Genomic DNA, 46,877 nt, shown 5'->3' with positions numbered 1-46,877 from the left:
GGGGGCATGGGGGCCCGGCGCCGCGGCCGGGGGGCCTGGCCCTGGCGGCGACCGTGGTTCCGGCCACGGTCACCTAACAGAATTTCTGGGCCGAAACCGACCCGGAACGCAAGGCCGCGAAGCGGACCGCGTTCCTGAAGGATATGGGTCTGCTGGGTGGGCTGATGATCGCCGCGGCGGATACCGCGGGCAAACCGTCGCTGGGCTGGCGAGGCCGGCGAGCCGCTCGTAAGGCCGCGGCCACGGTGGGCGGCGCGCTGCCGGTCGGCGCGGCGAGCCGTAACGGGTCCGGTGACGCGGTGCGCCACCAGTTGCAGCAGGCAGCGGAACGCGGCCAGGAGCTCGCGGGCACCGCGGCGAGCCGCGGCCAGGAGCTGGCCGGCACCGTTGCCGGTAAGGGGGCGGAGCTGGCCGAGCTGACCCGGGAACGCGGGCCGGACTGGGCCGAGGCCGCCAAACACCGGGGATCCGAATGGGCGGATATCGCCAAGAACCGGAGCAGTGAGCTGGCGGAGATCGCGAAGCATCGCGGCGGTGAACTGGCCGATACCGTGCAGACTCGCGGGCCCGGATGGACCGAGGCCGCGAAGAGCCGCGCCGCCGAGATCGGCGATATCGCGAAACACCGAGGCGGCGAATTGGCCGATACCGCCCAAGCGCGGGGCCCGGTATGGGCCGAGACGGCGAAGCAGCGGGCCGCGAGACTGGCCGACGCCGCCAAGCACCGGGGCGAGGAGGTCGCGGAGGCCGCGAAACATCGGGGCAGCGAACTCGCCGGCACCGCACAGACCCGGGGGCCGGAGTTGACCGAAGCCGCCAGGAAACGCGCTGCCGGTCTCGCCGACTACTCCAAGCACCGGGGCGGTGAGCTGGGCGCGGCCGCGAAGCAGCAACGTGCACAGTTGAAGAAGCAGCGGGCCCAGCTCGAGAAGGCCTACCGGAAGGGGCGGGCGGACGCGGCGAAACGCCGCTGAATCCAGGTCGACAATGCCCGGGCACGGCCACCGTGCCCGGGCATTCGACTTATCGGGGTGAAACCTTTCGCGGGCACCGTGCCACAGGCGCTCCCCCCGGCGAAGTCCCGGACAGGGCGGTTACTCCAGCCAGACCAGACAGAAAGTGTGTCCGACCGGGTCGGTGTACACCCGGAACGAATCCGTGGTCTGGATCAAGGTGGCACCGAGAGCCAGCACCGCGCGTTCGGCGACCTCCACGTCGCTGACCCGGATATCGAGATGGATCTGCTGGGATCCCGCCGGGTCGGGGAACTGCGGGGGCCGGTACTGCGGAGAGAGCTGGAAAGCGAGACGGCGGCCCTGTGGGTCGACCATCGCGACCCAGGTGTCGTCGCTTTCCGGCCGAACTATCTCCCCGCCGAGCAGCCCGAGATAGAACTCGACCAGTTTCCACGGATCCGGGCAATCCAGAACGACTGTACGCAAACCCTCGACACCTTCGGCGGCCATCGTGGCCCTCCTTCCCAAAGCGGACGACGGTCACGGCGTACCCGGGCGGGCACCGGGGAAAACTTCGCCGTCACTCCCCCGGCTCGCATCGCTCGACTACGGCGTCGCCGCTGCTCAGGTGTGGCCGCGAGTCCTGTCTTTCACTTGCGCGCGAGCGCGTTCGGCCACCACACCTTCGGGCCGGCAACCGTGAACAACGCCGGGATGACCACGGTGCGCACCAGGAAGGTGTCCAGCACGATGCCGATACCGACGATGATGCCGAGCTGGGTGAGTGTGATCAGCGGCAGTACACCGAGAACGCAGAAAACCGCCGCGAGCACGATACCCGCACTGGTGATCACCGCACCCGTCGCCGAAACCGCGCGCACCATACCGCCGACCGTCCCGTGGTCCGGGGTCTCCTCGCGGGCCCGGGTCACCAGGAAGATGGTGTAGTCGACGCCCAGCGCCACCAGGAAGAGGAAGGCGAACAGCGGTGTCGTGGTGTCCAATGCCGGGAATCCGAAAAGATGGGTCCCGACCAGGGTGCCCAGCCCGAGGGCCGCGAGCGCGCTCAGCACGGTGACCGCGATCAGCAGCACGGCGGCGGGTACGGCCCGCAGCAGCGCCAGCAGCACCGCGCAGACCACCACCAGGATGAGCGGGATGACCAGGAATTGATCACTGCGGGCGGCATCGCGGGTATCGAGGGCTTGCGCGTCGCTGCCGCCGACCAGTGCTTGCGCCGTGGGCACCTCGGCCAGCGCGGCGCGCATCGTCTCGATCGTGTCGAAGGCCTGCGCGGACTCCGGCGCGGCCTCGAGTGTGACCGTCCACCGTTCCGCACCCGCATGACTACCGGCCGGGTTCACCGCCGAAATCCCCGGAACCGTCGACAAGGCGCGGCGCACCTCGTCCGCGGTGCCCTGGCGCGCCAGCACGATCGTGGGATCGGACGACCCGGACGGGAAATGCGCGGCCAAGGTGTCGAACCCGTCGACCGATTCCGCCTCGACGCGGAACTGCTCGGTCTGCGCCAAGCCGATGGAAACACCGAGGAGACCGGCGCAGCAGCCGAGCAGGACCACGATCGCGGCCGACGATACGGCCACCGGCCGCGCCACCACCCAGGTCGCGATCCGATGCCAGACGCCTCGCTCGGTGATGTCGTCGTCACGTAAGCGGGGAACGAACGGCCAGAACACGTTCCGGCCGCACAGGGCGAGCACCGGCGGTAGCGCCACCAGGACGAACACCACGGCGACCAGCAGACCGGCCGCGGCCATCGAGCCCAGCGACCGGGTGTTCGGCAGGGTCGCCAGCAGCAGAGTGCACAGCGCGAGGACCACGGTGACATTGCTGGCCAGGATCGCCGGGCCGGCACGGCGTACCGCTACGTGCAGTGCCTGCCGGTGGTCACGGTAGCGGTGCAATTCGTCGCGATAACGGGAGATCAAGAGCAACGCGTAATTCGTACCGGCGCCGAACACCAGAACGCTGGTGATGCCCGAGGTGGAGCCGTCGAAACTCAGACCGGTGAACCGGGCCAGCGCAGTACCGACCCCGATGGCGGTCCGGTCGGCGAGGCCGATCACCAGCAGCGGGAGCAGCCACAGCACCGGGGATCGGTAGGTCACGATCAGCAGCAACGCGACCACCAGCGCGGTGACCGCCAGCAACGTGATGTCCGCGCCGGCGAACGAATCGGCGATATCGGCGCCGAACGCCGGACCGCCGGTTATCTGCATGGTCAGTCCGGGCGGCGTATACTGCGCCGCCACCTCCCGGAGCCGGTCGATCTCCTCGGTGAGGGTTTCGCCGCTGAGTTCGGCCGATACGCTCGCCCGCCCCAGCGCGGCCGCACCGTCGGGCGCGGGGACGAGTCCGGCGCTGCTCTCCCCCGTGCCCGCGACCTCGCCGACGGCCGCCGCGGCGGCCGCGAGGTCCGGTTCGGCGAGCGGGGCGCCGTCGGCGCGGCTGATGACGATGATGACCGGCGCGTCCGCGCCATCGGGGAACTCGGCCACCGCGGCCTTCACCCGAGCCGATTCCGACGATTCCGGCAGCGAGGTCGGCGCCCGCCCGGCGTCGTCGTTGCTGCCGGCGCCGAGAATCGCGGCGCAGGCCGCGAGAACGACGGCGACGAGTAGCCACCACGAACGGCGGCCGGTGACCAGTGCGGCATAGCGCTCCCACGCATTCACCCGGCCAACTGTTTCAGAAACTTAAATAATCCGCAAACGGCGGCTACACTCGGTGCCGATCAGAACAGGGAGGACCCCGAGCGTGACACCAGCAGGCGAAACGGCCGAGGACGCGACGCGTATCTCCGCCGAAACCGATATCGCCACCGATATCCGCGCGCTCACCGCGATCTCCGAGCAGATCGCCCACCTCTTCGCCCATTCGCATGCGCTGCGCAGCACCGATTTCCGGGCGCTCATGCATATCGCCACGGCCGACGCCGAGGGGCGGCCGCTGACCGCGGGAGCGCTCCGCGATCTCATGGGGGTGTCTCCCGCCGCCATCACCTACCTGGTGGAGCGGATGATCGCCTCCGGCCATATCGAGCGGGAAACCGATTCCCGCGACCGCCGGCGCGTCCTGCTGCACTACGCCGAGCACGGCATGGCAGTGGCCGGTGATTTCTTCGGTCCACTCGGCCGGCGTACCCGCGCAGCCATGACCGCGCTGCCGACCGAGGATCTACACGCCGCCCACCGGGTTCTCCAGGCGGTGGTCGCCGCCATGCGTGAACACCACACCGCGCTGACAGAACAGCAGCCCGCGAGCGGCTGAGCTGCACCGCCCGTCCCGAACCCCCTGCGTACACCGGGGTATACGGGGTACACCGATCCTATGAGGCACTTCAGGAGATGGGGGGCCGTCTACCTGCTGGTACTGCTGTTCGCGGGTTCGTGGGCCGCGCAGTTCGTCACCCAGTACTTCGACTACCGCAGTACGCAACAGGCTCTCGGGCAGCCGTTCGAATGGTCGGGTTACCGGCAGGACTTCCTGTCCAGCACCTTCGAGAACTGGCAGAGCGAATGGCTGCAGCTGATCTTCCAGGCCATTCTGCTGTTGGGCGCCAAACACTGGCTGTTCGCGGTGGACGCGGAAGATCTGGAACGGATCGAAAAGAAGATCGATGGGGTTGCCGAAGCCCTTGCGCGGACGCATCCAATTCCCTGACCTGCGAATATATGAGCGAACAATTCGGCTGATTGCCTCGGTGGCCGGCGGGTATACGCCCACCGACAGGAGGTGTGTCATGCCGAAGGAATGGACAGGTAAGCAGGAACGGCAATACGAGCACATCAAGGATTCGGAGCAGGATCGCGGTGCGGGTACCAAACGCGCTGAGGAGATCGCCGCGCGTACGGTCAACAAGAATCGCGCGCAATCCGGCCGGTCGAAAACCGCGAGCCGTTCGTCGACCCGGGATATCTCACCGCAGCGGCGCGGTGGGAAACGGTCGCACAGCAGCGGCCCGAAGGGCCAGACCCGCGACCAGCTGTACAACGAGGCACGGCGTCGCGGAATTCAAGGCCGCTCGAAGATGAGCAAGGACGAGCTCGCCGACGCGCTGGGCCGGTCGTAACGACGATGGGAACCACCGCGCGCGGTCCGGCGGCGGACCGGCGGCGCCGGACCGCGAAACCTGTCGGTGCGGCCGAGTTCGTACCCCCCGACGCCGATCTGGACACCGTCCGGGCGGCGGCCGCGGGCTGTCGCGGCTGCGATCTGTACCGCAATGCCACACAGACCGTTTTCGGCGAAGGCCCCGCGAACGCCTCGGTGGTCATGGTCGGCGAACAGCCCGGCGATCAGGAGGATACGCAGGGTCAGCCCTTCGTCGGCCCGGCCGGCCGGCTCCTGGACCGGGCACTCGACGAGGCAGGATTCGACCGGACGGGGGTGTACCTGACCAACGCGGTGAAACATTTCAAATTCACCGAACGTGGTAAACGGCGCATACACAAGCAGCCGAGCCGGACCGAGGTGGTCGCGTGCTCGGCCTGGCTGGCGACCGAACTCGAACTGGTGACCCCGGATCTGGTGGTATGCCTGGGCGCGGTCGCCGCCAAGGCGGTTCTCGGACCGTCCGCCACCATCGGCGAGCTCCGCGGCCAGGTCGTGGAGCGGCCGGACTACCGGATCACCGCCACCGTGCACCCGTCCTCGGTGCTACGCGCACCGGACCGCAAGACCGCCTATGCCGAGTTCCTCGACGATCTGTGCCATATCCGCGACGTCGCGCGGCGCTGAGCCGGTTCAGCGGCCGGGTCCGAGATCCAGTCGTCTGGTGACCCGGTCCACCAGGTCGGGCGGCATCCCCGGTTCGCGGCGGGCGGCCAAGGCTTCGCGGCGTCCCGCTTCGGCGAGTTCGGCTCTGATCCGCTTGACGGCGGCGGCCATTCGCGCCTCGCGTTCGGCCTGAGCCCGCGCCTCCTCGCCGGCCGCTTCGGGATCGGCCCGGGCCATCCGTTTACGGACGCCTTCGCGCAGCCGTTCGTAGAGTTCGTCGGGGATGTCCTCGGCTTCGGCGAGCTCCTCGAGCCGGGCCAGTTCGGCGTCGACGACGCGTTTCCACAGGTGCCGTTCCAGCCGGCGTTCGGCGCGGGTATCGGCGTGCACACCGGTGAGCCGCACGATCAGCGGCAGGGTCGGCCCCTGCACGAGCAGGGTGAACAGCACCACCGCGAACGCGGTGAACAGGATCTGGGTGCGGCCGGGGAAATCGGCGCCCGCTTCGGTGGACAGGGGAATGGCCAGCGCCAGCGCGACGGTCGCCACACCGCGCATACCGGTCCACCAGGTCACCACGGTTTCTCGCCAGGTGTAGGGCTCGTCGGCGTCTTCGTCGTGCCACCAGGTCCCCCGCAGCCACCAGGTAACCAGCAGCCAGACGAGCCGCAGGGCCACGACCACGGCCACCACCACGGCGGCGCCGGCCACCAGCTGCGGCCACTCGTCGCCGGTGGCGGCGAGCACCGCGCTCAACTCCAGGCCGATGAGACCGAACGCGAAACCGCTGATCAACAACTCGGTGATATCCCAGAACGATTCGCCCACCATTCGGTAGGCGGCGTCACCGAACTCGGTCGCCGCATCGGTCAGGTACAGGGCGCACACCAGAACCGCCAGTACACCGGATCCGCCCCACGATTCGGCGAGCCCATAGGCCGCGAAGGGCAGCAGCAGGCTCAGCGCCACTTGCCGGCTCGCCTCGGCGAGATATCCCGTGAGTTTGCTGCCCAGCATGCCGAGCAGCAGCCCGACGGCCACCGCCACCACGGCGGAGACAACGAATTCGAGGCCGGCGTGCGCGGCCGAGAAACGCCCGGTGACCACCGCCTCGATCGCGACGGAATAGATGACGATGGCGGTGACGTCGTTGAACAGTCCTTCGCCGCCGAGCACGACCACCAACCGGCGCGGTAGCCCGAGCCGGGAGGCCAGTGCCGTCGCGGCCACGGGATCCGGTGGCGCGACCATAGCCCCGAGCACTACGGCCGCGGCCAGCGGTACCGCGGGATACCAGGCGTGGAAAACAGCGGCGACTGCCGCCGCCGTGGCGATCACCAGGCCCACCGCACGTAACACGATCGGTTCCCAGTTCTCCGCGAACTGCCGCCAGGAGGTCCGCCGCGCGGCCGCGTAGAGCAGCGGCGGCAAGACGAGCGGCAGAATCAGATCCGGTGGGATCTGGATCTGCGGAACGAACGGCAGCAGCGCCAGCACGCAGCCGAACAGTGTCATCAGCACCGCGGAGGCCACGCCGATCCGGCGGCCCACGGCCTCGGCGAGGACCGCGGCGAACAGGAGCGTGAACATCAGCACCAACTGGTCCATGACCGTCCAGTCTGCGATGTGCGGGCCGCCCCGGCGGGGCGCAATGCCGGAACGTGGCGAAATCGGCAGCCGGCACGGAATTGCGGCGAGCGTGCGATATCGGCGTGGATTCCGGAAGCATCTGCCCCACAGGCTATTTCGCGGCAACCGCGAAACTCGCAGTTTCCTTGGCCTTGCGAACGATTCCGAGGCACACTTTAGGTATTCAGAGGGTCGACGCGGCCGTTCGGACGCGGGGGCGAGGGCAGAGCATGAGAATCAGGCCGCGGCAGCAGCTGTTGGATCTGTGGCAGGCGGTGCTCGCCTGCTGCTATCGGGACGAGCAATGGAGCTGGGGCGGCCGCGACGGCGCCAATTCCATCAGCGACGCCGAACAACTGTTGTGCCTGCTGTATCCGGCCACCGAACTCGAGGCCTTCGCGGTGGATCAGCCGAACTATATGGCCACCGATACCCGCCTGGCTCTCGAACCGTTCGGCGAGGAGACCCGGATCGGCGGCGTCCTGGTGGGCCTGCTGGAGGACTATCTGCAGCGCTACACCGGCCCGGAGGGCGACCCGATCTTCGCGGGCGGCAGCTACCTGCACCCCGCCGAGGATCGCCCGCTCACCACCGAAGAGCTCGAACTCGAGGTGGTCGACTCCTATTCGATGTCGCTGAGCCTCTGTATCGCGGCACTGCGCTTCCTGCGCGGCTACCAGCGTTTCGTCAGCGGTGAGGTGCGACGCGAGGCACGCCGCCTCAGCGAGCGGATACCGGAGGTGATCGACGCGGTGGGCGTCCGCCTGACCGCCGCGATGGCAGGTCTGGTCCGCAGCTTCGTGATCCACACCCCGGAACCGAAATCCGCATCTGGGCAGGCCATTCTGCACATGATCAACCAGAACCACGCGCCCGACGACGAGGTGATCGCCCGACTGTCGGCCCGGCTGGAACGGCTGCGGGTGCAGGCGGCGAACGAGGTCCGCCTCAGTCAGGCCAGCGAGGTGGACGTGGCCGACGACGAACGGCTCTTCGAATGCGGCTGGGGCTGGGGCATCGTCCGCACCGCCGAACCCATCGATTTCGTCCCGAGCGCGGTCGGCCGGGTTCAGGGGCATGCCGAACCCCGCCCCTACCTGTACTTCACGGCGGTGGCGCTGGACGGTATCAGCGACCTCTCCTCCCAGCGCATCCGGGAACTCGACCTGCTCACCGACGAACAACGTAAACTCGCCGACGCGCTACAGCTGCGGTTCGAACTCGCCCGCAACTACTGGTCGACCGTGGCCCAGTTCGGCGGCGGCCGCTGGCCGCTCGAGGACATCCCGTGGCGCACCTCCGACGGCGAGGAATCGGACTATTTCAGTCTCACCGTCACCGCGATGCTCATCCAGGACCTCGTCTACCGCGACAGTACCGAGGACCTCGCGCGAACGGTCGCTGTCTTCGATCAACTGGCCCGGCGCGGCCGCATCACCAGCCGCCTCACCGCCGGGGATCCGGCGGCGGTCCTGCACTATCCCGGTGTCCAGCTCGGTCTTTCCGGTAGCGAGGAGGTCAGCGGCGACGCACCGCTGCGCTGGTATGTGCCCGATTTCGTGACGATGATGCTGAAACGGTGCCTGCAGGCCGCCCGGTTGCGCACCGACGTCGGCACCCGCGATCAGCTGATGGCACTCGCCGAAGCGGCCATGGACCACCTCGACCGGCGGGTCCTGCGCGAGGGACCCGCGGCCGGCCTGTGGGACGACCCGGTTGCGCTGCTCGGCCCGTCGGTGACACCCGCCCCCGGCCCCTCCTGGTTCGTCACCGAACGGATCATGGAATGTCTCGTGATCGCCTACGACACCTTCCGCGAACCACCACTGGCACCGTCCACCATGGTCGCCCGCGCGATCGACCTGATGAGCGAGGCCGACCATCTGCTCAATCAGGAAGAACTCGAGGTGGAGGGCGACGACCTTACGCCGAAACAGGCGGCGGTCAACCGCATCCGGCAAACTCTCGACCGCGCCCGCAGTGTGCTGCGTGAACGTCCCGGCACGGCCTACAGCCTGGCGACCCAGGCCCTGGTCCAGCTCGACGAACTGGCGTACGCGCGCCAGGACGCGACCCGGTGAGGCGGCGCCAGTGCTGATTTTCTCCACGTCCGACAAAGGCGGCACCGGACGGTCGGTGACCAGTTGTAACCTCGCGTACCGACTGTGCCTCACCGGCCGCAATATCGCCTATGTCGACTTCGATTTCGGTTCCCCCACCGCCGGCGCACTCTACGAGATCAGCGCAGTCGAGCGGGGAATCGCCGACGGCGGCGTGCACTCCTATCTGCTCGGCGAAAGCGGTACCGCCGCCCGCGTGGATGTCGGCACCGCCACCGACCGCACCGAACTCAAACGCATCGGGCCCCGCGCCGGGCGTCTGGTGCTGTTCCCCGGTGACGAGGGCGGCGCCGAATTCCTCACCACCAGTGATGCCGTGGTGACCCGGTGCGCGGAGCTGCTGGTCGCGCTCGAGCAGGAGTTCCGGGTGGTGTTCGTCGACCTGAGCGCGGGCCGATCGGTCGCGCTGGAGCTCGCCCTCCAGGCCACCGCGCTGCCCCAGTTGCGCAACCGCACCGCGCGCTGGCTGATCTTCCACCGCTGGACCCGCCAGCACATCCTGGCCGCCGCCGGATTGGTGCACGGACCGCACGGACTGCTGGAGACCGGGTCCGTCTGCGGGCACGATCCGGCCGAACTGCTCGCCTCGACCCGCTATGTGCGCACCGCCGTACCCCATGCCAATTCGCATCCGGTCGCGCAGCGCGCCGCCCAGGCGGCCTGGTTGCAGGAACAGGATGTGGCGCTACGCCGGCTCGCGACCGCGAACCGGCTCGGTGCCACCGCCGTTCTGGGCGAAACCCCCATGGAACCCGTTCTGCAGTGGCGCGAACAGCTGATCCTGGACAGCGATGTGAATGCCCATATCGCCAACCCGGAGACCGCCTCGGCCTACACCGAACTGGCCCGCCTGCTCGTCGACACCGCCATGTGGGAGAGGCTCTAGGAAATGCGCGATACGCAGGCATACAGCGAGGCCACCGAACAGCCGTGGATCGCGCCGGTGCCCCTGTCACATCTGTCGATCGAGGTCGGCCATTTCTATCTCAACGACATCACCGGCGACCCGGATCGGGTCCGGGCCGAGTTCCGTCGTATCGCTCCGCTGGTTTCGGCGTTCGTCGAATCGGCGCGGTCCGAATACGGTCCCGGTGCCCGGGTCAGCACCTGCTACCTGATCGACGACTACTTCCAGCCCGATACCGATCCCGCCGAAACCCTGGGCAAACTCCTCGACGCGGCCGACGCCGCCGGTTTGACCATCGACTATCTCGCCCGCGAATCCGGTTGCTGGCAGACGTCACCGTTCGCCGACGGCGTACCGGCGGGCGAACCGATCCCGATCGCGGAGATGGTGGCCGCGCGAATCGTCGCCGAACCCGCACCGCCCGATACCGGAAGACGGCCGCCCACCGCGGAATCGGGCTGGTTGTGCAACGGCCGCCGCTCGTCCGAGCACGAACAGCCGATGGCGATGCGCAACCGCTCCTATCAGCCCCCGGAGGAATTCGGCCGCCGCGAGCATTCGATCTTCCTCGACGTGCAACTGTGGAGCAAACAGGTGGTGGCCGGTCGTACAGAGACGAAATGGTCGTGTCCGTTCCTGGCCGCCGTATGGCATCTGCTGCGCCTCGGCATGCTGCGGTACCACGGCGCGCCCGTGGTGGTTCCGCAGCCTTGGCGTGGGGAGCCGTGGCCGCGTCGCTGGCACGAGGTTCCGCCGGTGGTACAACTGCAGCCCGCCGCGGCACCGTTCGCGGCCTACAAGACACTGTCGATGCTGCCGAAACGCTATATCGGGATCGAGCACGCGGTGCGGTTGGTACTCGATCATCTGGACCTCGACGACGATGTGGTCGAGCAGGTCGTCGCCGCCGGGGCCGCCGATGAAATCCCGGTGACCGTCTCCCGCAAGATCAGCGAGCGGCTGTCGCACCTACTACTCGACGGATCCTGAGATGGTATCGGCCACTCCCCTCGTCGTCCTCGGCGAGGTGCGCACCTGCCTGCTTCCCTCGGCCGCCGCGCTGGCCCGCGCCGAAGCGGGTGATCTGCTGGCGCTCATGCCGGGTCGTGCGATCCGCTGGCGAGAGCGGCCGGGCACCCTCGGGGTGTCCCCGGCCACCGCGGTGGGCGTCGATTGCGATCTGGCCCTGGGCGGACAGACCGCGCGGATCGTGGGCACGGTGGCCACCAGCGTTTCGCTGACGGGCGGCCGGGTGCTGCAATCCTCGGCACACACCCGGATTCTGCGGGCCGCCGAACGGCGGCGGCAGACGTGGTCGCACTACATCAGCCGGAAGGGCGTCACGGAGGTCATCACCCGTATCCCGGATCGGGAAACGGCCGGAAACGATTTGGCGGAACGCTATCTCACCCAGGCACCGCGCACGGAACAACTGGATCTGGCCTCGATCAGCGAACGACTGCTGGGCCGGGTACGCGCCCACCCCCAGCTCGATCAGAACCCGCCGGTGCAGGCGGGTACGACCCGGCTGCGCTGGGCCGCGCGGATCGGTGGCAGTGCCGGGCCGGCCGCCTCGCTCCATCTGGACGACGATACGGTCCGGTCGGTCCGGTTGATCCTGCGCGACGAAACCGATATCGCCGCGGCACAGCGGTTCTGTGAGGATCTTGCGGCGCACGACTGGCTGCTGACGGTTTTGGCCGATCTGCTCGACGAGGCCGACCGCTTCGCTCTGCACAGCAGCGAACGGATGGATATTCTCGCGCCCGCGCTGGAACATCTCACCGGCTTGTGGATGCCGGGCGCGCACACTCCGCCCGCGCTGCGCGCGTTGTGGAAGGAGTTCCAGAACGACCCCGGATTCAACAAACAGTGGACCACTCTCGTCGGCCGGCTCCGTGACAATATCGCCGTCGCGACGCTCTATACGTTGCGGCACAACGCGGTCGACACCGAGTGGTAGCCCACCGGTTCTACATCCGGAACCATTTGCGCACGAGAAGGGCGAAGAACACCGACATCGATACGACACCTGCCCACCCCTCGAGCACGAACAACGTCTGCCCGGCGGTGGGCAGGTCACCGGTGTCGTCGAGTCCCGGCGGGCTGAGGAAACTCATCACACCCAGGTACACCGTGTCACCCGCGTTCTGACCCTTTTCCTCCAGCGGTAGGGCCAGCGCGATCCCGGTGAACACCGTGATCTGAGCGACTACCCAGCCCAGCAGCCAGGAAGGGCGGTAGCCGTGCCCGCACAGCACATCAGATCCGAAACCCGCCCAGCGCCGTAATCCCGGTGGCAGCGATCGGGTCTCGGCTCGCGCGAGCAGCAGACCGCAGCGGTCCTCGGATTCGTTGTCCTCGTTGATCCGGTACAGCGCCACGGCTCGCCGGAAGGCCAGCGCGGCATGGGTATCCAGCCTGGCCTGCGCCAGCTGCGCGCCGATCCGCTCGTATTCCTCTGCCAGCAGAGTGTTCTGGCGGCTGCTGAGCTTGAGCGGACCCCGGAATTCCACCTCCGCGGCGATCAGCGCGGCGATCACGGCGCTGGGGACCCGCCACTGCTCCTCGTCCTCGGCGGGGTGCCGGGACGTGGCGTAGAGATGCGGGAAAACCAAAGTGCCGGAGTGTTTACGGCGTGCGCTCGGGGGATCGTATTCGTCGAGTACCGCTTCGACGCGGGCGCCCAGCTCGTCCAGTGCCATCCGGCCGGGATACCGCTGCTGGTCGAGGAGCTCGGTGTAAGCCGTTGCGTGCCTTCGGATCCGGGTCGACGCCGATTTCACGAACGACGGGATCTCGTTCATGACACAGTCTAGCGCTCAGGCGAACTTGTATTCGTAGACATCGCGCGGTTCGCCCGCGCCGAAATAGGTTTCGTCGTGTTCGCAGAAATCGAAACCGGCCTGTTTGAACAGTCCGCTCGCCGGATGGTTGTCCGGCCGGACGGTGAGGTAAATGCTCTCGGTGCCGAGTTCCTGGCATACGTGCAAGGTGTGGTCCAGCAGGCCGCGCCCGTAGCCCGCCCCTTGATACCGCTTGGCCACGGCGAAGGTGAAAAGCAGCGCCCGGCCGTCCTTTTCGAGGGTCAGCGCGTAGCCGATGACCGCGCCCCCCACTTCGGCGACGAGCCATTCCGGGCCGTGCAGATCGAAGAGCTGACGTAGCATCAGGTACAGGTACGGCTCCGCGAACACCTCGGCTTCGATGGCCGCGATGTCCTCGAGGTCGGCAAACCGGGCCTGCCGGTATTCCGGCTGCGGCGCCTCCGCGATATCCATGTGCTCCCTAATGCCAGGGCAAAAGCCGTCCGATTCCAGCCTAGAACGCAACTCCCAACCGCGTCAGTGTAGAGGCCGGGTGCAATCGTTCTGTGACCCGCGGGTCCCGTGTCCGGCATACCCGGTGACGCACCCCGCAATCGCCGTCGGTACCAGGTCATACGATGCTGCAGTGACCGAATGCGACCACCTCGACACCGCCGTCCTGCCCGACCGCCAGCGCCGCATACTCGCGGCCATCCAGGAGTGGGTGATCCGGCACGGTTATCCCCCGAACACCCGCCAGCTCGGTGCGGCCGTCGGGCTGCGGTCCGCCTCCTCGGTGTCCAGACATCTGAAAAGCCTCGAGGAGAAGGGTTTTCTGCGCCGCGGCGACGGTATGGCGCGGCCCATGGATGTGCGATTGTTCCTGGACACCGCGCACGGCCGCGGGGCGGTTCGGGAAGATGCCGTAGCGGTGCCCGTGGTCGGCGATATCGCCGCGGGTAGCCCGATCACCGCCGAAGAACATATCGACGATGTGCTGTCGCTGCCGCGGGAACTGGTCGGGCGGGGCACCGTATTCGGGCTTCGGGTGCGCGGGGATTCCATGGTGGACGCCGCCATCTGCGACGGCGATATGGTGGTGGTGCGCCAGCAACCCGAGGCGCAGTCCGGTGAGATCGTCGCCGCGATGCTGGACGGGGAGGCCACGGTGAAGGTGTTTCGCCGCCGGGGCGGGCGTATCTATCTCGAACCCCGGAATCCGGCCTATCCGGTGCTCGACGGTGACCACGCCGTGGTACTGGGCAAGGTGGTATCGGTGATGCGGCGGATGTGACGGCCGGAGGTGGAGGTGACGGCGCCGGATGCGGCGGCCGGCGCCCCGCACCGATGGGGCATGATCGAATTCATGGCCGCCGACCCGGGACCTCGGGTCCCCGAAACTATCGACGAGTTCCGTGCGCTCGCCCGCGCCCGGCTGAATACGTTCGAACGGATCGCCGTTCCGGACGATCTGGCCACCCGGCGCGCGGCGGTGGCGCTGTGCGTGGTGGACAACGGCGCCGGACCGGCGGTGATCGTCATCAAACGGGCCTACCGGGGTCGTAATGCGGGGCAGTGGGGGCTGCCGGGCGGCCGGGTGGAGCGCGGGGAAACCATGGAACGGGCTGCCGCCCGCGAATTGCACGAAGAGCTCGGCCTCGTCGCCGATCCCGCCGGTACGCTCGGTGTTCTCGACGATTTCCCGGCCGCCTCGGGTTTCGCCATCACGCCGATCGTCACCACACTGAGCGATATCACGGATCTGGCTCCCAGCACCGACGAAGTGCATTCCGTGCATTTCGTCGGCCTGCACAGCCTGGCCGCGGAGGGAACACCGCACTGGGTGCACCGGGGCGCCCCGGACACCCCGGCGACTCCGGAGACCGGGCTGTTACAGATGCGGTTGGCCTCCGATATGACCATCCACGCGCCGACGGGCGCGATGCTGTGGCAGTTCCGGGAGGTCGTCCTGCTGGGGCGCCGGTCCGAGGCGGCCCGGGTCGCGCATTTCCTGCAGCCGGACTGGACCCATCACTGACGATCCGTCGTAGGCGGGGAAAGCCGGCCGGTATGCCTCTGCCCCCGGCGCAGACCGGTTCCGGCGCCCGGGTCGGCGGGAATACCGCACGACCTGTGAACCCCGGGTCCCGGGCGGATCACCCGCGCCGGCGATCCGTGTCCGGAGCAGCGCCGGAGCGCTCACCCTCGGGAACGATATCCGGCCGCTCCTCGGCCAGCCGGTCGTCGAGAGATTCTCCCTCGCGCTGTTCCCGGGGTGTGGTGGCGTAGCGGTCGGCCGCGGTCCAGTCGTCGGGTGGGTCCATACCCTCTTCCAGCGGGTCGGCGGCCAGTTCGTCCTCGTCCAACTGTTCCTCGGTCGGCGGAATACTCGCCCATTCGGATACGTCGGCGGATTCCTGACCGATGTCATCGGTTCCGTTCATGGTCGCCGGATTGCCCGGTGTTCCCGGTCGAAACAGGTCTCCACCGAATTCGGCGCTCAGCCGGGGATCGTCCCGGCGGCCCGCCCGGTTTCGCGGTCCTCGGCACCGCGGCCGCGGCGGCTACCGGTGTAGGCGGCCTCGCGGATCCGTTGCACCACCTGTGGTGCCGGTTGCACGTCATCGGGATGGTTGAGCATCGGGTCGAAGAAATCCGTCCGGTGTTCTTCCGGATCCGCCAGTCGTAAGGCCAGCTCACCGACCGTCCTCGGGCGCGAGCGGAAACCCGCGGCGGTGATCTCGAAATCGAACGGATGATCGCGCAGATGCTGCTCGAGTTCGGCGAGCGCGGCGCTACCGGGTTGTGGCCCGACCGGATCGGCGAAGATCCAGCGCAGGCTCGAATCGGGGAAGCGATACGGCAGCAGGGATCCGTACCGGGCGTGCGACCACCCGCGGGCTGGGGTCACCACGAACCGGCCGGCCATTCCGCGGCCGGTGGTGGCGAGTGCGAAATCCCAGGGGTGCTCGTCGCGCGCGAGAACGCGGAACCCGATGCCGAGAATATCGGGCACGGTCCCGGGAGTGCCGGTGCCCTTGGACAGCCGGGCGATCACCGCACGGTCGCCGGTACCGAAAAGCTCCTCGAACTCGGGTTCCGCCCGGAAACGCCCCGCCAGACGGATACCGCGGGGGTGGAAGAAGCGGGCGTGGCGCAGCCGTGCGCCGGTATCGAACGCGGTCCGCACCACGGGGGTGATCGGATCAAGCATCGGCGACCTCCTTGTTCGTACCCGGACGGCGCCAGCTCTCGTCGCCGACCAGCTGACTGGATTGCGGGCCCATCAGCAGCATCCCGCCGTCGACGACGTAGGAGGCACCGGTGACATACCCGGCGGCCGGGGTGGCGAGGAACGCGACCACCGAGGCGACCTCGTCGGCGTGGCCGGGCCGGCCCAGCGGTAGCCCCGGCCGGGGATGTTCGCGCGGATCGGCGTCGTCCTGCCCGGTCATCGGCGTCGAGATCTCACCGGGTGCCACGGAGTTCACGGTGATGTCGTGTTCGGCGAGTTCCAGCGCCAGCACTTTGGTGAGCGCACCCAGACCTGCTTTGGCGGCGCAATACGGGGCCGCCCCGACTTTCGGCGCGTGCTCGTGCACGCTGGTGATATTGATGATCCGGCCGCCGCGGCCGGCGTCGATCATATGCCGGGCGGCACGTTGGGTGCACAGAAAAGCCCCGTCGAGATCGACGGAGAGCACATGGCGCCAGGTGTCGAAATCCATATCCATCGCTTTCTGCGAGGATCCGGTGCCCGCACAGTTCACCAGGACGTCCAGTCCGCCCAGTTCGCCGGCGAGTTCGTCGATCGCGGCCGTGCTCGTCGGCAGATCGTCCAGGTCGAGCTGCCGGACAGCGGCCTGGGCACCGCGGTCACGAGCCAGCTCGGCGGTATGCGCGGCCCCGGATTCGTCCGTGTGATAGGTGATGCCCACATCGACGCCGCCACCGGCCAGGGCCACCGCGACGGCCCGGCCGATACCCGAATCAGAGCCGGTCACCACCGCGCGCAGGGGCGCGCCGATACGTTCTTTCGGTAAGGGAGCGATAGTAGCCATGGCCGGCGGCTACCCGGTCCGGGCGCGGTGACACAGCTATTCGTCCACCGGATCGTGGCCGCCGACGCCGGAGCCGAATTCGCGGTGCCGGGCCGGGCCGCCGGCATCGGATGCCAGCGGCGGGGTGGATCCGCCCGCGCCGCGCCGGAAGGCGTCGAGGAACTGCCGCAGGGTGTCGGTGGCGGCGCGGCGGGGCGTCCAGCCGAGTTCCGTGCGCGCCCGGGACGAATCCAGCACCGGCAGGTGCATGAGGCCGTCGAACAGGCCGGGGGTCGCGGGCGCCAGGCGCAGATGCCAGGCGCCGGCCAGGGCGGTGCGGACCAGACGCGGCGGGACCGATATGGCACGGACCTGGAAGGTGCGTTCGATTTCGGCGCGGTCGAGGACGGGGTCGGCGGCGAGATTGAACGCACCCCGGACATCGGCCACCACCGCGGCCGCGTAGGCGGTGGCCACATCGGCGCTGTGCAGGGTCTGGAATCGCAGCCCACGCGGGTAGGGCACGACGGGAAGGAGTTCGGGACGCACCAGCCGGTTGGGCACCAGCGGTCCGGCGAACAGGCGGCGCTGTTCGCTCGCCGAGGCGCGCTGGAAGATGAACGCCGGCCGCATCCGGACCACCCGGCATCCGCCGTGCCGTTGTTCGAAAAGGTCGAGGACGCGCTCGACATAGGCTTTCTCAACCATGTAGGAGGCTTCGGGCCAGCCTTCCGTGGGCCAGCTCTCGTCGACCGGTGTATCGCCGGCGCCCGGCGAATACGCGCCCACCGACGAGGCATAGACGAGGGATGGCACCCCGGCGGTCGCCACGGCGTCGAGCACACGTTCGGTGCCACCCACATTGGTGCGCCAGGTGTCCAACGGCCGGCGGGTGGGCTGGAATGCCCACGCGAGATGGATCACCGCCGCGGCGCCGCGGAATATCCGCGCGAGATCGCTGGACCGCACATCCGCGGCCACCCATTCCACCCCGGGTCGTTCCGCGGCGGGTCTGCGCCGGGCCAGGCCCGCGATCGAGGTGACCTCGGGTGTGGTGGACAGGGCGTCGAGCACCGCGGTACCCACGTTGCCGGTCGCCCCCGTGACGACTACGCGCATCGGTTCTCCTCGTCGGGTCGGATCGAGCTACCGGCTTACCCCGATCCGTACGTGCGACACCTGCTGACCGCGGCAGGACCGGCGGAGCTCTCGGGCGTCCAGCACCGAACGCCCCGAATACCTGGCCGGTGCCCACCGTTCCCGCACCCGTACCGTGTCCTGGGCCGTGGTCACCGTGTACGTCCGCGGCCGGGGCGACAGAGCCGCGGGCTTACGTCGGACGCCCAGCCGAGGCAGCAACTGTTTCGCTGCGTGCCAGCGCGGCCGCACCCCCGGCGGTGCGGCGCACCGTATCGTCCAGCGGCGCCGAGGCCGTGTTGGTCGGCGCGGGTGCCGGGCCGGTACCGCGGTCGAGGCGGTGCAAGGAGGCGGCGGCGGTCTTGAACAGCGGCTGCTTGGAGACCGGGTCCCAGTCGGTGACCGTGAGTTCGTTGGCCGCACGGTCGTGCCCCCGGCCGTCGACGTCCCAGTACCCGTAATGGAACGGTACGAACAGCACACCGGGGCGGATACCGCTCACCCGGGCCCGCCCGCGGAGCACACCACGCGCCGTGCTGACCTCGACCTGATCGCCTTCGGCGATATCGGCGCGTTCGGCGTCCGCACCGGAGACCTCGACCCATACCTCGGGGGCGGCGGCCTGTAGTTGCGGAACGCGGCCGGTCTTGGTCCGGGTGTGGAAGTGGTAGAGCGTGCGGCCGGTGATCAGCGCGAACGGACGCCGGGCGTCGGGCTGCTCGGCGGGCGGCAGATAGTCCGCGGATTTGATGATCGCCTTGCCGGCCGGATTCAGCGCCCGGTATTCGGCGGGTTTCAACGGGGTGCCGGTGATCAGGTCTTTGCCGTAGGACTCACAGTAATCGGGGTCGCTCCAGAACTTGCCGTCGGTATACAACCGTTCAGTCCCGTCCGGCGCCGTCGCGGTGCACGGCCATTGGATTCCCGAACGACCACGCAACTTCTCGTAGGTGAGACCCGTGTAGTCGCAGGGGCGGCCCGCCGAGCACTGTTTCCATGCGTCGAACGCGGATTCGGCATCACGCCAGGCGGGCAGTGGTACGCCGTCCCGGTCTCGGAAATCCATCCGGCGGGCGTAGTCCAGCAGGATGTCCAGGTCGGCGCGGGCCGCACCGGGCGGGTCCACCGCGCGTTCGGACAGGTGCACGGTGCGGTCGGCGTTGGTGAAGGTCCCGGTCTTCTCGCCCCAGGCCGCGGCGGGCAGCACGACATCGGCCAGCTCGGCGGTTTCGGTGCGGAAGATGTCCTGCACCACGAGGAACAGCCCCTCGCGGGAGAGGATATCGCGAACCCGGGCGAGTTCCGGCAGTGAAACCGCCGGGTTCGTCGCGCTCACCCACAACATTCGCAGGCTGCCCTCTTCGGCGAGGTCCAGCATCTTCATCACGTGTGTGGGCGGGCCGTCGTGCGGAAGCTGTGCGGAGTCCAGCTTCCAGATGCGGGCCAGATCCGCGATATGGGATTCGTTGGCCCAGTTGCGGAATCCGGCGATATCGCCGTCGGCGCCGCATTCGCGCGTGTTCTGGGCGGTCGGCTGGCCGTTCATCTGCAGTACCCCGCAGCCGGGTTTGCCCAGCATGCCCCGCAGTAGATGGATGTTGTTGACCTGGACCGCCGAGGCCGTCGCCTGATGAGATTGGTAGAAACCCTGCAGAACGGTGGACAGCAACCGGCGCGCGGAGCCGAGCAGGCGCGCGGCGGCGCGGATATCGTCGGCCGGGATATCGCAGATCCGTTCCGCTACTTCGGGTGAGTAGTCCGCGACCTGGTCGCGTAACCGGTCGAAGCCGACGGTATGCGCGTCGATGTAGTCCTCGGCCAGCCGATCGTTGGCGACGATCTCGTGCAGCAACGCGTTCATGAGGGCGAGATTGGTGCCGGGCAGCGGGGCCAGATGCACCGTGGCGTATTCGGCGACCCGGGTGCGCCGCGGATCCACGCACAGTAGTGCGGGCGGATCGTCGCCCGCGAGCCGGTCGAGTATGCGCGACCAGAGCACCGTCTGAGTTTCGGCGACATTGTGCCCGAACAGGGCGATCGTATCGGCGTGGTCGATATCGGTGTAGGAACCGGGCTGGCCGTCACAGCCGAAGGATTCCTTCAACGCGGCCGCGGCCGTCGCCGTGCACAGGCGGGTGTTGCCGTCGACATGGTTGGTGCCGATGGCACCGTGCGCGATCACGCCGAGCGTGTAGTACTCCTCGAGGAACAGCTGCCCGGAGGTGTAGAACCCGATCGCGGAGGGTCCGTGCTCGGCGAGTAGATCCGTGCTGTGCCGCACCACGCGCTGCATAGCGGTATCCCAATCGGTTTCGACGAGTTCACCGTCGACCCGGATCAGCGGCCGGGTGAGCCGGTCGGCCGCGGAATTGGCCTGCCAGCCGAACAGATCCTTGGGGCCCAGCCGGCCGCGGTTCACTCGATCGGTGCCCCGGCCGCGGACTCCCACGATGCGGTCGTCGCTCACCGCGATATCGAGGGCGTCGCCGTTGGAGTGCAGTACCGACGCCGACGGAACCCAGCGCACGGTCGCCGGGTCCACGCCGTCGGCCAGACAACTGTCCACCCGAGCCGGCCAGGTGTCTCCCTGGGCGTAGGGTGTCCGGTTGCCCCAGGGTTCGGCGATACGGTCGTGTTTCTCCATACCCCGCGCGTACCCACCGCCGGGAAAATCAACAGTGCCGGGTCAGGCGCCGGGCCGGGCGCCGGCGGCACCGCCGGAATGCCCCGGCAGCACACAGACCGCGTCGAGTCCCAGCACATGATTGAGCCGGCCGAACGCGAGCCACGATCCCAGGCACATACTGAGTTCCACGATTTCGGCTTGGCTGTAGTGCGCGGTCATCCGGGCCCAGAAATCTTCGTCGAGGTTGTGGTGGTCGAGCGCGTAGCGTTCGGCGTACTCCGCTGCCAGCCGGGCGCGATCGTCGAGTTCGCCGGACGTGCGCCAGTCGGTCACCGCGTCGGCGAACCCCTCCTCCACCTTCTGCCCGTCGCGTTCGGTGCGCCAGTCCAGGCAGAAGATACAGCCATTGATCTGGGCTATCCGCAGCCGCGCCGCCTCGAACTCGCGCAGTCCCAACGTGGTGTGCTCGTAGACCGCCAGCGAGAACTGCGAGGCGGCGATACCGATCCCGGGCACCATCTCGCCCCATACGTAGCCGATGGGGTCCTTGCCTTCGGGGATGTCAACTCGCATGGCTGTTCCTTCCCAGCTTGCCGACCGCGGGCCGCAGCGGTACGTCGAATGCGTCGTAGAGACCGGGTGCGGCGTCGACGAGCCAGTCGATCGCGCCGACGAGGCGCCCGACGGCGGTGGCGTTTCCCCCGGCCGCGTAGTTACCGCCCTCGTCGGTGGCTTCGACCGTGACCTCGATACGCGGTCGCCCTTCGATGATCACGCGGTGCGCACCCGACCCGTTGGGCGGGGCCGGCCACTCCGGTGCGCAGGACGGATGGATGCGGGTGATGTGCTCCACGACGATGCGTGGCACCCCCGCCACGATGCCCTGCACCTCGAAACGCATCGCCCCTTGGGTGCCGGCCGCGAAACTCCCCATAGTCGCCGTTTCGACTGTGGCGTCCAGCGCCAGCCGCTGCACGTCTTCCCGGATCTCGTCCAGTTCGACCCCGAGCGCGCGGGCCATGAGCCGCACCTGCCCGCCCCACACCATGGTCGGCACACCGGGCGCCACCATGGGGGGCAGTTCGTCCATGGGCTGCCCCATACCCACCAGGTAGCGCACGGAATCGGGCTGGTCGTAGGTCGAGTAGTCGAAGATCTCCTGGCAGCGCACCACCTCGACCACACTGCCGAGACCGCTGATCAGCACCGGCAGGACATCGTTGCCCCAGCCGGGGTCGATCCCGGAGACGAACAGCGATCCCCCGCCGGATTCGATGGCGGCCAGTACCGGTTCGCGGATTTCCGGCGGCGCGCTGCGCTGGTCGTAGAGGGCGTACAGGGCCGGGGTCACCACCACGGCACCGGAGCCGACGGCGCGGACGATATCGGCGAGCGCGTCATCGGGCCGGATATCGCCGGAGGCGGCGTACACCACGGCCTCGGGCCGGTCGGCCAGGACGGCGCCGATATCGGTGGTGGCGGGCACGCCGAGTGTGCGGTCGAGCCCGGCCAGTTCGCCGGCGTCCCGTCCTTTTTTCGCGGGGTCGTGCACGAGCACGGCCGTCAGCGCCAGTTCCGGGTGGGCGTCGACCGCGCGGATCGCGGCGCGGCCCACATTGCCCGTCCCCCAGACGACCGTGGAGATCATCGCCGAAGTCTAGCAAGCGCTTGGTTGTGAAGGAGTGAATCGGGAATTCCCGCGGCGACCGGCGCCGGACCATCCGCACCGGCCGGGATACCCGAGGTCGGCCCGACGTGTCGGATATCTCCAGCGATGGAAACGCCACCCGGCGGCCGCCTCCGAAAGTGCTCGTTTCGTGGCCTGAACTTCAACGGACACAACGGTTTCGGTCTTGCCTCGGGCACCCGCGTGCCGACGGCTCGAGGACGCGATTGCCGGAGGCGCCGGCCTATCGGCCGCTCGCCCTGGTTCTCACCGATCAGCATCCGGATCGGCATGCCGGCACTTCTGCGGAACTCGTCACCGATGTACAGATCGGGACCGACGGACCGCACTCCGCGGTTCGGGCCCATCGACCGGCGACCCGCCGATATCCCGGTTTTTTCCGGCCGGCGATCCTTACCGAACCCTCACCGAACAGCAGGGGGTTTCGCCAAGAACCGACCGTAGAGTCCGCGCCGTGATCCGAACAAACGCCCGGGCGGCGTCCCTGTGTCTCGTAGTCCTCGTCGGCGCCGCGGCCGGAGCCACCGCATGCACCCGAGCCTCCGCCGCACCTACCGGTATCGCGCTGGTGAACGCCGATACCGGGCCGATGGGCGCCCGGGTGGTCGAATCGGTGCAGCAGGCCGGGGGCTACGAATGGCACGCCCTCCCCGCCGAGACCGCGCGTACCGGCGGCTACGCGGCGGTGATCACTCTGCCCGCGGACCTCACCGACGCCATGACGACCCTGGCCGGTAACTCGCCGCGCCGCGCCCGGCTCACCGCCGAAATCCACGACGACGCCGACAACGCCACCGTGGAGGGCGCGATCACGACCGTCACCCGGCAGATCGGCGCTGCCGGGATCACCACGGCGTTGGCCGCCACCGCCCGCGCCCGGACCCATATCTCCTCGGCACAGTTCACCGCCCAGCTGCTCGGTACCGGACTGGACGCGGCGGTGGCGGGCACCGAACAGTTCGACGCCGGGTCGGAACAGCTCCTCGATCTCGTCGAAGTCGCCGAAACCGGTGTGGCCCAGCTGTCTTCGGCGATCGACTCCCTGACATCCACCCTGGACGGCGTGGCCGGGCAGGCGGGGCAGCTCGCCACGGCCCTGGATGCCACGGAGATCACGCTGGCCGAGGCGCGGCAGGCGGCGGACGCGACAACCACCGGACTCGACCGGGTACTCCCCCTGCTGCGCGGTCTACCCGGAGCCGGCGCTGCGCCGATCGCCGATATCATCGCGAAACTTCAGGCTCTCCGTGATGTATCCGGACAGGCGAGCACGCAATTGGACGATCCCGCCGAGCAACTCGGCACCGGAACGGACCCCGATGCGGGGTTGGGTACCGCCCTGCACGACCTGGCCGGTCGCCTCACCTCGATCTCCGATCAGCTCGAACAGGGCAGCGCACTCGCCGCGGATATTCCCGGGCGCGCCGACGCGGGCGTCGCACAACTGCTCGACGCCGCCGCACTCCTGGAAACCGGAATCGGCCGGCTCCAGCACATGGTCTCGCTACTCGGCACCCATACGGCGCAGGCCGCCGACGCGATCGCGCCCGCAGGCGCCACACAACAGGCGGCACTGGCGCAGGCACTCAGTGACCCGGTGGAGATCGTTCGCGAATAGCGCTCAGTGCTCGATGATGCGCAGTTCCCCGCCGATCCGGGTGAAGGCTGTCGGGGTGAGCCCGAACATCGCCCGGAAGGTATCGCTGAAATGCGAGGGTGAGGCGAATCCGGCATCGGCCGCCGCCCGGGTCAGATCGTGACCGGCGGCGTAGGACCGGGCGATATGCACCATCCGCGCCCACTGGACGTAGCGGCGGAAGCTGGTTCCGGTCTGCCCGGCGAAGGTTCGCAGGAAGTACGAGGTGGAAAGCCCTGCGGCGCGGGCGGTTTCACCGGCGCGGTGCGGACGCGCCGGATCGGCGCGGATCCGGTGCGCGGCCGCGGCGATCCGGGCGTCGCGGAGAGTGGGCACCGGGATACTGGCCAGGTCGAGAAGTCGCTCGATATCCGGTTCCGGTTCCCGGCACAGTGTCACGAGATCTGTTTCGCGGCGATGGGCGTACGGATAGTCCCCGGCCAGGCGGGTCATACCGCCGAGGCAGCGAGCCAGGGCGGTACTGGTCGGATCGAAGAAACAGAACAGCATGCGGCCCTGGGTCTCCACCACGTGATGGGTGACCCGGGCGCGGAAGAGGAAGCTGCGCGCGGTGATATCGGGTAGCCCGCCGACCCGGACCCGGAACGGCGCATCGATACCGAGACCGAGCGACGGGATGGCGGTCGAATGCGCGTCCAGTCCCAGCCCCGGCCCCAGATAGACGGCGTGACCGAGCCGCACCCACAGCCGGGCCGTGGCCGCCGGCGCAGCGCACGTTTCCGGAAGTGCCGCCTGTGTCATATGCGCGACGATACCGGCGCGGGATCGAGTAGCGGCACCTTCCCGGTGCCGGTGAACAGCGCGATCAGGCCGGCCGGGCCGCCGGAATTCTTCCGGTACCGCCGGCCCGGGAACGAGAGAGGTAGGCGCGATGACCACAGATCGGATCGACCGGGGAGCGGCACCGGAGTCGAAGCAGACGACGGTCGACGGCGCCCGGTTGTGCTATGCCGAGGCGGGCACCGGTGACCCGCTGGTCCTGCTGCACGGCTGGCCGGAATCGCATCGGGCCTGGCAGCACCAGATCGGCCCGCTGTCGGCGCGACGACGAGTACTGGCTCCTGATTGGCTCGGCTGGGGCGACTCCGCCCGCGACACCGCCCTGTCCTGCGATTACGACAGCGAAGTAGATCGGATCGCGCGGATGTTCGACGCCTTGGGAGTCGACCGGGTCGATCTGGCCTGTCACGATTACGGCGGATTCCTCGGACTCGGTTTCGTCCAGCGCCATCCCGATCGGGTCCGGCGGCTGGCGATCCTGAATTCGCGGGCGCACCGTACTTTCACGCCGCCGTATCGACTGCTGTTCGGCGCGTTCACCACCGGCGCCCGGCACCGCCTCACCCGCCGCCTGCTGGCCACATCGCCGGTACACCTCATCCACCGGATCGGGTTGGCGCGCTATCTGCGCAACGGCAGCTTCGACCGGGACCGACTGGCGCGTTATCTCGAGATGCTGCGCACTCCGGCGGGTCGCCGCTGGTACCTGCATTTCTGGGCCGGATACGAGGTGCGGGTGCGACCCGAACTGGGTGCGCGGCTTCCCGAGATCGCCTGCCCCACCACCGTCATCTGGGGCACCCGCGACCCGGCGATCCCGATACGCACCGCCGAGGAACTCGCCGAACGGATACCCGACGCCGATCTGGTGCGGTTGGACGCCGACCACTTCCTCATGGAAGAACGCCCGGCGGAGGTCACCGCAGCGCTGCTGCGCTGGTTGGACCGCCCTGTGCAAACTTGACCAGTACTCGCCGGGAGCGACCTCCCCGCCGACTCACGAGTAATACACTGGTCGGCATCGTCGCAGGTCGACCCCACGGCCGCCATCGCCAAACAACCCCACGAGCACCGATACGACCGGCACGAGCATCGGCATGGACAGGCTGACCGGTCGCACCGGCCGGCTCTCGCATGCACTACCTGCTCCGGGGTAGTCACCCCATATGACGACGACGCGGGCCTGTGACCGGACGCGCCCGGCCGACCACGGCAGACGGCGGGGGTAGAGCGGCGATGCCGTGGCATATCGGGACATCCGGCTGGCAGTACCGGGACTGGAGAGGCATCTTCTACCCGGACAGCTGCCCGCAGCGATTGTGGCTCGAGCATTACTCGGCCGGCTTCGCAACCGTCGAGAACAACAACGCCTTCTATCGCCTGCCCAGCAGGGAAACCTTCGCCGCCTGGCACGATCGCACCCCGGCCGATTTCGTCTGCGCGGTGAAGGCCAGCCGTTTCCTGACCCATATGAAACGGCTGCGCGACCCCGCCGAACCTGTGGCGCGGCTGCTCGATCACGCCGCGGGTCTCGGCACCAAGCTGGGCCCGGTCCTGCTGCAATTACCCGGCACGCTCCGGGCCGACCCCGGCCTGCTGGAGGCGTGCCTGCGCTGTTTCCCGGCCGGAGTCCGGGTAGCGGTCGAACCGCGGCACGAATCGTGGTGGGCCCCGCCGGTGCGCGCCGTACTCGAACGCAACGGGGCCGCACTGTGCTGGGCCGACGCCGGGTCGCGGCCGGTGACACCGCTGTGGCGCACCACCGACTGGGGTTATCTGCGGCTGCACCACGGCCGAGCAGCACCGCCGCCCCGCTACGGCCGGCAGGCACTACGTACCTGGACCGCACGACTCGCCGAGGCCTGGCCCGGCGAACACGATGTCTACGTCTACTTCAACAACGACCCGGGCGGCGCGGCGGTCCACGACGCGATCGTCTTCGCCCGCCTCGCCGCCACCGCCGGCATCGTCGTCACCCGTACTCCCGACCGACTACCTGCCTCCGCGTGACCGCCGGGTTTCACCGCCGGGCGCACGGGTACCGCGCCCGCGTCCGGTATCTGCGCGCAAACGTGTTCGTGCGCATCCGCCACTACAGCTTCCGGAGGAACTATGCAGATCGGGTACAAGCTGGCCGCCGAAGCGTTCGGTCCCGCCGAACTGGTCCGCCAGGCCGTCCGCGCCGAGGAGGCGGGGTTCGATTTCGTCGAGATGAGCGACCACTATCACCCCTGGCTGGACAATCAGGGACATTCGCCGTTCGCCTGGTCCGTCCTGGGCACCATCGCCGCGGAAACCGAGCGGATCGGCCTGGCCACCGGTGTCACCTGTCCGACCGTGCGGTACCACCCGGCGATCATCGCGCAGGCCGCCGCCACCGTGGCGCTGCTCTCCGACGGCCGGTTCACCCTCGGCGTGGGGGCCGGGGAACGTCTCAACGAACATGTCGTCGGCGAAGGATTCCCGGTCGATGTGGCCGGCCGCCATGCGCTGCTGCGGGAAGCCCTGGAGATCATCCGGCTGCTGTGGCAGGGCGGATACCAGTCCTACGACGGCCGCCACCTGAAGCTTTCCGATGCGCGCGTTTTCGACCTACCCGACGAGCCGCCGGTGATCGCGGTCGCCGCCGGGGGCACCCAGGCCGCCGAGATCGCCGGTGAACTGGGTGACGGCCTGTTCGCCACCGAACCGAAGCCGGAACTCGTCTCCGGCTATCGCGAGGCGGGCGGGGACGGACCGCGCTACGCCGAAGTCCCGATGGCCTGGGCACCCGACGAAAAGACCGCGGCCCGCGCCGCCCACGAAACCTCACGCTGGGCGATGACAGGCTGGAAGGTGATGAGCGAACTGCCCAATCCGGTGAACTTCGCGGCCGCGTCCGACACCGTGCGGGAGCAGGACATCCTGGAGAAGTTCGCCTGCGGCCCGGATCCGCAGCGCTACCTCGAGGTCGCACAGCCGTTCGTGGACGCCGGATTCGATCATCTCGTCATGCAGAACGCCGGCCCCGACCCCGACGGTTTCATGGATTTCTTCCGCGCCGAACTCGACGAACCGCTCCGCAAACTGACCGCGCCGGCAAGCTGAGACCCGGCTGAACGGCGTTTCCGGCCCGGCCGCAGATCGATTCCGGGCTCCGCGATTCGATCCGGCCGCGCCGGGTACGCGCCCCCACGTGACTGGCATGAGTATCAGAGAAGTAGCGCAACGACCCGGCCCGTTCGCCTCGCTGTACATCGACGCCGAGCACGACACCGAGGACGCCGCGCAGCAGCGCACGCTGCGGTGGCGGGCCCTCGCCGACCGACTCGAGGCAGCGGGCGCAACGGAACGCATGATCGAATCGCTGGCGGCGGCGGTCACCGGCAGCCCACCCGAACCGGGCCGTGCCGGACGCGTACTGATCGCCGACTCCGAACGAGTGCTGATCGACCGGCCGCTGCCCCGGCCGGTCCAGCCGGAGATCGTCCGGGTCTCGCCGTTGCCGTATCTGCTGCCGCTCATCGAATGCGAAACCGAGGAGGTCCCGCACACGGTGGCAGTGGTGGACAAGGTGGGTTCGGAACTGTACGGCGTCGACGACGAGGGCAATGTGGTCGGTGAGACCGTCGAAGGCGAGGGGCACCCGGTGCACAAGGTCCGCCACGGCGGCGGCTGGTCGCATCTGTCGATGCAGCGGCGGGTGGAGGAAACCGTCCGGCGCAACGCCGACGATATCGCCGCGGAACTGAAACGCCTGACCGAACGGATCCAGGCGCGGATCGTGGTACTGGCCGGTGATGTCACCGCCCGTGCCGAGGTCCGCCGGGCCCTCGGCACGGTGTCGGCGCGGGTCGTGGAGGTCGAATCCGGTGGCCGGGCCGCCGGCACCGATACCGGCAGATTCGACGCCGAAGTGCGTGAGCTCGTCACCGCCGAGGCCCGGCGGGTGCGCGAGGAAGCGGTCGCGCGATTCGATCAGGCCCGCGGGCGCGACGACGGACCCGCCGTCGCCGGACTCTCCGCGACCGTTTCGGCCCTGCTGGCGGCCAACACCGAGAATCTGCTGATCAACCCCGCGGCCCTCGGCGACCGCACAGTACAGCTGGACCCCGAACCCGTCCGCGATCCGGCCGCGCTCGGCGCCCTTTCCGAAACATCCGCGCACACCTGCCGGGCCGACGAAGCACTACCGGTGGGTGTCCTCGTGCGCGGCGGAACAATCACCCCGGTCGACGCGGAGGCTGCCCCCAGCGAGGGTGTCGGCGCCCTGCTGCGGCATACCTGAACGCCGCTCGAGGCAGGAGGACACGATGGAACGAGGAAGTAGTAAGCACGGCCCGGTCCGCGACAACGAACTGGCCCATGAAATGGAGGGCACGCTCCGCGGTAACCGCTCCAGCCGGGCCGAGGAATGGCACGATCCCGAACCGCCCGCGGACGACGACGAGCTGGTCAACGAGCGTATCGATCGGACCGAGCGCCCCACGACCGACGAGGGATAACGACATTCGCTCCGGTTCCGCATCGCTTCGGAGCGATGCGGGACCGGAGCGCGATCGCAGTGCGCAGGCGCGAATCGGCAGCGGCCCCAGGACAACCGCGAACGGAAGGGCTGCGTTCCGCGAGGGTGTCCGCGGCCCTCTTGCGGTCGCCGTCGCGCACGGTTTCACCGGTGCGGCAACCCGTGAGCTCTGCGGTATCCGATGCTCATCTGTGCGCCGATGATCTCGAGCGGCGGCTGGTTTCCACCGCCCGTGGTGGTCGGCGGCAGAGCGTCCGCGACTTCGCGTCCGCTCGCGCCGGGCGCCTGTTACTTCACTCCGGGGCGGTGGATTGCGCGATATCGATGACGCCGAACGCCTCCCCCTGCGGCGCGGCCAGCACTCCCATCCGTCCGAACGGGCTGTCCTGGGCCCCCATCAGCACGGATGCGCCGAGGCCGGTGGCACTGTTCAGCGTCGCGTCGGTATCGGAGACCTGGAACCACGCCAGCCAGTGCGGCGGACCGGCGTCCGGGGTTCGGGTGGAATCATTGAACCCACCGACCGGATCTCCGCCCGGCTCCAAGGCGAAGGTCGCATAGACCATGTTCTCCCCGTCACCGACCTCGGTGAAATGCCAGCCGAACACGGTCGAATAGAAGTTCTGGGCCTGTTCGTAGCCGGCGGTGTGCAGTTCGTTCCAGCAGTAGGCGCCGGGTTCGTTGTAGATCCCGGCGCCGAAATGCTTCCGGGCCTGCCAGACCCCGAACACCGCCCCGGTCGGGTCGGCGGCGACGAGCATCCGCCCGATATCCATCACGTCGAACGGCGGCGCCAGCACCGTTCCACCCGCGGCGGAGACCGCGGCCGCTGTGGCGTCGGCGTCGTCGCTCGCCAGATACGTCGTCCACGTCGATCGCATCACCTGCCCGGGCGGTTTCGGCCCGATACCGGCCGCCGACCGGCCCTGCACCATCGCCATCAGATATCCACCGGCTTCGGGTGCGGTCCCGGCGACCTCCCACCCGAACAGCGCACCGTAGAAGTCGCGGGCGCGGCCCGGATCGTCGACCTGGCAGTCGACCCAGCACGGAGTGCCGGCGGGCCAGGGGGTTTCACGTATCGGCATATCGTGTCCTCCGTCGATCGGTTCACACGAGTCGGAATGCGCGCCGGCCGCTCCGGCCGGCGGTTGCCCCAGCGCAATATGGGACGCCCAGCGCGTACAGAAACCACTATGTGCGGATTTCACCGATTCGGGCACCCACGGTACGCCGGAACTACCTGAGGTCCGGCTCCCGCAACACCGGAAACCCGGGAAAGGTGCGCCGGCCGGGCGGGTAGGCCCAGGACGGAACCGGCCGGTGTCTGCCGACCGGCCCCTCAGCTGATCCGAAGGTTTGGCCGGTAGTTCGATATCCAGCACCGGATGGCCGGGCAACTACAGGAAACGTTCCCCGGCGAACTCGACGACACCGGCGCCGCGATCCTGGTGGGCGCATTCGCCGGCGCCGGGATGGCAGCCTTGCACGCGACCATCGCCGCCGATACTCCACTCGAACCGGCAATCCGCGCGGCGATCACCGAAGTAGCGCGCCGATTCCGGGACTGACCCACCTCCCCGCCGGGCATCACATGGCGGCGGGTCATACATGCCGGAGAGTGCGCGCGCCCGATGGCCGGCCCGCGCCGATCACAGGCCGGCGTATACCGTTCTCGCTGATCAGCACCCTCGAGTGATACCACCCGGGGAACCGATCGACGACCGCAGCTCGTTGCGCGACCCGGTCCGGACAGGCCCGATCGGTTGCTTATATTGTGAGTCTCTGCTCATAATATGAGCCTGCTGTGGCCTGAGTCACGGCGTACTGCCCACGTGTGGCGTGGGGACAGCACTCACCCGAGTGCGACTCGATGGGAACAAGCACATGTCAGACCTTGCAACGATGCTCAACACCGCGGCGGCGATCCTCGCCGTCGTCGTGCTGATCACCCGGTTCAAAATCAATCCCGCGGTATCGCTGGTGATCGGCGCGGCCTACCTGGGCCTCACCTCGGGCCTGGGCGTCACGAAAACCGTGGAGACCATCAGTACCGGCTTCGGCGACATCATGGCCGAGGTGGGCCTGCTGGTCGCCTTCGGTGTGCTGATGGGCGCGATGCTGCAGGAAACGGGCGCGATCCAGCGCCTGGTCGGGGCGCTGGTCCGGCTGCTGGGCGCCGACCGGATGCCGTATGCGATGTCGCTGACACTCGCGACCTTCCTGCAGTCGATCTACCTCGACGTGCTCATGGTGATCTCGGCCCCGCTGGCCCGCAGCACCGCCGCCAAGATCGAGAAGAAGGGCACCGCCAAGATGGCGACAGCCCTGGCGATCGGCGGGGAATGCGGCATCGTGCTGACGGTGCCGGGTGTCGGGGCGCTGGCACTGGCCGGGCTGCTGGGTGTGCCGCTGGGCAAAATGCTGCTCTTCGGGCTCGTTCTGGTGATCCCGACCGTGGCGATCGCGGTGGCGGTGATGTGTTTCCTGTTCGACCGCGGCTGGTGGGACGAGGAGCGCGACGAGCAGCAGATCCCGGTCGAGCCGGACTCCGCCGGCGACCAGGAGCCCGATTCCGTGTCGGGCGGTGTGGCCACCAAGACCGCGGCCGAGACCCGCACCGAGACTCCCCTGCCGCTGCTGTTCGCGCCGCTGTGCACCGCGCTGGTGCTCATCGCGGTCGGCGCGATCCTCGATGTCGCCGAGGTGCACAACCCGGTGATCGAATTCCTGTCGACCCCGGTTATCGCCCTGCTGATCGGCCTGGTCGGTACCAGTCTCGTCGGCCGCCGCGCCGTCGGCGTCGAACGCGTCCAGCAGTCGATCGCCACCGGGTTCCGGGAAAGCGGCCAGATCCTCATTCTCACCGGTGTCGGTGGTTCGCTGGCCGCCACCATCTCCGCCATCGGGCTCGGCGATATCCTCGGCGAATACTTCACCGCGAGCACCGCCGCTCCGCTGCTCATGGTGTGGGTGATCGCCGCCGTCCTGCATATCGCGGTCGGCTCGGTGACGATCTCGGCGATCACCGCCGCCGGTATCCTCGCCCCGGTCGCGCCCGCGCTCGGTATCGATCCGGTGCTCATCGCGCTGGCCGCCGGCGCCGGTTCGCTGTTCGCTGTGCACGTCACCAGCAATACTTTCTGGCTGCTGCAGTCCCTGATGGGCCAGACCACCCGCGGCACCCTGAAATCCTGCTCGGTCGGTGTCTCGGTCGCCTCGGTAGTGGCGATCCTGCTCATCATGCCGCTGAGCCTGGTTCTCTGACCCGCAACGATAGGAAGATATGAGCAACGAGGCTGTTCGCCCGCTGGCCGGTATCCGCGTCCTCGAACTGGGCAACTACATCGCCGCACCGACCGCCGGCCGGATGCTCGCCGATTTCGGCGCCGAGGTGATCAAGGTCGAACGGCCGGTCACCGGCGACGAACTGCGCCGGTGGCGGCTCTACGACGGCGATACGTCCATGCTGTATCGCACGATCAATCGCAACAAGAAATCCATTGTGCTGGACCTGAAAACCGAAGCGGGCCGGGCGCTCGTCCTCGACCTGGTCCGCGAATGCGATGTGCTGCTGGAGAACTTCCGGCCCGGGACACTGGAGAGATGGGGACTCGGGCCCGAGGAGTTGCAGCAGGTCAACCCGGATCTGGTGCTCACCCGGATCTCCGCGTACGGCCAGACCGGCCCGCAGTCCGCGCGCCCCGGTTTCGCCGCCGTGGCCGAAGCGGTCGGCGGCCTGCGTGAACTGGTCGGCGACCCCGACCGGCCGCCGGTACGCACCGGTGTGTCCATCGGTGATTCCATCGCCGGAATCTACGCCGCGTTCGGCACCGTGATGGCGCTGTTCCAGCGAGCCCGCAGCACCGCCCCGATCCCGCTGCCGGAACGCATCATCGATGTCGCGCTCAACGAATCGATCCTGTCGGTGATGGAATCGCTGGTCCCCGACTACCTCGCCTACGGAGTCGAGCGGCAGCGGGTGGGCGGCCGGATGGAAGGTATCGCGCCGTCCAACGCCTATCCCTGCAGTGACGGCTACAGCATCATCATCGCGGGCAACGGTGACGGAATTTTCCAGCGCTATATGGAGATCATCGAACGCCCGGACCTCGCCGCCGACCCCGGCCTGCGCGACAACGCCGGACGCTGGGCCCGCCGCGAGGAACTCGATGCGGCGATCTCTGCCTGGACCGTGCGGCACACCCGCGAAGAAGCCTTGAAAATCCTGGAGGAGGCCGGTGTCCCGTCGGGACCGATCTACACGGCAGCCGATATCTGCGCCGACGAGCAGTACGCCGCCCGGAACATGATCCAGCAGTTCCCGGTGGACACCGGCGCGGCCGAACCCGCCACCGTCGGCTTCCCCGGCATCGTCCCGGTGATCGGCGGGGCTTCCTTGCCGATCCGTACAATCGGACCCGATCTGGGCGAGCACACGCGCGAGGTACTCGCATCGGTGCTCCGCCTCACCGACGACGAAATAGACGCCGTCACCGGCACGGCCGAGACAGGGGTTGCGGTATGACCTTCACCTACACACCGGCCGCCCGATTGCGCGATGTCACGCTGCGCGACGGTTTGCAGCTCACCGGAAAACTGCTGTCGACCGAGCGGAAGGTGGAGATCGCCCGCGAACTGCTCGCCCTGGGCGTCCCAGAACTCGAAATCGGTTCCATGGCGCGCCCCGACCTCGTACCGCCACTGGCCAATACGCTCGAGGTCATCGCCGAGCTGACACCGGAGGAACTCGCCAAATGCTGGGTCTGGGTGGCCACGCCCCGGCATATCGAGAAGGCTGCCGCCGCGGGGGCGCGTAACTTCCAATACTGTTTTTCCGCGTCGGATTCGCACAACCAGGCAAATATCGGACGCAGCACCGAGGACAGTGTGGCCGCCATGCCACGGGCCGTGGAGCTCACCCGGGAGTTCGGCGGCACCATCCAGCTCTGTATCGCGACCTCGTTCACCTGCCCGTTCGAGGGCGTGGTCGATCCGGAGCGCGTACTGGGTATCGCCGCCGACCCACGCACCGACGGCGCCGCCGATATCGTCATCTGCGATACCCTCGGCCAGGCCGTACCGGCGCAGGTCCGGCAACTCGTCCGGGCGGTCGGCACCACCACCCCGGACCGCCGGATCGTCTTCCACGGTCACGACACGTGGGGTCTGGGCGTGGCCAATACGCTGGCGGCCATCGATGCGGGCGCGGGCCTGGTCGACGGTTGCCTGGGCGGTCTCGGCGGCTGCCCGTTCGCGCCCGGCGCCAGCGGTAACACCGCCAGCGAGGACATCCTGTTCGCCACCCGCCCGGACTGGCTCACCCCGGACATCCTGGCGCGGATGGTGGATATCAGTGAGCGGATGCTCGCCGAACTCGGCGAACCCAACCGTTCCAAAACCGCCCAGGGCGCGCGTTCGGAAGCACGCGCCTTCGAATGGGTGATCGCGTGACGGCCACCGATTTCCTCGTCACCACACCACTGCCCGATCCCGGTATGGGCCTGCTCGAAGCGGCCGGAACGGTGACGCTTGCCGAAAACGGCATGACCCAGGCCGAATTGGCGGACGCGTGCGCCTCGGGCAACTACCGGGTGGTGGTGGCGCAGTTACGCGACCAGTTCGACGCATCCCTGCTCGACCGCGCGAAAATCGCCGGGATCAGCAATTTCGCGGTGGGCTACAACAATATCGACATCACGGCGGCCACGGCGAACTCCATCGTCGTCGGCAACACCCCCGGGGTGCTGACCGACGCCACCGCGGATATCGCCGTACTGCTGATGCTGGCGGTCGCGCGCAGATGTGTCGAGGCCGACGCGTTCGTCCGCGCCGGGAAATTCCACGGCTGGGAGCCGGAACTGCTCCTGGGCCACGACGTGAGCGGAAAAACGCTGGGCTTGGCCGGATTCGGCCGGATCGCCCGGGCCACGGCCCGGCGGGCCCTCGCGTTCGGGATGACGGTCGCGTTCTGCCCGCGCCCACCGGGCGATCGCGAGGTGAGCGAGGAGGAACTGGGTGAATTCGCCGGCCGGGTGCGGCATATCGGCTGGCCGGAACTCGTCGCGACCAGCGACTACCTTTCCTTGCACGTACCGCTGAACGAGCAGACCCGCCACCTCGTCGACGCCGGCGTCCTGAACGCGATGAAACCCTCGGCGATCCTGATCAACACCGCCCGCGGGCCGATCGTCGACGAGCAGGCGCTGGTGACGGCCCTGCGGGACGGGACCATCGCGGGCGCCGGACTCGATGTCTTCGAGGACGAACCGCGACTGGCACCCGGGCTGGCCGAACTGCCGAATACGGTGCTGCTCCCGCATGTCGGCAGTGCCACCGTTCCGGTGCGCGCCGAAATGGCCCGCCGCTGTGCGGAGAACGCGATCGCGATGGCCCGCGGCGAGTTACCGCCGTATCCGGTCAACCCGGAGGCACTCGTCCGCTGAAACCGACCGGCCACCGCCGCGGGTGCACATGGTCGGCCGCCGCGTCGTACCGGGCGCGGTTCGGCCGCTCACGCCGGGATCCGGCCCCCTAGGGTGCGGGTGACCTGCTCGGCGTAGCCGACGAGCAGGTCCACCCACTCCTCGCAGCGCTCGCGCGGCATCCGGATCGTCGGACCGCTGATCGTCAATGCCGCCACCACTTTTCCGGCCGCATCGAATATCGGCGCCGACAGCCCGGACGCCGAATCCTCGCGTTCGCCGGCGCTGATCGCGTAGCCGTCGGCCTTCGCCTGCGCGATGAGCGTACGGAGTTCCGCGGGGCTCGTAACTGTGCCTTCGGTGAGCGGTTCCAGCGGCGCGGACAGTACCTGCTGGGCGAGGTCCGGATTCCAGGCCAGTAGTATCCGGCCCGCCGATCCGGCGTAGAGCGGGATGATCTTTCCCACGTACATGTCCCGGCGAAGTGCGTGCCGGGTCTCGGCGATCGCGACGCATACCCGGAAACCGTGTTCGGCCCGGAACACACAGGCCGTCTCCCCGGTCTCGTCCCGGATCTCGCGCAGAACCGGGTCGACGATCGACAGCAGATCCAGTCCTTTCACCGCCGTCGCCGCCCAATAACTCATGCGCAACCCGATCCGGATCTGATCACCCGCCCGGTCCAGCAGCCCCTGCGCGACCATATTCGTGACCAGCCGCTGCACCGTGGAGGTGGGAAAGCCGGTGGCCTGCTGGATTTCGCCCAAGGTGAGCGACGGTCGTGCCAGCGAGAAGGCATCGAGTATCTCGGTGATCTTCACCAGCACCAGCAGCGGCTGATGGTTCGCGGCCGCCCCGCCGTCATCCCTGGACATACGCCGAATCTACGCCGCGGTCGCCACCGATCGGATCGCGGCTTTCTAGAGCACGTTCCCGGCGTCGACGACGTGGGTGGTGCCGGTGATGTATTTCGCGGCGTCGGAGACCAGGAACAGCACGGTGTCCGTGATGTCCTCGGGTTCGAGGGCGACGACCGGCAACCGGTTCATCGCCCCGGCGACGGCCTCGAAATCGGCGCGGCCCGGGTTCTCCAGATCGGGACGGAAGAGCCGGTAGGTGGATTCGTTGTAGACCATATCGGTACCCACCGTGCCCGGGTGCACGGTGTTGACCCGGATGCTCTGCGGGGCCAGTTCCTTGGCCAGCACCTTCATCAGGCTCACCAGCCCCGCTTTCGCGGCGGAATAGTGCGCGATGTTCTCCATGGCCACCATCGCGGCCACCGAACTCGTGATGACCACCGACCCGCCATGCCCGGATTCGACGATATGCGGGACCGAAGCCTTCAGGGATTTCCAGACGCCGGTCAGGTTGATATCGATCATCTCCTGCCAGGTGTCCTCGCTCATGCCCAGTGTCGGTGCCGGACTGGAGATTCCGGCGTTGGCGACCACGATATCGAGACGGCCCGATGTCTTGACGCCTTCGTCGACGGCGGCGGCCAGCGCGGCGTAGTTCCGGACATCGGCATCCCGGGCGACGATCCGGCGGCCGTGGGATTCGACCAGCCGGACCGTCTCGGCGAGATCCGCGGCGGTAGCCAGCGGGTACTGCACACTTTTCGCGGGTGCGGTGGTGTCGACGGCGATGATGTCCGCGCCCTCCCGGGCGAACCGCACCGCGTGGCTCCTCCCCTGACCCCGGCCCGCACCGGTGATGAAAGCGACCTTGCCGTCCAGTGTGCCCATGGCCATCTCCGTCACTGTCGATCCGGCTACCGCCGAAAGAATATGACGCGCAGTGCCGAAAATGTGCGGGAACGGAGACGATCAGACTTCGACGAGCGCGCCGTCCGTCTTCGTATCGGCCTCGGTTTCGTCCGGTGCACTGGACCGGTTCGGCAGCAGGACGGCCGTCACGATCACGACCACCGCGAGGGCCGCCGATACCGCGAACGCCCACTGCATCCCGCTCAACTGCGCCGATACCGCGTCGACACCGGTATCTTCCAGCGTCCCGGCCCGGGTGGCCATGACCGTCACCACCAGGGCGGTCCCCAGCGCGGCGGCGACCTGCTGCAGTGTGCCCAGCATCGAGCTGCCGTGCGAGTACAGGTCCTCGGGCAGCGCACCCAGTGCCAGCGTGAACACCGGAGTGAAGGCCGCGGCCAGCCCGATCATGAGCAGGACGTGCAGTGCGAGCAGCTGCCAGTACGGTGTATCGATCGCGACCCGGGTGAAACCGGCCAGCGCGACGGTGATCGCGATCGACCCCGGGATCACGAGCGGGCGGCCGCCGAAACGGTCGAACAGCCGGCCGATCACCGGCCCCAGCAGACCCATCGCGAGCCCGCCCGGCATCACGAGCAGGCCGGTGAGCAGCGGGGAGAGTTCGCGCAGGTTCTGCAGGTAGAGCGGCAGCAGCATCATCGACCCGAGCATGGCCAGGAACGCCACCGCCATGAGCACCAAACCCTTGGCGTAGGTGGCCGAGCGCAGGACACGCAGATCCAGCAGCGGGGTGCCGGTGCGCTGCAACCACAGCTGGCGTGCCACGAAGAGACCGATGAGGGCGATACCGGCCACGGTGATGAGCGCCGGGGTCGCGATACTGCCCGCCTCGAACCGGCTGAGCCCGTAGACCAGACCGCCGAAGCCCAGCGCCGCGAACACCACGCTGAACCAGTCGATCGCGCCGGTCTCCGGTTCACCGACGTTCTCCAGGCTGCGCAGACCGAACCAGGTCACCACACCCGCGATCGGGAGCACCAGGACGAACAGCCACCGCCACGAGGCGACCTGCAGTACCAGGCCGGAGATCACCGGGCCCATGGCCGGCGCCACCGAGATGGCGAGGGTGACATTGCCCATCACCCGGCCCCGGTCCTGTTCGGGTACCACCGTCATCAGGGTGGTCATCAGCAGCGGCATCATGACCGCGGTCCCGCCCGCCTGCACGATCCGGCCGACCAGCAGGACCCCGAAGGAAGGCGCCACCGCGGACAGCAGCGTTCCGGCGAGGAACACCCCCATGGCGATGGCGTACGCCCGCCGGGTGGTGACCCGCTGGAGAAACCAGCCCGTCACGGGGATGACGGCGGCCATGGTGAGCATGAAGGCGGTGGACACCCACTGCGCGGCCCGTTCGGTGACCTCGAGATCGTTCATCAGGCGCGGGATCGCGTTGATCATGATGGTCTCGTTCAGGATCACCACGAACGTCGCGATCACCAGTAACCGGACCACCGCGGGGGTGCCCCCGCCGGCCCGGCGAACAGAAACTCGAGCGGGCATGGGCTACCTCCGGGATCGCGAGCAGATGATGCGGGCCGGGTGGATCCTCGACGACCACTCCCGGCCACATATGAGATGAGACGAGCACAGCTCAGCTCCCTCATCGGTGACGCACCAGTCTTTCTTACGGCTATGCCCGGGATCAATCGATTTTCCCGCCCCGGTATTCCCGTGCGCCACGGTGACCAGGGTGTTCGTCCACGCTGTCGCGAATCGACCGGACACCGTTGTGAGCGACGTCATGCCGGTAACCGGCTGCCGGCGTCCGGTGCCCGGCCGATGCTGTGTACGGCGCGAGCGGTTGCGGCCGCCCGAGCCGCGAGCCCGGCGATGCCGGTGGTGACGAACGAACCACCGCCGTGCAGGTCACCCACGATGTGGACGCGTGGATCGGCGGGGACGACGCCGCCTTCCGGATGACGCGCGGCCAGGCCGGCGGTCGTCAGGAAGTCGACGAGGGAACGCGCCGCGGCGGGAATCGCCTGCGGGGGCGGATTCACCGCGTTGACGACGATATCGGCGGTATGGCCGCCCGCGGCGTGTTCGATGCGGAATCGGCCCGCGACCGGTTCGACGGCACGAACGCCCCGGATGAGTTCGAGCCGGCCGGTATCCAGCATTCCCAGCACGGTCACAGCGTTGACCGGGACCATCGGCGAGGCGATCGCGGTAGCCGTGCGGAAGTACTTCCGCAGCCGGGCCCTGTCGTCGTCCGGGAGCAGCGGCCACACGATGGATCCCAGTTGATGCGCCGATTCCCGCACGAGCCGCCGGCCGATCCGGGGATCGTCGATCTCCGCGACCTGGCGCCGCAGCCGGGCCACCGGATCCGCACCGGAGTCGAGGAGTTCCGCGGCGAAATCGTCGAAACTCTCGCCGCTGCCGGCCAGTTCGGCTCGTACGAGACCTACGAGATCGGTCAGCCCGACGAAACCCTGTGCACGGTGCAGGCCGGCGATCCGCTCACCGGTCAGATGTGTGGAAACCCGCGGCATGGGGCGTTGCCAGACGTACGGGAGCGTCCCGGTGCGGGACAGCAGCGTGATCGGGCCGGCATGTCCGCGGGCGGCCAGGGATACGGCGATATCGACAGCGGTGAGACCACTCCCGAGCACCGATACGGTGGCCTCCGGCGGGATCTCGTCCAGGGTGCGGGCCAGCGGATACGGATCGTGGATATATCCCGGCCGATCGGCCAGACCGTACAGGTCAGGGGGTGTCCCGCCGCCCACGCACAGCACCAGCCGGCTCGCCCGGTATTCCTGCCCTTCGTCGGTGACCAGGACGATCGCGCCGTCGTGCCCCGTGATACCCGTGACCCGGGCCGGCACCACACCGGTCTCCCAGCCCCGGCCCCGCAGCGCCGCCAGCGCGGCCTCCGCCGAGTCCACCAGGTATTCGCCGTACAGGGCCCGCGGCACCAGCCGCTCACCCAGCCGCGTATCCAGGTATTCCGCGCCCCGCTCGCCCAGCCAGCCGCGGTAGTGGCCGAAATCGCCGCCCCGGATGGACATGAGCTGCGGAATCGCGTTGACCAGCACCGAATCCAGGTCCGATGTGTACGGACGGCCGCGCCACAACCGCGGCGAGGGCTCGAATACGGTGACCGAACCCGGCCGCTCCCCGGCCTCGTCCCCCGCTACAGCCAGTGCGTCCAACAGTGCGACCGCGGCCGAACCGCCGCCGATTATCGCGATATTCATGATGTCCTCTCCGATCGACTGCCTTCGACCTTCGCCGGGGTGGCGACCCGGAACCATCCCGCGCGCACGGGGTGCGCGCGGCTATCGACCCCCTCGAACGAGGGGTTGGCGGCGGGCCTCGCACCCGGCAGGCTGGACCGCGAAGGAGCGTCGATGAATCAGTTACACGAACCCGTCCTGACCGCCGCCGGCCGAGCCGTCGACAGCATGGACTTCTTCGGCCGGGTATCGGCCGGTATCCGCCGGCTCGTACCGTTCGATTCGGCCGTCTGGACATCGGCCGATCCGGAAACCGGACTGATCACCGCGCCGATGCTGGTGCAGAATCTCGGTTCGGGTGAGGGCTGCGCCGCGTACTGGGAGAGCGAACTGCTCGAGGAGAACATCGTGCCCTTCCGGGATTTGGCGCGCGCCGTCGTCCCCGCCGCCGGGTTGCGCGCGGTCACCGGCGACCTACCGGCCCGCAGCGCGCGTTTCCGGCGGCTGTTCGCCGGGCAGGGCATCCACGACGAGCTGCGGGTGGCGCTGCGCATCGGCGACCGGCCGTGGGGACTGGTGAGCCTGTTCCGCGCCACCGCCGCCTTCACCGCGGCGGAGGTGAGCCTGCTCGCCGATCTCGCACAGCCGCTGGCCGCGCGATTGCGCGGTTTCGCCAGGCCCGTCCCGTCGGCGACGCATACCGAGGCACCCGCGCCCGGTCTGATCCTGTTCGACGAGACAGGGACCGCCGTTGCGATCAATGCCGAGGCCAGGCAGCACATCGCGCTGTTGCCGCCGGGGCCGTCCGTTGCCACCGGTCTCGGGCTGGATCTCCCGATCTGGTTGCTGGGCACCGTACTCCAGGCCCGGGCCCGCGCGACCGGGCTCGATCACGGCAACGCGCGGCTGCGGATCCGAAACATCGAGGGCCGCTGGCTGTGCTGCCACGCTTCGGATCTCACCGGTACGGGCGGCCGGCCCGGCCCGGTCGCACTGATCATCGAACCGGCGACACCGGCCGACCTCGCGGTGCTGATCGCCGAAGCGCACGGGCTCACCTCCCGGGAACTCCAGATCACCCAGCTCATCGTGCGGGGCCTGACCACCGGCGAGATCGCCGGCACGCTGTTCCTGTCACCGCATACCGTCCGCGATCACATCAAGTCGGTCTTCGCGAAGGTCGAGGTCGGTAGCCGGGGAGAATTGGTCGCCCGATTGTTCACCGAGCACTACTGGCCGGCTCTGCCGGACCCGGTTCGCATCTCCGAGCCCGGGAACCCACCGGCGCATGTCCGGGCAGCGGGGTCACCGAACGCCGCACACGCTCCCCGCACCGACCCCCGCCGATGAATTCCGGCCGAGGTGCGCCACTCGCTGCGGCGGGTCAGTCGACGCCCAGCCGCTGCGCCGCGATATCCAGGTCCTTGTCGCCCCGGCCGGAGAGACACAGCAACACCACCGAATCGGCCGCCAGTTCCCCTTGTTCGGCCAGGTGCATGAGATAACCCACCGCGTGGGCGGACTCCAGGGCGGCGATGATGCCCTCGCTGTGGGCGAGCACCTGGAGGCCACGCAGCGCCAGGCTATCGGTCGCGGCCGCGAACTGCACCCGGCCGATTTCCTTGAGATGGCTGAGCTCGGGACCGGCTCCCGGGTAGTCCAGACCGGCCGCCACGCTGTGGGTCGCGGCAATCTGACCGTCGTCGTCCTGCAGCAGATAGCTGAAACTGCCGTCCATCTCGCCCGGAGAACCCGCGCTGAGCGATGCCGCGTGGGCACCGGTTTCCACACCGAGACCGGCGGCCTCCACACCGAGCAGCCGCACCCCGGGGTCCGCGGCGAACGGATGGAAAGTGCCGATCGCATTACTCCCCCCGCCCACACAGGCGAGGACGTGATCGGGCAGTCTGCCCTCGGCGGCGAGGATCTGGGCGCGGGCCTCGACGCCGATGACCGTCTGGAAATCGCGCACGATCCGGGGATAGGGCGCCGGGCCGGCGGCCGTGCCGAACAAGTAGTGGGTGGTGTCCACATGAGCGACCCAATCGCGGACCGATTCGCTGATCGCTTCCTTCAGTCGGCGGTTACCCGCCGCCACCGCCCGCACCTCGGCGCCGAGCAGCCGCATCCGCACCACATTGGGCCGCTGCCGTTCCATATCGTCGGCGCCCATATAGATGGTGCAGGCAAGTTCCAGCATCGCGCAGACCGTCGCCACCGCGACCCCATGCTGTCCCGCCCCGGTTTCGGCGACAACGCGGCGTTTGCCCATCCGCTTGGCCAGCAGCGCCTGCCCGAGGGCGTTGTTGATCTTGTGCGATCCGGTATGGGCGGTATCTTCCCGTTTGAGATAGACCTTCGCACCCGGTACTCCGAGATGCCTGGCAAACCGCGGCACCTGATGCAGCAGGGTCGGCCGGCCGGCCCGCATGCGGAGCAGTTCGGTGAGCTCCCCGGTGAATTCGGTATCCGCCCGAGCCTGCTCGTAAGCGCTGTTGAGTTCGATCAGTGCGGCCATGAGACCTTCGGGAACGTATCTTCCACCGAATCTGCCGAAGCGACCGTGTGCATCCGGGAGGTCGTCGTACTGCTGCGAACTCTGATCCAACCCGTGACCGACGACCATCCACTACCCGCGCTTTCCGATTCCAGCTACAGGGAGGAATTCTCGGCGGTCGGCGCGAGCGCTGGGTCACCTCCCGGCAACGGATTGGTTAACAGTACAAAAGGTGTCGGCGGTGCGGATTCCCGTGGCCGGGAAGTATTCAGCAGGGTCGCGTTCGGCACAGGGCGCGGTGTGGATCCATGGGTTTCCGGCACCTTTCCCACGGACCCGGCCCAACCGGCACGACATCCATTGTAGGATTGTCGACAATCCAGCCCCGGGCCTCCGGGGCCGACAGGGAGGAACCGACGCCGTGCTCACCGAAGACACTCGCACCGCCGCCGAACACGCCGCCATCGATTCCGTACCCAAGGGGCTTTTCATCGGAGGTCAGTGGCGTACGACCACGGCGACCATGCCGGTGATCGATCCTGCCACCGGTACGCAGCTGTGCACGGTTGCCGACGCCACACCGGAAGACGGTACGGCCGCACTCGACGCCGCAGCGGCCGCGCAGGCCGCCTGGGCCCGGACACCCGCCCGGGAACGCAGCGAAATACTCATGCGCGCCCACCGCCTCCTGCTCGACGACGCCGATCGCCTGGCCCTCGTCGCCACCCTCGAAATGGGCAAACCGCTCGCGGAGGCCCGCGGCGAAATCGCCTATGCCGCCGAGTTCTTCCGCTGGTTCGCCGAGGAAGCCGTCCGCCTCGACGGCGGTTATATGCCCGCACCCGGCGGCGGTTCCCGATTCCTGGTCACCAAACAACCCGTCGGTCCCAGCCTGCTCATCACACCGTGGAACTTCCCGATAGCCATGGGCGCCCGCAAAATCGGTCCGGCACTCGCCGCCGGCTGCACCTGTGTGGTCAAACCCGCCGAGCAGACCCCGCTGTGCACGCTGGCGCTGGCCGAGATACTGCGAACCGCGGGCGTGCCGTCGGGGGTCGTGAATATCGTGACCACGTCGGACCCGGGCCGGCTGATGGGCCCGCTGATCAGTGATCCGCGTTCGCGCAAACTGTCCTTCACCGGGTCGACGGCGGTCGGCAAACTGCTGCTCGAACAATGTGCGCGCACCGTGATGCGCACCTCGATGGAACTCGGTGGCAACGCACCCTTCCTGGTTTTCGACGACGCGGATCTGGACGCGGCCGTCGACGGCGCCCTCGCCGCGAAGATGCGCAATATCGGACAGGCCTGTACGGCGGCCAACCGGTTCTTCGTCCAGCGCCATATCGCCACCGATTTCGCCGAACGGCTCACCGCGCGAATGGCCGAGCTGCCACTGGGCCCCGGTATCGAACCGGGTGTCGTGGTGGGACCGCTGATCGATGCCGATGCCGTGGCCAAGGTGACCGAACTCGTCGCCGATGCCCGCGCCCGCGGCGCCCGGGTGCTGCTCGGAGGTGAGCCCGTGGCGGGCCCCGGGAACTTCTATCCGGCCACCGTTCTCGCCGATGTGCCCGACGACGCACTGATCTGCCACACCGAAGTCTTCGGGCCGGTCGCCTGCCTCACCACCTTCGATACCGAGGACGAGGCGCTGGACCGGGCCAACGACACCCCCTACGGTCTGGTGGGTTATGTCTACACCGAGAACCTGCGCCGCGGGCTGCGGGTATCAGAGGCCCTGGACACCGGAATGGTCGGCTTGAACCAGGGTGTGGTGTCCAATCCCGCCGCACCGTTCGGTGGGGTGAAAGAATCCGGGCTCGGCCGCGAAGGCGGCCTGGTCGGTATCGACGAATTCCTCGAGATCAAATACATCGGAGTGCCCCTGTGAGTTCCTACCGGATCGCGACCATCCCCGGCGACGGTATCGGCGTCGACGTCACGGCCGAGGCGGTGAAGGTCATCGACCGGGTGCTGCCCGGAATCGAGTGGACCGAATTCGACTGGTCCTGCGAGAACTACCTGCGCACCGGCGCGATGATGCCGGCGGACGGCCCCGAGCAGCTCGCGGGATTCGATGCCATCCTGCTGGGCGCGGTGGGCTTTCCCGGGGTCCCGGACCACATCTCCCTCTGGGGGTTGCTGATCCCGCTGCGGCGGGCGTTCGGGCAGTTCGTGAATCTGCGCCCGGTCCGGCTGCTGCCCGGGACCACCTCCGCCCTGCGCGACCGCGACGCCGGCGATCTCGACCTGCTCATCGTGCGGGAGAACTCGGAAGGCGAGTACTCCGAGATCGGCGGCCGCCACAACCCGGGCCGCCCCGACGAATTCGTCCTCCAGGAGTCGGTGTTCACCCGCGTCGGCTGCGAACGGATCATCCGCTACGCCTTCGAACGGGCGAGCGAGCGCACGGGCCGGTTGTGCTCGGCGACCAAATCGAACGGCCTGATCCATTCCATGCCGTACTGGGACGAGATCTTCGACCGGATCGCCGCCGACTATCCGGCGGTGCAGACCCGCCAGATGCACGTGGACGCGCTCGCCGCCGAAATCGTGCTGCACCCCGACCGGCTGGATGTGATCGTCGGCTCGAACCTGTTCGGTGACATCCTCTCCGACCTGGCTGCCGCCGTCACCGGCGGACTCGGCCTCGCGCCGTCGGGCAATATCAACCCAGGCCGCGAAGCGCCCTCCATGTTCGAGGCCGTCCACGGCAGCGCCCCGGATATCGCCGGGCAGGGTATCGCCAACCCGGTCGCACAGATCCTCGCGGCCGCCATGCTGCTCGACCACCTCGGCGAGCACACCGCTGCCGCGGCCGTGGACCGCGCCGTCACCGATGTCCTCGGCAACAACGGCCCGCGCACCCCCGATCTCGGTGGCACCGCCACCACCACCGAGGTCGGCACCGCGATCGCCGACCGGGCCTCGGCGCTGCTCCCGGCCGGCTGACGCAACGGATCCGGTGCCGGCGTCGACGGGGCCGCCCGCCCGGAGCCTGGTTCACCGCCCGCGGGCACTCGGCACCAGGGCTGCGGTGACCGGTGCGCCGAAACCACAGCCTCTCCCAGCTCGCACCGACCGGCGCGGGCCGGGTGGTTGCGCTTCGCGGGACCCGGGGGCCACGCCGCGCGGTAGGCCGGGTTCTGCGACTGTGGCTCGGAGACGGCCGCCGATAGGGTTACGGCCATGAACGCCTCCAGGATCCGAGCTGTCGCCGATTCGCCGAAACACGGCAGAGACCGGGACCGCCGCCCCCGGGCGGGGCGCCCCCCCCCCCGCCCGCAACTCAAGTGATAAGTTGTGTAAAATGCATCAAAGAAAAGCAGGGAAGCAAATGAATCAGAAAAAAAAAAAACAACAAGAGCCACAAAAACCAAAAACACA

The 46,877-nt window shown here is 68.5% G+C and carries 44 protein-coding genes; 25 read left to right on the top strand and 19 right to left on the bottom strand.

All coding sequences use genetic code 11. The features are described from left to right. The first annotated feature begins 143 nt into the window (after nt 1-143). A complete protein-coding gene (locus QH195_RS13960; RefSeq protein ID WP_280435673.1) occupies nt 144-974 on the top strand; it encodes a hypothetical protein in 831 nt (276 codons plus the stop codon). Between the two features lie 120 nt (nt 975-1,094). On the opposite strand, the gene QH195_RS13955 is transcribed toward QH195_RS13960, so the two are convergent. Together QH195_RS13955 and QH195_RS13950 are read right to left on the bottom strand one after the other, a co-directional pair. Then, nucleotides 1,095-1,466, bottom strand: coding sequence for a VOC family protein (locus QH195_RS13955; RefSeq protein ID WP_280435672.1), 372 nt, complete (start codon nt 1,464-1,466; stop codon nt 1,095-1,097). A 140-nt stretch (nt 1,467-1,606) separates the two neighbouring features. After that, nucleotides 1,607-3,652 carry an MMPL family transporter gene (locus tag QH195_RS13950; protein WP_280435671.1) on the bottom strand — a complete coding sequence of 682 codons (2,046 nt, stop codon included), beginning with the start codon at nt 3,650-3,652 and terminating at the stop codon, nt 1,607-1,609. Between the two features lie 82 nt (nt 3,653-3,734). Here QH195_RS13950 and QH195_RS13945 point away from each other — a divergent pair, with 82 nt between their 5' ends. The 4 genes from QH195_RS13945 to QH195_RS13930 all read left to right on the top strand — a co-directional run bounded on the left by QH195_RS13945 (nt 3,735) and on the right by QH195_RS13930 (nt 5,717). Further along, complete coding sequence (locus QH195_RS13945) at nt 3,735-4,247, top strand: MarR family winged helix-turn-helix transcriptional regulator (protein WP_280435670.1); 513 nt, start codon at nt 3,735-3,737, stop codon at nt 4,245-4,247. Between the two features lie 60 nt (nt 4,248-4,307). Then, nucleotides 4,308-4,640, top strand: coding sequence for a DUF6766 family protein (locus QH195_RS13940; RefSeq protein WP_280421486.1), 333 nt, complete (start codon nt 4,308-4,310; stop codon nt 4,638-4,640). Between the two features lie 79 nt (nt 4,641-4,719). Further along, the gene (locus tag QH195_RS13935; protein WP_280435669.1) at nt 4,720-5,049 is read left to right on the top strand and encodes a plasmid stabilization protein; all 330 of its coding nucleotides are present in this window, start codon (nt 4,720-4,722) and stop codon (nt 5,047-5,049) included. A gap of 5 nt (nt 5,050-5,054) precedes the next feature. After that, nucleotides 5,055-5,717 (top strand): UdgX family uracil-DNA binding protein, encoded by a 663-nt coding sequence (locus QH195_RS13930; RefSeq protein ID WP_280435668.1) that lies wholly within the window; start codon nt 5,055-5,057, stop codon nt 5,715-5,717. A 6-nt stretch (nt 5,718-5,723) separates the two neighbouring features. Here QH195_RS13930 and QH195_RS13925 read toward each other — a convergent pair whose 3' ends face one another. Further along, nucleotides 5,724-7,304, bottom strand: a complete 1,581-nt coding sequence (locus QH195_RS13925) for a Na+/H+ antiporter (RefSeq protein WP_280435667.1) — start codon at nt 7,302-7,304, stop codon at nt 5,724-5,726. A gap of 251 nt (nt 7,305-7,555) precedes the next feature. On the opposite strand from QH195_RS13925, the gene QH195_RS13920 reads away from it, so the two are divergent. The 4 genes from QH195_RS13920 to QH195_RS13905 are packed head-to-tail and all read left to right on the top strand — an operon-like array spanning nt 7,556 to nt 12,315. Further along, a complete protein-coding gene (locus QH195_RS13920; RefSeq protein ID WP_280435666.1) occupies nt 7,556-9,406 on the top strand; it encodes an SCO2524 family protein in 1,851 nt (616 codons plus the stop codon). Between the two features lie 10 nt (nt 9,407-9,416). Then, entirely contained in the window at nt 9,417-10,331 is a 915-nt protein-coding gene (locus tag QH195_RS13915; protein ID WP_280421481.1) for an SCO2523 family variant P-loop protein, read from the top strand. Between the two features lie 3 nt (nt 10,332-10,334). Then, nucleotides 10,335-11,342 carry an SCO2522 family protein gene (locus tag QH195_RS13910; protein WP_280435665.1) on the top strand — a complete coding sequence of 336 codons (1,008 nt, stop codon included), beginning with the start codon at nt 10,335-10,337 and terminating at the stop codon, nt 11,340-11,342. A gap of 1 nt (nt 11,343) precedes the next feature. Beyond that, nucleotides 11,344-12,315, top strand: coding sequence for an SCO2521 family protein (locus QH195_RS13905; protein WP_280421479.1), 972 nt, complete (start codon nt 11,344-11,346; stop codon nt 12,313-12,315). A gap of 10 nt (nt 12,316-12,325) precedes the next feature. Here the strand turns inward: QH195_RS13905 and QH195_RS13900 are convergent, their stop codons facing one another. Continuing rightward, nucleotides 12,326-13,159 carry a hypothetical protein gene (locus tag QH195_RS13900; RefSeq protein ID WP_280435664.1) on the bottom strand — a complete coding sequence of 278 codons (834 nt, stop codon included), beginning with the start codon at nt 13,157-13,159 and terminating at the stop codon, nt 12,326-12,328. 15 nt (nt 13,160-13,174) lie between these two features. Further along, nucleotides 13,175-13,633 (bottom strand): GNAT family N-acetyltransferase, encoded by a 459-nt coding sequence (locus QH195_RS13895; RefSeq protein ID WP_280421477.1) that lies wholly within the window; start codon nt 13,631-13,633, stop codon nt 13,175-13,177. Between the two features lie 172 nt (nt 13,634-13,805). Here QH195_RS13895 and lexA point away from each other — a divergent pair, with 172 nt between their 5' ends. Both lexA and QH195_RS13885 read left to right on the top strand, forming a co-directional pair. Beyond that, nucleotides 13,806-14,453, top strand: a complete 648-nt coding sequence (gene lexA, locus QH195_RS13890) for a transcriptional repressor LexA (protein WP_280435663.1) — start codon at nt 13,806-13,808, stop codon at nt 14,451-14,453. A 15-nt stretch (nt 14,454-14,468) separates the two neighbouring features. Continuing rightward, a complete protein-coding gene (locus QH195_RS13885) occupies nt 14,469-15,197 on the top strand; it encodes an NUDIX hydrolase (protein ID WP_280435662.1) in 729 nt (242 codons plus the stop codon). A 118-nt stretch (nt 15,198-15,315) separates the two neighbouring features. Here the strand turns inward: QH195_RS13885 and QH195_RS13880 are convergent, their stop codons facing one another. The 7 genes from QH195_RS13880 to QH195_RS13850 form a co-directional block, all read right to left on the bottom strand. Next, a complete protein-coding gene (locus QH195_RS13880) occupies nt 15,316-15,603 on the bottom strand; it encodes a hypothetical protein (RefSeq protein ID WP_280421474.1) in 288 nt (95 codons plus the stop codon). A 56-nt stretch (nt 15,604-15,659) separates the two neighbouring features. Continuing rightward, nucleotides 15,660-16,373, bottom strand: a complete 714-nt coding sequence (locus QH195_RS13875; protein WP_280421473.1) for a phosphodiesterase — start codon at nt 16,371-16,373, stop codon at nt 15,660-15,662. Further along, entirely contained in the window at nt 16,366-17,220 is an 855-nt protein-coding gene (locus tag QH195_RS13870) for an SDR family oxidoreductase (protein WP_280421472.1), read from the bottom strand. The genes QH195_RS13875 and QH195_RS13870 overlap by 8 nt, the downstream gene beginning before the upstream one ends. 36 nt (nt 17,221-17,256) lie before the next feature. Further along, a complete protein-coding gene (locus QH195_RS13865) occupies nt 17,257-18,318 on the bottom strand; it encodes an NAD-dependent epimerase/dehydratase family protein (RefSeq protein ID WP_280435661.1) in 1,062 nt (353 codons plus the stop codon). Nucleotides 18,319-18,529: 211 nt separating this feature from the next. After that, nucleotides 18,530-20,980, bottom strand: a complete 2,451-nt coding sequence (locus QH195_RS13860; protein ID WP_280435660.1) for a molybdopterin oxidoreductase family protein — start codon at nt 20,978-20,980, stop codon at nt 18,530-18,532. A gap of 42 nt (nt 20,981-21,022) precedes the next feature. Further along, a complete protein-coding gene (locus tag QH195_RS13855) occupies nt 21,023-21,535 on the bottom strand; it encodes a carboxymuconolactone decarboxylase family protein (RefSeq protein WP_280435659.1) in 513 nt (170 codons plus the stop codon). Beyond that, a complete protein-coding gene (locus QH195_RS13850; RefSeq protein WP_280435658.1) occupies nt 21,525-22,610 on the bottom strand; it encodes an NAD(P)H-dependent amine dehydrogenase family protein in 1,086 nt (361 codons plus the stop codon). The genes QH195_RS13855 and QH195_RS13850 overlap by 11 nt, the downstream gene beginning before the upstream one ends. 493 nt (nt 22,611-23,103) lie before the next feature. Between QH195_RS13850 and QH195_RS13845 the strand changes: the two genes are divergently transcribed. Then, entirely contained in the window at nt 23,104-24,267 is a 1,164-nt protein-coding gene (locus QH195_RS13845) for a hypothetical protein (protein WP_280435657.1), read from the top strand. Nucleotides 24,268-24,270: 3 nt separating this feature from the next. Here QH195_RS13845 and QH195_RS13840 read toward each other — a convergent pair whose 3' ends face one another. Then, nucleotides 24,271-25,047: an AraC family transcriptional regulator gene (locus tag QH195_RS13840; RefSeq protein ID WP_280421467.1), complete on the bottom strand. Its 777-nt coding sequence runs from the start codon at nt 25,045-25,047 to the stop codon at nt 24,271-24,273. 130 nt (nt 25,048-25,177) lie between these two features. Here QH195_RS13840 and QH195_RS13835 point away from each other — a divergent pair, with 130 nt between their 5' ends. From QH195_RS13835 to QH195_RS13815, 5 genes are all read left to right on the top strand, one after another. Next, the gene (locus QH195_RS13835) at nt 25,178-26,050 is read left to right on the top strand and encodes an alpha/beta fold hydrolase (protein ID WP_280435656.1); all 873 of its coding nucleotides are present in this window, start codon (nt 25,178-25,180) and stop codon (nt 26,048-26,050) included. A gap of 272 nt (nt 26,051-26,322) precedes the next feature. Continuing rightward, a complete protein-coding gene (locus QH195_RS13830) occupies nt 26,323-27,096 on the top strand; it encodes a DUF72 domain-containing protein (protein ID WP_280435655.1) in 774 nt (257 codons plus the stop codon). Nucleotides 27,097-27,198: 102 nt separating this feature from the next. Further along, nucleotides 27,199-28,173, top strand: coding sequence for a TIGR03557 family F420-dependent LLM class oxidoreductase (locus tag QH195_RS13825; protein WP_280421463.1), 975 nt, complete (start codon nt 27,199-27,201; stop codon nt 28,171-28,173). 97 nt (nt 28,174-28,270) lie between these two features. Next, the gene (locus tag QH195_RS13820; RefSeq protein ID WP_280435654.1) at nt 28,271-29,353 is read left to right on the top strand and encodes a Vms1/Ankzf1 family peptidyl-tRNA hydrolase; all 1,083 of its coding nucleotides are present in this window, start codon (nt 28,271-28,273) and stop codon (nt 29,351-29,353) included. A gap of 25 nt (nt 29,354-29,378) precedes the next feature. After that, nucleotides 29,379-29,570 (top strand): hypothetical protein, encoded by a 192-nt coding sequence (locus QH195_RS13815; RefSeq protein WP_280435653.1) that lies wholly within the window; start codon nt 29,379-29,381, stop codon nt 29,568-29,570. 313 nt (nt 29,571-29,883) lie between these two features. Here QH195_RS13815 and QH195_RS13810 read toward each other — a convergent pair whose 3' ends face one another. Beyond that, nucleotides 29,884-30,678 (bottom strand): VOC family protein, encoded by a 795-nt coding sequence (locus tag QH195_RS13810; RefSeq protein WP_280435652.1) that lies wholly within the window; start codon nt 30,676-30,678, stop codon nt 29,884-29,886. A 300-nt stretch (nt 30,679-30,978) separates the two neighbouring features. On the opposite strand from QH195_RS13810, the gene QH195_RS13805 reads away from it, so the two are divergent. The 5 genes from QH195_RS13805 (at nt 30,979) to QH195_RS13785 (ending at nt 36,036) form a co-directional block, all read left to right on the top strand. Next, on the top strand, nt 30,979-31,161 hold the full coding sequence (locus QH195_RS13805; protein ID WP_280435651.1) for a hypothetical protein: 183 nt from the start codon (nt 30,979-30,981) through the stop codon (nt 31,159-31,161). Between the two features lie 316 nt (nt 31,162-31,477). Continuing rightward, nucleotides 31,478-32,857, top strand: a complete 1,380-nt coding sequence (locus QH195_RS13800; RefSeq protein ID WP_280435650.1) for a GntP family permease — start codon at nt 31,478-31,480, stop codon at nt 32,855-32,857. A gap of 19 nt (nt 32,858-32,876) precedes the next feature. Beyond that, nucleotides 32,877-34,118 carry a CaiB/BaiF CoA transferase family protein gene (locus QH195_RS13795; protein ID WP_280435649.1) on the top strand — a complete coding sequence of 414 codons (1,242 nt, stop codon included), beginning with the start codon at nt 32,877-32,879 and terminating at the stop codon, nt 34,116-34,118. Beyond that, on the top strand, nt 34,115-35,044 hold the full coding sequence (locus tag QH195_RS13790) for a hydroxymethylglutaryl-CoA lyase (protein ID WP_280421456.1): 930 nt from the start codon (nt 34,115-34,117) through the stop codon (nt 35,042-35,044). Before QH195_RS13795 ends, QH195_RS13790 begins: the two co-directional genes overlap by 4 nt. Next, nucleotides 35,041-36,036 (top strand): 2-hydroxyacid dehydrogenase, encoded by a 996-nt coding sequence (locus QH195_RS13785; protein WP_280435648.1) that lies wholly within the window; start codon nt 35,041-35,043, stop codon nt 36,034-36,036. The genes QH195_RS13790 and QH195_RS13785 overlap by 4 nt, the downstream gene beginning before the upstream one ends. 68 nt (nt 36,037-36,104) lie before the next feature. On the opposite strand, the gene QH195_RS13780 is transcribed toward QH195_RS13785, so the two are convergent. The 4 genes from QH195_RS13780 to QH195_RS13765 all read right to left on the bottom strand — a co-directional run bounded on the left by QH195_RS13780 (nt 36,105) and on the right by QH195_RS13765 (nt 41,011). Beyond that, nucleotides 36,105-36,890, bottom strand: coding sequence for an IclR family transcriptional regulator (locus tag QH195_RS13780; protein WP_280435647.1), 786 nt, complete (start codon nt 36,888-36,890; stop codon nt 36,105-36,107). A gap of 45 nt (nt 36,891-36,935) precedes the next feature. Beyond that, entirely contained in the window at nt 36,936-37,763 is an 828-nt protein-coding gene (locus QH195_RS13775) for a mycofactocin-coupled SDR family oxidoreductase (protein WP_280421453.1), read from the bottom strand. 81 nt (nt 37,764-37,844) lie between these two features. After that, on the bottom strand, nt 37,845-39,308 hold the full coding sequence (locus QH195_RS13770) for an MDR family MFS transporter (RefSeq protein WP_280435646.1): 1,464 nt from the start codon (nt 39,306-39,308) through the stop codon (nt 37,845-37,847). A gap of 239 nt (nt 39,309-39,547) precedes the next feature. Further along, nucleotides 39,548-41,011 carry an FAD/NAD(P)-binding protein gene (locus tag QH195_RS13765; protein WP_280435645.1) on the bottom strand — a complete coding sequence of 488 codons (1,464 nt, stop codon included), beginning with the start codon at nt 41,009-41,011 and terminating at the stop codon, nt 39,548-39,550. A 153-nt stretch (nt 41,012-41,164) separates the two neighbouring features. Here QH195_RS13765 and QH195_RS13760 point away from each other — a divergent pair, with 153 nt between their 5' ends. Next, nucleotides 41,165-42,340, top strand: coding sequence for a helix-turn-helix transcriptional regulator (locus tag QH195_RS13760; protein WP_280435644.1), 1,176 nt, complete (start codon nt 41,165-41,167; stop codon nt 42,338-42,340). 34 nt (nt 42,341-42,374) lie between these two features. Here the strand turns inward: QH195_RS13760 and trpB are convergent, their stop codons facing one another. Then, entirely contained in the window at nt 42,375-43,616 is a 1,242-nt protein-coding gene (trpB, locus tag QH195_RS13755; RefSeq protein WP_280435643.1) for a tryptophan synthase subunit beta, read from the bottom strand. Between the two features lie 334 nt (nt 43,617-43,950). Here trpB and QH195_RS13750 point away from each other — a divergent pair, with 334 nt between their 5' ends. Both QH195_RS13750 and QH195_RS13745 read left to right on the top strand, forming a co-directional pair. Then, the gene (locus QH195_RS13750; RefSeq protein WP_432278353.1) at nt 43,951-45,381 is read left to right on the top strand and encodes an NAD-dependent succinate-semialdehyde dehydrogenase; all 1,431 of its coding nucleotides are present in this window, start codon (nt 43,951-43,953) and stop codon (nt 45,379-45,381) included. Continuing rightward, nucleotides 45,378-46,442, top strand: coding sequence for a tartrate dehydrogenase (locus QH195_RS13745; RefSeq protein WP_280435641.1), 1,065 nt, complete (start codon nt 45,378-45,380; stop codon nt 46,440-46,442). Before QH195_RS13750 ends, QH195_RS13745 begins: the two co-directional genes overlap by 4 nt. Nucleotides 46,443-46,877: the final 435 nt, after the last annotated feature.

The organism is Nocardia carnea, assembly GCF_029868855.1.
GTDB lineage: Bacteria > Actinomycetota > Actinomycetes > Mycobacteriales > Mycobacteriaceae > Nocardia > Nocardia carnea_A.
This window is presented reverse-complemented; position numbering and strand designations above follow the sequence as displayed.

Bases quoted from the DNA above. Each gene is read 5' to 3' on its own strand.
- QH195_RS13960 (WP_280435673.1), top strand. From the start codon at position 144: ATGGGTCTGCTGGGTGGGCTGATGATCGCCGCGGCGGATACCGCGGGC.
- QH195_RS13955 (WP_280435672.1), bottom strand. From the start codon at position 1,466: ATGGCCGCCGAAGGTGTCGAGGGTTTGCGTACAGTCGTTCTGGATTGC.
- QH195_RS13940 (WP_280421486.1), top strand. From the start codon at position 4,308: ATGAGGCACTTCAGGAGATGGGGGGCCGTCTACCTGCTGGTACTGCTG.
- QH195_RS13935 (WP_280435669.1), top strand. From the start codon at position 4,720: ATGCCGAAGGAATGGACAGGTAAGCAGGAACGGCAATACGAGCACATC.
- QH195_RS13930 (WP_280435668.1), top strand. From the start codon at position 5,055: ATGGGAACCACCGCGCGCGGTCCGGCGGCGGACCGGCGGCGCCGGACC.
- QH195_RS13925 (WP_280435667.1), bottom strand. From the start codon at position 7,304: ATGGACCAGTTGGTGCTGATGTTCACGCTCCTGTTCGCCGCGGTCCTC.
- QH195_RS13920 (WP_280435666.1), top strand. From the start codon at position 7,556: ATGAGAATCAGGCCGCGGCAGCAGCTGTTGGATCTGTGGCAGGCGGTG.
- QH195_RS13910 (WP_280435665.1), top strand. From the start codon at position 10,335: ATGCGCGATACGCAGGCATACAGCGAGGCCACCGAACAGCCGTGGATC.
- QH195_RS13905 (WP_280421479.1), top strand. From the start codon at position 11,344: ATGGTATCGGCCACTCCCCTCGTCGTCCTCGGCGAGGTGCGCACCTGC.
- QH195_RS13900 (WP_280435664.1), bottom strand. From the start codon at position 13,159: ATGAACGAGATCCCGTCGTTCGTGAAATCGGCGTCGACCCGGATCCGA.
- QH195_RS13895 (WP_280421477.1), bottom strand. From the start codon at position 13,633: ATGGATATCGCGGAGGCGCCGCAGCCGGAATACCGGCAGGCCCGGTTT.
- QH195_RS13880 (WP_280421474.1), bottom strand. From the start codon at position 15,603: ATGAACGGAACCGATGACATCGGTCAGGAATCCGCCGACGTATCCGAA.
- QH195_RS13875 (WP_280421473.1), bottom strand. From the start codon at position 16,373: ATGCTTGATCCGATCACCCCCGTGGTGCGGACCGCGTTCGATACCGGC.
- QH195_RS13870 (WP_280421472.1), bottom strand. From the start codon at position 17,220: ATGGCTACTATCGCTCCCTTACCGAAAGAACGTATCGGCGCGCCCCTG.
- QH195_RS13865 (WP_280435661.1), bottom strand. From the start codon at position 18,318: ATGCGCGTAGTCGTCACGGGGGCGACCGGCAACGTGGGTACCGCGGTG.
- QH195_RS13860 (WP_280435660.1), bottom strand. From the start codon at position 20,980: ATGGAGAAACACGACCGTATCGCCGAACCCTGGGGCAACCGGACACCC.
- QH195_RS13855 (WP_280435659.1), bottom strand. From the start codon at position 21,535: ATGCGAGTTGACATCCCCGAAGGCAAGGACCCCATCGGCTACGTATGG.
- QH195_RS13850 (WP_280435658.1), bottom strand. From the start codon at position 22,610: ATGATCTCCACGGTCGTCTGGGGGACGGGCAATGTGGGCCGCGCCGCG.
- QH195_RS13840 (WP_280421467.1), bottom strand. From the start codon at position 25,047: ATGACACAGGCGGCACTTCCGGAAACGTGCGCTGCGCCGGCGGCCACG.
- QH195_RS13835 (WP_280435656.1), top strand. From the start codon at position 25,178: ATGACCACAGATCGGATCGACCGGGGAGCGGCACCGGAGTCGAAGCAG.
- QH195_RS13830 (WP_280435655.1), top strand. From the start codon at position 26,323: ATGCCGTGGCATATCGGGACATCCGGCTGGCAGTACCGGGACTGGAGA.
- QH195_RS13825 (WP_280421463.1), top strand. From the start codon at position 27,199: ATGCAGATCGGGTACAAGCTGGCCGCCGAAGCGTTCGGTCCCGCCGAA.
- QH195_RS13820 (WP_280435654.1), top strand. From the start codon at position 28,271: ATGAGTATCAGAGAAGTAGCGCAACGACCCGGCCCGTTCGCCTCGCTG.
- QH195_RS13815 (WP_280435653.1), top strand. From the start codon at position 29,379: ATGGAACGAGGAAGTAGTAAGCACGGCCCGGTCCGCGACAACGAACTG.
- QH195_RS13810 (WP_280435652.1), bottom strand. From the start codon at position 30,678: ATGCCGATACGTGAAACCCCCTGGCCCGCCGGCACTCCGTGCTGGGTC.
- QH195_RS13805 (WP_280435651.1), top strand. From the start codon at position 30,979: ATGGCCGGGCAACTACAGGAAACGTTCCCCGGCGAACTCGACGACACC.
- QH195_RS13800 (WP_280435650.1), top strand. From the start codon at position 31,478: ATGTCAGACCTTGCAACGATGCTCAACACCGCGGCGGCGATCCTCGCC.
- QH195_RS13795 (WP_280435649.1), top strand. From the start codon at position 32,877: ATGAGCAACGAGGCTGTTCGCCCGCTGGCCGGTATCCGCGTCCTCGAA.
- QH195_RS13790 (WP_280421456.1), top strand. From the start codon at position 34,115: ATGACCTTCACCTACACACCGGCCGCCCGATTGCGCGATGTCACGCTG.
- QH195_RS13780 (WP_280435647.1), bottom strand. From the start codon at position 36,890: ATGTCCAGGGATGACGGCGGGGCGGCCGCGAACCATCAGCCGCTGCTG.
- QH195_RS13775 (WP_280421453.1), bottom strand. From the start codon at position 37,763: ATGGGCACACTGGACGGCAAGGTCGCTTTCATCACCGGTGCGGGCCGG.
- QH195_RS13770 (WP_280435646.1), bottom strand. From the start codon at position 39,308: ATGCCCGCTCGAGTTTCTGTTCGCCGGGCCGGCGGGGGCACCCCCGCG.
- QH195_RS13765 (WP_280435645.1), bottom strand. From the start codon at position 41,011: ATGAATATCGCGATAATCGGCGGCGGTTCGGCCGCGGTCGCACTGTTG.
- QH195_RS13760 (WP_280435644.1), top strand. From the start codon at position 41,165: ATGAATCAGTTACACGAACCCGTCCTGACCGCCGCCGGCCGAGCCGTC.
- trpB (WP_280435643.1), bottom strand. From the start codon at position 43,616: ATGGTCGTCGGTCACGGGTTGGATCAGAGTTCGCAGCAGTACGACGAC.